Raw genomic sequence first — 55,022 nt, forward strand, 5'->3', positions numbered from 1 at the left:
CCTGGGTGGCCTGCCCGAAGTGCGAGGACGCACGCGGCTGCGACCCCTGCGAGCAGCGGCGCAGCTGCTCCACGCACTGGCGCTACCTCCTCACGAACACCGGCAGCCTGCTCCACCTCCAGTGCCCCGGATGCACCCACGTCTGGGTGCACGAGAGCGGCTTCGGAGCCACCCGCTCCCTGTGGGACCGCGTGACGGGCGCCCTGCCCGGCTTCTGAGCGGCGCGGTGCAGGCCGGCCGCCGGGCTTGCGGCGGCCAGGTGGCGGTCAGGCGGCGGTCCAGCCGCCGTCCAGGGGGATGGACGCGCCCGTGACGTACCCGGTGTGCGGACCGCAGAGCCACAGGACGGCGGCGGCGACCTCCTCCGGCTCGATCAGCCGCTTGACCGCGGAACGGCTCAGCAGCACGTCCGACACCACCTGGCCGGCGTCGATGCCGTGGGCGGCCGCCTGCGCCTCGATCTGCCGCTCCACCAGCGGTGTGCGGACGTATCCGGGGTTCACGCAGTTGCTGGTGACACCGTGCGGGGCGCCCTCGACGGCGGCGACCTTGCTCAGCCCTTCCAGGGCGTGCTTCGCGGTCACGTAGCCGGCCTTGAAGGCGCTGGCGCGCAGCCCGTGCACGCTGGAGATGTTCACGATCCGGCCCCAGCCCCGGGCGCTCATGTACGGCATGGCCCGGCGGATGAGGAGGAACGGCGCGTGGACCATCACGCGCTGCATGAGTGCGAAGCGGTCCGGCGGGAACTCGGCCAGGGGTGCGACGTGCTGGATCCCCGCGTTGTTGACCAGGATGTCGAGCTCGGCGGGCAGCTCCTCGATGGCCCCGGCCCGGGCCAGGTCCACCACGTGCGCCCGCCCGCCGATCGACTCGGCTGCGGACCTCGCCGCGGCTCCGTCCACGTCCACCACGTGTACGTGGGCCCCGGCCGCGGCGAGCGCCGAGGCGCAGGCCCGTCCGATGCCGCTTCCGGCACCGGTCACCATGGCGGTGCGGCCCGCCAGGTCGATACCCGCGGCGGCTGCTGTCCCGTGGGGCACGGGAGGGAATCCGCTTGTCATGCCCAGAATCATCCGGGACTCGGGCGGGCGGCTCCCATGTGCACGGCCGCCACAGTCGGGCCGGGCGGTGTGTCGGCCACCGCCACGCAGGCCGCTGCGCACTCCTGCCTGGGCACTGTCTGGCGACACCGCGCGCAGTGAGGACAGGACGGGCAGGGGGGAGTCCCCGAACGGCAACCGGTACCGGCCGTCCGCACCCGGGGCCAGGATGCCGCGCGGGTCGAACCCGGCAGCGTGGCCCACCGCGCCCGGCTCCGGGACGGGGCGGGAGCCAGAGCGGGGCGGGGCGGGGCGGGAGACGGAGCCGGGGCGGGACCTGAGGGCCGGCCTACGAGGGGCCGAGCAGGTCCAGGAGCGGCGCCAGTCCCCCGGGCCGCTCGTCGACCGGGAGGTGGTCGACGAAGTGCACCGGGCAGCCGAGCTCCCGGGCGCCGCCGTCGGCGCGCCGGTCGTCCCCCACCATGAGCACGTCGGCGGGGGCCAGGCCGAGCCGGTCGCAGGCGGCCCGGAAGATCGCCGGATCGGGCTTCTGGGTGCCCAGCTCGAAGGAGAGCACGTAGGCGTCGACCAGCTCGTCGAGCCCGTGCGTGCGGAAGATCGGCCGCAGGTCCCATCCGATGTTGCTGACCACGGCCACCGGGAGTCCCCGCCGCCGCAGTTCGCGCAGGGTCGGCCCGGTGTCCGGGTAGGGGCGCCAGGCGGCAGGGGTCATGTGACGGTCGTAGAGCACCTTCGCCAGCTCCGGGTCCGTGACACCGGCCGCGTGGGTCAGGCCTCCGTAGGCGGCCCGGTGCTCCTGCGCGCTGATGTCCCGCGTGCCCCACACGGTTTCGAGGTGCGCGGGCACCTGCCGGGGCGAGGGCCCGCCCGGCAGTGCGCCGTACTCGGTCAGCCGCCGTACCGTCTCGCCGAACTCCTCCTCGGCCATCGCGATGCCGGTCTCCACGAGGGCGGCACGGAGCCACTCCTCGGTCGACTCGACGCGCAGCAGCGTGCCGGAGAAGTCGAACATCACTCCTTTGATCATGTGGTGATCGTAGGCCGAGCCGCCGCCGACCGGGAACGGGTTCCACGGTCGGGCATGCGGGCATGCGGGCATGCGGGCATGCGGGCCGGACAGTCGGGGTCAGGTGGTCGGGTGCAGCCTGGACGGGGTGGCCTGTGAGCTCTGCGGGCTCCCGTCGATGGAGGCCAGGGCGCTGCCTGCCAGCCAGGTCCGCCAGTCCACGTTCCAGTCGCCGAAGCCGTTGTCGAAGGGAGCCATCTTCTCTCCCCCGCTGTTGACCACCTCCACGATGTCGCCCTCGCGGACCGTCTCGAAGAACCAGGCGGCGTTCTCGGTGCTCATGCCCGTGCAGCCGTGGCTGACGTTCTCCTCGCCCTGTGCCTCGACCGACCAGGGCGCCGCGTGGATGTACTCGCCGCTCCAGGTCACCCGGGTCGCGAAGGAGACGGGCAGGTCGTAGAACTCGCTGGTGCCGCGCTTGATGCCGACGGTGTCGCCGCGCATCCGCACCTTGGGCTCCTTGCGCAGCACGACCTTGATGCCGCTGCGCGTCCTGAAGCCCGCCTTGCCGGTGGTGACCGGGATCGTCCTGATGACCCGTCCGTTGCGGCGTACGGTCATCCGGTGGGTGGCGGAGTCGGTGACGGCCTCGATCCGGTCCGCGATGGTGAACTGCACCTCGTCGGAGGGGCCGCCGTAGTCGTGGTCACCGACCTCGACGCCGTCGAGGCCGCTGCGGACCCGGACCACGGTGTGGGCGGGCCAGTACGTACGCGGCCGGTAGTGCAGGGTCGATTCGTCGACCCAGTGCCACGCGCCCTCGACCCGGGGCTCCGAGGTCACCTCGAGCGCCTGCTCCAGCCGGGCGCGGGCCGGGAGGTCGTCGGCGGGCACCGGGCGGCTGAGGCCGGCCGTCACGATCTCGCCCGCGCCGTAGGTGCCCGGGCCCGGCCCGAACTCGACGGTCAGCCTGCCCCCGTCCGCGGGCGGCGCGGTCCGGAACGCCATGGTCACGCCGACCGGGGTGCCGGCCGCGTCCTGCGCGCCGACCTGCACGGTGTAGGTCTCCCCCGCCCGCAGCGGCTCGCTGTTGCGCCAGCGCTCACTGTGTGGGGCGAGTTCACCGGCCAGATGGCGGCCGTGCCCGTCGCGCACGGTGACGTCCGTGAGGCGGCCCGGCTGCGCGAGGGCGATCTGCAGCGGCCCCCCGGAGTCCGTGGGGAGCACCTCGGTCCGGGCCGCCTGCGCCGTGTCGCCGAGGGAGGGATCCTTCAGTACGGAGCCCACACCGCGCGCGGTGGCCCGTACCCGCTGCTCCTGCCAGCCGCTGCACAGCCCGGGCCGGAACATGCGCACCGTGCACGGCCCCTCGCCGGACTCGCGGCCCTCGTCCAGCACCCTGCCGACCAGCAGGGTGACCGCGGCCTCGCGCGGCGCACCCGCGAGGGCCACCTCCGAGGTGTCCGCATCGGGCGCCCGGCCCGGCGCTGCGGCGACGACCAGCATGGCCCCCGTCACCGCAGCCACGGCGCCCCACGCCTTGGTCGGTTGTCTCCGTCGCATTCGTGGCATAGCCGTATCAAACCGATGTGGCGCCAAAATGATGATCATGACCTCGGCGCTGCGCCCGAACGGGCACCCAAGTGAACTCGGACGGAGCACAGTACGCGTCCCCCGGCGAGCGGAGAACGAACGTGTGCCCGATACTCGGGTGCCTTCCGGCCCACCGCCCGCGACAATGCCGCCATGACCATCCGCACGGCACGGCTGGAAGAACTGCCCCTCCTCCAGGACATCGAGAGGGCCGCCGGGCGCTGCTTCCGGGACATCGGCATGCCGGAGATCGCCGACGACGAGCCGCTGACCATCGACGAGCTCGCCCCCTACCGACAGGCGGGGCTGGCCTGGGTCTCGGTCGACGCGGCGGACGCTCCGGGCGCCTACCTGATCGCCGAGTACGTCGAGGGCAACCTGCACGTCGAGCAGGTCTCCGTCCATCCGGACCGTGCGCGCCGCGGCCTCGGCCGGGGGCTGCTGGAGCACCTGGCGGCGTTCGCGCGGCACGAGGGCGTGCCCGCCCTGACCCTCACCACCTTCACCGAAGTCCCGTGGAACGCCCCGTACTACGCGCGCTGCGGCTTCCGGCTGCTGGAGGACGCCGGCCTCCCGCCCGGTCTGCGGGACATCCGCGACCGCGAGGCGGCGCACGGTCTGGACCGGTGGCCCCGCGCCTGCATGCGACGGGACCTGTGACCGGGCGGCCCCAGCCGAACCGGCACCCGCACCCGCAGCCGGACCCGCACCCGCACCCGCCCGTACCGCTTTCTCCGCCCAGCGCGAACCGGGATCGCGGCCGTGCCCGCGGTGTGCTGAGGTGGCCGAATGGATCTTCTTGTACTGGGCGGGACCGCCTGGCTGGGGCGTGAAATCACACGGCAGGCACTGGAGCGCGGTCACGACGTGACCTGTCTGGCGCGCGGCGAGAGCGGTGAAGTCGCCCCCGGTGCGCGGCTGGTGGCGGCGGACCGGAACGAGGAGTCCGCCTACGCGGAGCTCCTCGGCCGCGACTGGGACGCGGTGATCGAGGTGTCCTGGCAGCCGGCCTTCGTCCGCGGCGCGCTCGCGGCCCTGGCCGGGCGGGCCCGGCACTGGACCTACGTCTCGTCCATCAGCGCCTATGCCGACCACGGCACGGTCGGCGCCGACGAGTCGGCCGCGCTGCTGGCGCCGGCCGAGGGGCAGTACGTGGGGCGGGAGGAGTACGGAGAGGCCAAGGTCGCCTGCGAGGAGGCATCGCGCGCCGCGGTGGGCGACCGGCTCGTCATCGCCCGGGCCGGCCTGATCGGCGGGCCGGGCGACGCCAGCGGGCGGACGGGTTACTGGGTGGCGCGCTTCGCCCGCGAGGCGGACCAGCCCGTCCTCCTCCCCCGGTCACCCCGCCTGCCGACCCAGGCCGTCGACGTGCGCGACCTGGCGGCCTGGCTGCTGGACCTGGCGCAGGAAGGCACCACCGGGACCTTCGACGCCGTCGGGCCCGTCGTCCCCCTCGACAGCTGGGTCGGCCTGTCGGCACGCGTGGCCGGCTACACCGGACCGGTGGAGGTGGCGGACCCGCAGTGGCTCCTCGACCAGGGGGTCGGGCCGTTCATGGGCCCGGAGTCGATGGCCATGTGGATGCCGGACCCGAAGTGGGCGGGCTTCTGCGCCCGCAGCGGAGCCGCGGCGCACGCGGCCGGGCTGCGCGACCGCCCGCGGGTGGAGATGCTGGAGGACCTCCTGCGGTGGGAACGCGCCGAAGGCCTGGAGCGCCCCCGCCGGGCCGGCCTGAGCACCGCCCGCGAGCGCGAGCTGCTCACCGCACTCGCCGACGCACCGGCCACGGGCCCGTTCCCCTGCATCGTCTGCGGGAACCTGACCGTCGGAGTGCAGGGGCACCACGAGATCTGCCCCGTCTGCGGCTGGCAGGACGACGGCGGGGACCACCGGGACCCCGATCACCTCACGGGCGGCCCCAACCACGTCACACTGCTCGAGGCCCGGCGGAACTACCAGGACTTCGGCGCGAGCGAGCGGCGGCGGGCCGGCCGGTGCCGGCCGCCGCTGCCCGCGGAGCTCCCGCCCCCGGACGGGACCGCGGCGCCCTGATACGCGATGGCGGTGGCTGGATTTCCGTATTCCCCATGGCTGGATTCGACTGGTGCGCTTAACTGGGCGCCCGCTCCTCTTCCATGTCCATGGCAGGAGATCCTTGTATCCGAACCCGCACCCGCCGCAGCCGCACCCCTTCACACCCACCGGACCCGCTGGGCCGCGCTGGCCGTCGGCGCTGGCCATCCCGGTCGTCGTGATCGCCACGCTCCTGCTTCCGCCGCTCGGCGCCGCGCTGGCCTTTCTCGCCCGCTGGGGCAGGACGGGCAGGATCGTGACGGTCGCGCTCGCCTCGGTCTGGTTCGTCGTCCTGGTGGCCGCCAACTCCGACCCGAAGCCCCGGCCGGCGGCAGCGCAGCCGCAGCCCGCGCCGACCGTCACCGTCACCGTGACGGCCACCGCCCCCGCACCGGCCGCCGCCGCGCCGACCCCGAGCCCGTCCGCCACCACCCCGGCTCCGGCGCCGTCGCCCACGCCCACACCCGCCGCGCAGCCGGAGCCCGCCCCCGCACCGGAGCCCGGCGCCAAGAGCGAGGAGCCCGAAAACTCCTCGTCGTCGGGCGGCGGCGGCAGCGTCAGCTACACGAACTGCACGGCGGTCCGGGACGCCGGAGCGAACCCGATCCGCCGCGGAGATCCGGGCTACGGCCGCCACCTCGACCGCGACGGTGACGGCGTCGGCTGCGAGTAGCCGGCTCCGCACACGGCCCGCGGCCGGCCGGCCCCTTCCCGGTCGGCCGCGCCCCGGTCAACGCCGTGGCCTGGTCGCGATGGTGGCCGCGACCGTGACGGTACGGCTGTAGGTGCCACCCGGGTCATGGGCCAGCAGGGCGCGGCGCAGCTCGGACTCGAACGCGCCCTTCCGGTCGCCCAGCCGGGCCGGGCTGGAGCGGGGACGGGAGAGCTGCAGGCCGACCAGCTCGTCCACGGTGCAGCGCGTGGACCGCTCCCAGGTGGTGGTCCGGACGTGGGAGAACGCCGACTTCGCCAGACGGTCCTCAAGCTCCTGCAGGCCCTCCAGGCCCTCCAGCCCCTGCAGTTCGTCCCCTTGCTCGGCTTCCTCCGCTCCGCCCGCCGGGTGCGTCGACGGTCCGTGCCCCGTGCGGGGCGCGGACCCGAGGAAGCGCGCGCACACCTCGTCGACGACCGCCGGCCAGGCGGGGCCCCGGCCCTGCTGTCCGGCCGCCGCCCCCGCCAGGGTGGTGACGACGGCGATCCCCCCGCGCGGCGCGAGCACCGAGTCGAGTTCGGCCGGCAGCCGGGTCGGGTCCATCCGGTGGAAGGCCCCGCCGATGACGCACAGGTCGATCCGGGGCAGGCACAGCCTGCCGATTCCCGCGGAGTCGCCGCGCAGCCACGCGATGTTCGTGCGGCCCTGCTCCTCGGCGAGCCTGCACCCTTCGGCGAGCATGGCCGGCTCCGGGTCCACGGCGTAGACCTGCTCGACCAGCGCAGCCAGCCGCAGGGAGACGGTTCCCGGCCCGGCGCCGAGGTCCAGTACGGTCTGGGAGCCGTCGAGCGCGAACCGTTCCGTGAGGAGCGCGTACAACTCCGCCGGGTACGGGGGCCGGTAGCGGGCGTAGTACGGGGCGGCGGACGCGTACGGGGTGCTCATGGGGTCCTCCCTGGCCGGGGTCGCATCCGCCGATGGTGGAGCACAACCCGGCCCCCGGTGGCGACTGGCCCCGCAAATCCCCCGTACGGATGCCTGCCGTTCACCTCTGCCCCCGTACGCGGTCACTTCTGCGGGGTCAGCCGCTCCCACAGGAAGGTGTGGACGAGGGCCTCGTTGAAGGCGGTCTGCCGGTGGTCGGTGGCTCCCGCGTGGCCGCCGCCGAGGTGCTCGTGGAACAGCACGGGATGTCCGTACTCGCGCAGCCGGGCGGCCATCTTGCGGGCATGGCCGGGGTGCACCCGGTCGTCCCGGGTCGAGGTGAGCAGCAGCAGCGGAGGGTACGCGGGCCCGTCCGCCCGGATCCGGTGGTACGGGGAGATCCGCTCCAGGTGCGGCCGGTCGGCCGGGCTGTCGGGATCCCCGTACTCGGCGATCCAGCTGGCCCCGGCCAGCAGCTTGTGGAAGCGCAGCATGTCCAGCAGCGGCACGTGGGCGACGACCGCGCCGAACAGCTCGGGGTCGCGGGTGAGCATGGCGCCCATGAGCAGTCCGCCGTTGCTGCCCCCCTCGATGCCCAGCTGGGCGGGGGTGGTGATGTCCCGGGCGGTGAGGTCCCGGGCGACGGCGGCGAAGTCCTCGTAGGCCCGGACCCGGTTCGCGCCGAGGGCCGCCCTGTGCCAGGCGGGGCCGTACTCGTGCCCGCCCCGGATGCCCGCGACGACGTACGTGCCGCCGCGCGCGAGCCAGGCGCGGCCGGTGACCGCGCTGTACTGCGGGACCATGGAGATCTCGAAGCCGCCGTACCCGTAGAGCAGGGTGGGGCCGGGGCCCGGGCGGTCCTCGGGTCCGACGACGAAGTACGGCACCCTCGTGCCGTCCGCAGAGGTCGCGAAGTACTGGCGCACGGCGAGACCGGCGGTGTCGAAGAGGGCCGGGCTCTGCTTGAGGCTCTCGCTCTCGCCGTCGTCGCCGGCCGTGCCCCGGTACAGGGTGGAGGGCTGGAGGAAGCCCGAGACGTTGTGGAAATACTCGTCGCCGACGTCCGGGTCCGTGCCGGTGACCGAGGCCGTGGACAGCGGCGGCAGGCCCGGCAGGGGTGCCCGGTGCCAGCCGCCCGGCCCTTCGGCCGGGGTGAGGAGCTCCATCCGGGAGGAGACGTCGGCGCGCGTGGTGAGGATGAGGTGGTGGCGGGTCCAGCTGTACCCGGCGAGTGCGGTGCGCTCGTCCGGCGTGAACAGCACCTCGGCCTCGCGCTCCCCCGCAAGGAAGGCATCGAAGTCGAAGGCGAGGAGGCTGCCCGCGGGGTGGCCGAGCCAGGGCGACTTGGTGGTGACGGTCAGCCACCGGCGGTGGACGGAGACGCCCGCGTCGTCCGGCACGTCGACCTTCAGCGGCGGGCCGGCGGGGTCCTCCCGGAGCAGGAAGAGCTCCTGGTTCCAGAAGTCGATCTGCCGGTGGACGAAGTCCCGTTCGAAGCCGGGGGTGTCGTCGTGCCATCCGGAGGCGGACAGGTCGGACGGATGACCCTGGTGGACGAGCTCGGCGTCTTCGAGGGGCGTGCCGCGCCGCCAGCGGCGCACCTGGAGCGGGTAGCCGGACGCCGACATCGAGCCGGCGCCGAAGTCCGTGCCGATCCAGACCCGGTCCCGGTCGATCCACCCGATCCGGGTCTTGGCCTCGGCGACCGTGAACCCGTCCTCGACGAATTCCAGGGTCTCCAGGTCGAACTCGCGCACCACGCAGGCGTCGGCGCCGTCCCGTGACAGCAGGACGAGGGCGTGCCGGTACCCGGGGGCGAGCACCCGGCTGCCCGCCCAGGCCCACTTCTCCCCCTCGGCGTCGGCGAGTGCGTCGAGGTCCAGGACCACTTCCCAGGCCGGCCGGTCCGTCCGGTACTCCTCCAGCGTGGTCCGCCGCCACAGGCCTCGCACGTGGTCGGCGTCCTGCCAGAAGTTGTAGAGGTGGCGGCCGCGGCGGACGACGTAGGGGATCCGGCCGTCGTCGTCCAGGACCTCGCGCATCTCCTGCTCGAGCACCTTGAACGCGGGGGACCCGGTCAGCGCGTCCACGGTCTCGGCATTGCGCTCCCGGACCCAGGCGAGGGCGGCGTCGCCGGATACGTCTTCCAGCCACAGGTAGGGGTCTTCATCGCTCATCAGGCGATTGTGCAGGAAGCGACCGGCGGGTGTGCGGGCGTCCGGCCGCTCACCCGTCGGCCGTCGGGTCGTCGGGGCGTACGCCGTCGGGCCGTACGCCGTCGGGGGCGAGGCGCGCATCGCGCAGCGCCGTGTGCACCGACCAGACCACCGACACCAGCGGGACCGCGACCACCGCGCCCACCACCCCGGCCGCGATGGCGCCCGCGACCACCGAGATCGCCACCACCAGCGGGTGCAGCCGGACCGCCCGGCTCATCACCAGCGGATGCAGCAGGTGTCCCTCGATCTGGCCGATGACCACGATCAGCGCGACCACCAGGCCCGCGACGAACGGCCCCTTCGCGGCCAGCGCGACCACGGCGGCGACCGCGAGCGCGACGGGCGATCCGATGAGGGGGATGAAGGCCGCGAAGAACTCCAGCAGGGCCAGCGGGACGGCCAGCGGGACCCCGAGGAAGTACAGCGCCAAGCCCACGAGGACCGCGTTCGTTGCCGCGACGAGGACGATCCCGCGGGTGTACCCGGTGAACGTGCGCCAGGCCGCGGCGCCGGAGATTCCCACCCGGGCGTGCACCGACGGGGGCAGCTGCGCGCAGAACCACGACCACTGGCGGTCGCCGCCGTGCAGGAAGAAGAACGAGCAGAAGACCGCGAGGGCGAGGACGGTCAGCACGTGCACCAGGCGCCCGGCCCCGCTGACCGCCGTACTGAGGACCGTGGAGCGGTGGCTCGACAGGTACGCGCCGAGCCGGGCCTGGATGTCGGACAGCGCGTGCGGGTTCAGCCGGAAGGGCGGCCGCTCCAGGTACGCCTCGATGCTGGCCAGCCCCTCGCGGAACTCCCGGGCCAAGGTGGTGCTCTCCCCGGCCACCGCCTCGCCGACCAGGGTCAGCACCCCCAGCAGGAGCAGCGCGCTGCCGAAGAGGGAGACGGCGACGGACACCGAGCGGGGCAGGACGCGCCCGAGGCGGCGGGTGGGCCACCACAGGAGGGCGGTGACGACGAGGCCGAGGAAGAGTGCCACGGCGATCTCGTGGAACCGGCCCAGCAGGGCGAAGAGCGCGTAGACGGCGGCGCCGACCACCAGCAGGCGCCAGGCGTACGACGCGGCCGTACGCAGGAACGCGGACACGGGCGGCATGACCCATGGGTGCCACCGCGGGCCCGCGATGCCACGCAGTGGGTTCCGGATTCGCCCGTCCGTGGCGGGTGAGGAGGCTCTCCGGCGGGCGCCGGCCGGCGTCCGGCTCGGCCCGGGCGGGCTGCGGCCGGGGCCGCGAGAAAATCCGTTGCCGTGACCGGAATGTCCACGGACGATGGCATCTCGTGAGCACTTCCCGATGGACCGCCCTCCTGCCCGACCCCGCCCCGTTCCGTTCCAGCCGCGACTTCCGGTTGCTGTTCTACCAGGGGACGGTCACCTACTTCGGCTCCTTCATGGCGATGATCGCGCTGCCGCTGCAGATCAAGCACCTGACGGACTCGCCGCTCGCGGTCGGCGCGATGGGCGCGGTGGAGCTGGTGCCCCTGGTGGTCTTCGGGCTGTACGGGGGCGCCCTCGCGGACGCGGTCGACCGGCGGCGGATGATCCTGCTGACCGAGGCCGCGCTCGGGGTGCTCGCTCTGGTGCTGCTGGTGAACGCGCTCCTGCCGGATCCGCTGCTGTGGCCGCTGTACGTGGTCGCGGCCGGCGTGTCGGCCCTGGCGGGGCTCCAGCGGCCGGCCATGGACTCGCTGATGGCGCGCATCGTGCCGCACGACCAGCTCACGGCCGCCGCCGCGCTCAACGGGCTCCGCTACCAGTTCGGGGCGATCGCCGGACCGGCGCTGGCCGGTGTGGTCGTCGCGTACGCCGGTCACGCCGCGGCCTATTCCGTCACCGTCCTCGGGTTCCTCGGGTCGGTGCTGCTGTGCCTGCGGCTCAGTCCGGCGCCGCCCGTGAAGGGGGCCGAGCGCCCGTCGCTGCGCGGCATCGCCGAAGGCGCCCGCTACGCGTGGAGCCGCCCCGTACTGCTGGGGACGTACGCCGTCGACCTGGCGGCGATGTTCTTCGCCTTCCCGAACGCGATCTACCCCTTCCTCGCGGACGAGCTCGACGCGGTCTGGGCACTGGGTCTGATGTACGCGGCGGGGGCGGTGGGCTCACTGGTGCTCGGCATGACCAGCGGCTGGATGTCCCGGGTCCGCCGGCACGGGCTGCTGGTGGTGTTCGGGGCCACGGTCTGGGGCCTGGCGATCGCGGGGGCGGGCGCGTCCGCGAACATCTGGCTCGTGCTGCTGTGCCTCGCGGTGGCGGGCGCGGGCGACATGGCGAGCGGGCTGGGCCGCGCCACGATCTGGAACCAGACGATCCCCGAGGAGCTGCGGGGCCGGCTCGCGGGCATCGAGGTGCTCTCGTACAGCGTGGGCCCGCAGCTCGGCCAGGTCAGGGCGGGCATGATGGCCGGCTGGACCGGTACCCGTTCGGCGTTCTGGGGCGGCGGGCTGGCCTGTGTGGCGTCGGTGGCGGTGCTGGCCGCGCTGCTGCCGAAGCTGATCTCCTACGACGCCGACACCGACGAGGACGCGCTGCGGCGGCGGGCGGCCCGGGAGGCGGAGCCGAGCGGCGCTGCGACCTGATCCCGGGGCGGGTTCAGACGCCGCTGGTGGCGGTGATCCTCCCGGCGGCGACGGCGGCGGTCAGCAGGGCGTGATCGGCGACCGTGCGGTCCGCGTAGCGGAGCGCGAAGCCGGCTACGGCGCGGTCGAAGGTGTCGGCGCCGCCGAGGTATCCCGCGATGGCGATGCGGTCGCCGGAGCGGGCATGGGCGCGGGCCAGGGTGCTGCCGCACAGCGCGGCGTACCGTCCGAGCAGGCCCGGGGACATGGTGGCGACGTCGGCGGACCCCTTCATGTCGCGCAGCTGGCGGCCGTAGAAGTCCCGCCCCGCCGGTCCGGTCGTCCAGCCGAGGAAGATGTCGCCCGAGGCCTGCATGAGCCGCTGGCCCGCTACCACCCGGTGCCCCTGGTGATCATGCGGGTCGGCCGGCAGGTGGTCCTGCAGGACGGACGGCACGGCTTCCTTGATCTGCAGGAAGAGCGGGTCGTCGGCGTCGCGTCCGAGGAGCAGCACGATGTAGCAGCGGGTTCCGACGCTCCCGACGCCGACCACCTTGCGGGCGGCGTCGGCGAACCGGAAGCGGTCCAGCAGGAGGCGGCGCTCCTCGGGGAGGGTGCTGCGGTACTTCCCGAAGATCTCGTCGACGGCCCGTGAGTCCGTCCGGGCGAGCGGTTCGACCAGCGGCGGATCGTGGATGATCCGCCGGCGCCCGTCGCGGACCTCGGTGAGTTTGTCGAGCGCGCGGAGGCCGGTACGGCGGCGGGCGCGGGCCAGGTTGGCCTCCACCCGATCGCGCAGTGCGGGTTTGCGGACGAGGCGCGGCAGCTCGGCGGCGTCGATCCGGTGGTACCAGACGTCCAGCTCGGAGAGTGCGGCGAGCTCCCGCATCGTCCGCCGGTACGCCCGGGCCGCCGCCAGGGCGGCTGCACCGGAGCGGTCGTCGCCGTGGCCGTTGTCACGGGCGGCCACCGCGACGCTGGCGGCGAGCCGCTTGACGTCCCATTCGAAGGGTCCGGGGTAGGTCTCGTCGAAATCGTTGAGGTCGAAGAGCAGGGCGCGTTCGGGCGAGGCGAACATGCCGAAGTTCAGGAGGTGCGCGTCCCCGCACAGCTGGACGGTCAGGCCGGTCTGCGGCTGGGTGGCCAGGTCGGCGGCCATGACGGCGGCCGCGCCGCGCAGGAAGGCGAACGGTGATGCCGCCATCCGGCCGTATCGGATGGGCAGGAGTTCCGGCACGCGGTCGGTGGCCTGCCGCTGCAGTATCCCGACGGGGTCGGGCCGGTCCGGGGAGGCGGTCCAGCGCTCGTGCGAGGCACGGCCGGTGATCTTGCGGACCGCCCGTCCGCGCCGCAGCCGCTCAGCCGGACTGGTCATGCGCCGCTCCTTCTCGCCGGTCCTCCTCATCCTGGCGGCACGGCTCCGGTCCCGCATGTCGCGGTCCCCGCACCGGCCGGGGGCCGCTCGGGGTCTCGCGCGGGCCGGTCGGGGGAGGCGGTCAGGTCTCGTCCGGTTGTCGTCCGGTTTTTGGTTCAGTTCTCGTTCAGTTCTCGTTCTCGGCGAGGATCCGGTCGGCCGCGTAGTGCGGGCAGTTGAGCGTGTGCCAGGTCACCGACAGTGACCGTGCTCCGGTCCGCAGGGTCCGCACCACGCCATCGGCGGCAGTGGCCTTGCAGAAGGGACACACGACTGTCTCCGGGCGCAGTAGATCGAACATGCCGTGTCCTTCCCGCAGCTTTCTCACACCGGACCAGTCCAGAACTATCAAATCCGGCGCCATTCGGCCGCAGTACCCACAAGTACGGATGGTTATTGGGGGCCTTGGACGGGCGGGAAGGGCGGCGGGGCGGGAAACGGGGGGTGTCCCGGGGCGGCGGCCGCGGCGGCGAGGACCCTTGCGGCGGACCGGAGTTCGCCCTCGGACCGGGCGCGGTCGGCCGGGTCGGCCGTCACTCCGGCGAGGCGGATGACGCCGTACGGGTTGCGCGGGACCGGGGCGATGACGCACGCACCGGCCGGGATCCCTTGCCGGGGAGATTACCTCGCACCACAGGACGCAGCATTTCAGTGGGGTGCATCCGTCCCTGCTCCTGCGCATCGCAGGTTACGCGGGACCACCGGGCTCGAAGCCCGCGAGCATCTGTTCCAGGGCGGCCTGGTCCGGTCCCGTGAAGGGGTCGATGCCCGGCACCGCGGCGATGGTGTCGATGAACTGCGTGGTCAGGCCCACCGCGGGCGGCAGGTGCGTGCTCAGGATGGTCTGCGGGTCCATCGTGCGCAGGGGGTCCACGGTGGTCAGGAACCTGTCCGGGTCCACCATCTGCACCCAGGGGCTGTCCACGCTCGCCCACAGCCGCTGGGAGGCCCGCAGGTCCTCCGCGGGCACATGGCCGACGTCGGTGCTCATGGCGATGTCCGCGGTGGGCATGGGGCCGCCGAAGCAGTCGGAACTGAAGCAGGTCCGCGAGCGGTCGTCGTAGAAGCCGACGGTGGCCGGGTTGTCGAACAGCGGGGGGCGGAAGGCGTGCAGCGTCCGGTCGCCCACGTCCAGGCTCTGGCCCGGATTGAGGAAGTACACCCGGTCCAGGGGCAGCGGCCGCTCGGTGGACATGATCCCGAAGCCCAGGAACGTGGTCACCACGCGCGCCGCGGGAGCGGCCTCGAGCAGCGCGAACAGGCCGCCCGTATGGTCGCGGTCCGGGTGGGTCAGCCAGATCCACCGCACGTCGGCCGGGTCGGTCACCGAGCCGAGCGTGTCGAGGAAGTCCCGGTCGGGCAGGCCGAGACCGGTGTCGACGACCACCGGCTGTGCGGCGTGCAGGACGAAGGCGTTGACCGGGAGGAATCCGATGCCCGGGACCTCCAGGCAGTCGGCGAGGACGGTGGTGTCGGGTCCCAGCTTGTGCGTGCCCATGGCGGTCTCCACAGCTGTACGAGGTGCACGAGGTACAGGTCCTCCCTCCATCGTGGCGCCGTCCGGTTGCGCCCGCGCGCGGGAGGCGGTATCGGCGGGTGTCGGCAGCCGGCCGACCGCGTGTCGTCGTGTGTGTGAGGGGGGAACCCGCTGTCCCCCTCCTGCTCCGGGATCAGGGCAGTGGCACGCCCCGGGCCGTGATCCAGAGCTCGTACCACTCCTCGTGTGTGAGCTCGGGCTCCCGCAGTGCCGCGTCGCGGCAGGCGCGGATCCGCTCGGGGCGGGCGCTGCCGATGACCGGTGCGATGCCGGCGGGGTGCCTCATCAGCCACCACAGCAGGACCGACTCGGGGGTGGTGTCCTTCTGCCGGGCCAGATCGGCCAGCAGCTCGGCGGTGGCCAGTTCGGCGGGCGTCTGCTCGCGGCCGGTGAAGCGGCCCTGCGCGAGCGCGCCCCAGGCCTGGAGGCGGATGCCGTGGTCACGGCAGTGCTCCAGCGTCCCGAAAGGGAAACCGTTCCGGGCGGACGGCGGCGTGTTGAGCAGGACCCCGGCCTCGACCCAGTCCCGGCTGTGCAGGCTCATCTCCAGCTGGTTCGCCACCAGCGGTACGTCGAGACGGGCCTGGAGGTGGGCGATCTGCGCGGCACCCATGTTGGACACGCCGAAGGCCCGTACGAGGCCCTGCCGGTGCAGGGAGGTCAGCGCGGCGGCGATCGAGTCCACGTCCGCCAGCGGATCGGGACGGTGCAGCAAAAGGACGTCGATCACATCGGTCCGCAGCCGGCCCAGGCTCTCCTCCACGCGGCGCGTGATGCTCTCGCCGCGCAGGTCGTAGATGCCCGGGCGCTCCTTGTCGCCCAGCCGGATCCCGCACTTGGTCTGGAGGGTGATGCGCTCGCGCAGCCCGGGGGTCCGCGCGAGCACCTCGCCGAAGACGGCCTCGGCCTTCCCGTGCCGGTAGATGTCGGCGTGGTCGAAGGTGGTGATCCCGCTGTCCAGGGCGGCGCCGACGGCCGCTTCGGCGGCATCGATGTCGGCGGGCCCGTAGGGGTCGGGGTCCCAGCTCCCGCCCAGGCCCATGCAGCCGTAAAGCACCCGGTCGCCACCACTCTTGCTCGCACTCGCGTTCGTCACGCCACCACCCTAGGGCGTCGCGGACGCGGTGCGGCCGCCCGGAGCCGGGCACGAGCACGGCGACGGAGTCCGGGCGCGGCCACAGCCCTCGGCCGTGGCTCGGGTACTACGTGGGGAGTACTCCGGAAACGCTACGCCGGGGTGACGCGGGTGACGGAAGGCGCGGTCTAGCGTGGCTGTATGGACGAGCTGCGCGAACGCCCGGGTCCCCCGTGGCGGCGATGGGTGGAGCGGACCGGGCGGGGCCCGGCCTGGCGCTCCGCGCTGCTCGTCGCCGTCTTCGCACAGATCGGCGCCGGGTGGGCGGCGCACGCCCAGAGCGGCCGGGTGGCCCTGGACGGCTTCGCCCGGCTCCTGCTGCTGCTCGGGCCCGCGCTGCTCGTGGTGCGGCATCGGTATCCGGTGGCCGTGGTGTATGGGGTCAGCATCATCACCCTGGTCTATGTGGGCGCCGGGTATCCGTACGGCCCGGTGTTCCTCAGCCTGGCCCTGGCCTGCTTCGCAGCCGTCGTCGCCGGACACCGCCGGGCCGCCTGGGGCGCCGTCGGCCTGCTCTGGGCCGGACACCTGCTCATCGGGCACTGGCTCTACCGATGGCTCCCGCCCGCCGGGGACGGCCCGACGCCCTGGGCGCAGGAAGTGGGCATCACCGCATGGGTGCTCGCGGTGCTCGCCGTCGCCGAGCTGGTGCGCGTACGCCGGGAGCAGTGGGCCCGCGAACGGGCCGAGCGGGCGGCCGCGGAGAGGCGCCGGGTGGACGAGGAGCGGCTGCGGATCGCGCGTGAACTGCACGACGTCCTCGCCCACAGCATCTCCTTGATCAATGTCCAGGCGGGGGTGGGGCTGGCCCTGCTCGACTCCGATCCCGAGCAGGCGCGTACGGCGCTCGCCACCATCAAGGCGGCGAGCAAGGAGGCGCTGGGCGAGGTGCGGCAGGTCCTCGACACCCTGCGCTCTCCCGGCGAGGCACCGCGCTCCCCCGCACCTGGTCTCGACCGTCTCCCCGAGCTCGTGGAACAGGCGGCAGCGGCCGGCCTGAGTGTGGACGTGTCGGTGGACGGCGAGGCCCGAGCGCTGGCGCCCGGCGTGGACCTCGCCGCCTTCCGCATCCTGCAGGAAGCCCTGACCAATGTGATGCGGCACTCCGGGTCGCGCACCGCCCGTATCCGCCTCACCTGGCAGCCGAACGTCCTGGAGCTGCGCGTGGACGACGACGGTCCGGCCGCGGGCGGCGTCTCGGACGGCAGCGGGAATGGTCTCATCGGAATGCGCGAACGGGCTGCTGCCCTGGGCGGCAGCGTGGAAGCCGGCCCGCAGGCGGACGGCGGCTTCCGGGTGGTCGCCGGACTCCCGCTGCAGGCCGCTTCGCCCGAGGAGGAGCTGTGATCCGCGTACTGCTCGCCGACGACCAACTGCTCGTCCGGGCCGGGTTCCGGGCGCTGCTCGACGCCCAGCCCGACATCGAGGTGGTGGGCGAGGCCGCCGACGGCGACGAGGCCGTCCGTCTGGTGGCGGAGCTGCGCCCCGACGTCGTGCTCATGGACATCCGGATGCCGGTGCTGGACGGGCTCACCGCGACCCGCAGGATCGGCGAGGACGGGTCGCTGGCCGACGTGCGGGTGGTCATGCTCACCACCTTCGAGCTCGACGAGTACGTCTTCGAGGCGATCCGGTCGGGCGCCTCCGGCTTCCTGGTCAAGGACACCGAGCCGGAGGAACTGCTGCGCGCGGTCCGGGCGGTGGTCGCGGGTGACGCCCTGCTCTCGCCCGGCGTCACCCGCCGCCTCATCGCGGAGTTCGCCGCCCGCTCGAAGCAGCCCGCCGCGGCAGCCGGGCTGGGCCGGCTCACCGACCGGGAACGGGAGGTGATGGCGCTGGTGGGCATGGGCCTGTCCAATGAGGAGATCGCCCGCCGGCTCGTCGTCAGCCCCCTCACGGCCAAGACGCACGTCAGCCGCGCCATGGTCAAACTCGGCACCCGCGACCGCGCCCAACTGGTCGTCCTGGCCTATGAATCCGGCCTGGTACGCCCCGGCTGGCTCGGCTGAGGGACGCGACCACGGAGACCGTCAGCACCCGGCCGAGGGCGACCACCGAGCAGGCCGGCCACTCGAGCGGGCGCCCCCACGCGCGCGGCCGGCAACAGCGTCCGGCATCGCCACCGTGGCCTGCCCTTCGGTACCGGCTCGCCACCTACTCGCAGCACTGCCGGTTGCAGGCCGGGCCGCCGGATCCATCCCACACGGCGGGCCAGGGAGGCTGTCGGAGTCCGGCCGGGACTCGGCATCCGGCAACTCTCGGCCGGCCGCTCCCCCTACGCACCACCAGCAGGGGCGGCCGATCGGCGGACTCCGGCACCTTCCCGGCGGCCGTGGCGCTGGGCGACCTCAACGGAGACGGCCGGCTCGACGCCGTCGTCGCCATGGCGACCACCGGCCGCCCCACCCAGCACGGTACGGAGAAGATGGGCAGCATCGTCGAGCTGCTCGGCGACGGGACCGGCGCGCAACGCAGCCACCCGCTGACCTGCCCGCTCGGCGATCCTCCGACCCGGCCTCAGGGAGACGTTCGTTCACAGGTGCCAGGACGCGTTGTCGGTCCGCTCGGGCATGATCGGCGGCGAGCAGGCGTTGCGATGTGGGGGGTGATGCGACATGGACGCGTGGCGGATGGATCCGACGTTCGCGATGTGCGAGGCGCTGGTGGACGGGGCTGAGCTGTCCTCGCTCGCGGGCGGGCCGTTCGACGTGCGGGCGGTGGTGGCCGGCGTCCGGCCCGAGACAAAGGACGGATTCCTGCTCGACGAAGTCCCCTGGACGCACTTCCCGCAGGGGGATCGCGTCAGGGAGGCCGTGCATCTGCTCCACACCCGCGACTCGCCGGTCAGCGACGGAACGGGCGTTGTGGGCGGCATGTGCGCCAACGACATGAGGGCCGCAGCCGCGCTCGCCGTACCCTTCCTGATCCGGATCGCCACCGACGCCCGCCACCCGCACCGCGCCGACGCGCTCGCCGAGACCTCCTCCCCGGCCCGCGCCGGCCACTTCGGCGTCGCCTCACGCAAAGAACTGCTCCTCCACCGCGGCGACACCCGGTACAACGACGACTACGACGACTACGGCGTCGAGGTGACCGGTTACCCCGCGGGCTGGTCGGTCACCGCCGCCCGAGCCGCGATCACCGCCGACACCGCACTCCTGCAACCCCTCCTCGACGACCCCGACCCCATCATCCGCATCGACGCCGCCTACGCCCTGGCCACCGCCACCGACCGCGACCACTCGGTCCGAACCGCCTTCCGCACCCGGCTCGCCGCCGAGCAGGACCCGATCGTCCGCGCCGCCCTCGTCCTCGCCACCGCCGAAGCCACCCGCGCCCACCCCCACCCGGCGACCACCACATGGGTACGAGAGCAGTGGCGGGACCGGACCCAGGCGCCCGAGGTCTGCCTGGCCGCCGCGATCGGCTGGCTCTGCCTCACCGACGGGGCCGCTCCCAACGACCTGCGCGCCACCGTCGACCACCTCGCCACCGACGAACGCGCCCACGTCATGGAAGCCCTGCCCTGGATGGTCTTCGCCGGCGGATCCGGCGAGACGGGACTGCAGCGCTGCGTCCGCACCATGCTCCACCCCGAACTCCCCGAACCGGACGACGACCCGTGGGCCCTGCTCCTCTGACGCCGCAGCTGTCCGGCCGCGCACCTGCGTCCGGTGAAAGGGGTGTGGGGAGGCCCGCCTGCCGTCAGGCCGGACGGCAGGACTCGCAGACGTGGCTGTCGATCGCGGTCAGCAGCTCGCGAGCCGCTGCCCGAACGGCGGCATCCTCATCACGGGCCAGTACCGCCGCCGTACTCCTGCCTGCGAGCACGGCACGGTGAGCCGCGTACTGCATCTCGATCTTTGGAGGGTTGGCGTGTTCGAGGATCGTCCGGAGCAACGCGATCACGCCGGAGCGGCTGGTGACGGAATCGGTCACCGCGAGATCCCACAGGAACGGCAACGCCTCGACCGGCGCGTCGAGGACAGCGACTACTGACCGTGCGGTGCGTGCAGTTCTTCCCCCGCGTACAGCCCCGTGAGTTCGGCGGCGATCCGAGCCAGCCACTGCCTTACCTCCGGCGGCTCCAGTACCTCGACCCGCGCTCCCAGCCCGGCCAGATGCCCTGCCACGGCCTTGGCGGCCGGGCCGTCGACCCACACCTCGGTCCAGCCGTCGGGCAGCTGACCGCCGACGCGCACGCGGCCGCCGAGGAACCGTTGCAGCAGGGCCAGCGTGTCAGGGCGGACCCGGGCCCGCGCGGTCACCGCGTACATGCCGTCCTGGAAGGCTCCGGACAGTGTCCGCCACGCCGTGGCGAGGTCGAAGTCGGGCGGCCGGACCACCGGTTCGCCGGTCGGCTCGACGGAGGTGACCCGGCTGAGCCGGAAGGTGCGCAGGCCCTTGTCCGTACCGGCGACCAGGTAGTCCACCCCCGCCTTGGCCACGAGTCCGAGGGGGTCGACGGTGCGTTCGCCGGCTGGTTTGCCGACGCCCGCGTACCCGAGGCGGACGCGGATCCCGTCCACGACGGCGCCCTGGAGCGCGGAGCGGTGGGCGGCATCGGCGGTGACGGCGTTGCGGGACCAGTCCGTGGCGTCGACGACCCCTGCGCGGGTCGCGGCCTGGGCCTGCGCCCGCAAGGTCGACGGCAGGGCCTGGACCAGCTTGCGCACCGTGGTGCGCAGTTCGGGGGTGGCCGACAGGGGTCCGGCGACGAGGAAGAGCGCCCGGATCTCGTCGGCGGTCAGCCCGGTGAGGTTGGTACGGGCCCCGCCGACGAGGGACCAGCCGCCGCCGCGGCCGCGCTGCGAGTAGACCGGGATGCCGGACGCGGCCAAAGCCTCCAGATCTCGGCGCGCGGTGCGCTCGGACACCTCCAGCTCGGCGGCCACTTCGGCGACGGTGACGCGGCCGCGTTCTTGGAGGAAGAGCAGGGTTGCCACCAGCCGGTCGGCTCTCATGTGCCCTGTTCCTCCTTCGTGGGTGCCGCGTCGTCGCCATTCATTCTCTTCGGGAAACTGGCCAGAAGGTGGCCACTTTCGCTTCCAGGATGAACTCATGAACAAGACCGAGCAGCTCATCGAGACCCCGTCCGACGCCACCGTTACCGTCGCCGCCCCCATCTCCTTCGATCCGCGGACCGACCTCGCCGCGGCCGTCGACCTGGCGGGACGTACGCTGGCCGCCGTCCAGCCCGAGCAGTACGACGCCCCGACCCCCTGCGAGGAGTTCGACGTACGGCGACTGTCGAGCCACCTCGTCGCGGTCGTCCGGCGGATCTCGGTGATCGGGCGCGGCGAGGACCCGTTCAGTGTCCCGTCCTTCGCCGACGAGATCGCCGACGGCGCATGGGCGGCGGCCTGGGTGCCGGGGGCCCGTCAGGTCGCCGAGGTGTGGGCGGATCCCGGCATCCTCGGCCGGCAGCTGACCTTGCCGATGGGTGTCCTGCCCGGCGCGGCCGCCGCGGCCGTCTACACCCACGAACTCACTGTGCACACCTGGGACCTGGCCAGGGCGACCGGACAGGAGCCGGACTGGGACCCGGCCCTCATCGAGCGTGTGATCGGCGTCGTACGTCGCGCACTGCCGGCCGAAACCCGCGGCGGGCGGATCCCCTTCGCGCAAGTGGTGGCCGTGGACCCCGAGGCGCCGGCCATCGACCGGCTGGTGGCCTGGGCCGGACGCCGGCCCTAAGGCCCCCGGAGGCGGTCTCCACGAGCTGGTCGAGGGCCCGGGCCTCGCCACGCGCGGCGACCTCGGCCTTGCCGTAGGAACCGTTCGCGGTGACCAGGACGAAGGCGAGCAGCGGCACCTTGAGTGTCAGGAGCGGGCCGACCAGGCATCGGGGGGCCCGGAACGGGCGGGCATCGTGATCATGGCCCGCCCTACAGCGTGGCGGGAATGGCCGAAACGTTCTCTCGCCCCCGTACGGGGGACACGCTTGCGCCAGCGGGAGCACCCCTGCGCGGCCCCGGAACCGCCGAGGGCTCTCAGTTCCCCAACGGCTTGCTCGACCAGCCTGCCGGCATCGCCCCTCCGCGCCTCTCCCCCACAAGCTCCGGGAGGACGGAGGAGGACCGCAGGGCAACGAGACAGCCCGCGCATCGCCACCAACGTCTGCCTGGACGCCCTTGCTTCGGGCAAGCGGCGGGCTCTGCCGACGGGAGGCGCCGCAACCCGGCCAGCCCGATCGGCCTGTCGACGATGCGCGAGGATACGGGTCAGCCCAGTAGAGAGCGAGACCAGGCGTGACTGAACCATCCCCCGTGAACCTGATCGATCTGAGCGACGCGGACGGCAACCGCTGCATCGTCCGCGTGACGGGCCGCTATCAGCCCGGAGTGCCGACGGGGCATGACATTCTGCAAGCCGATGTCCTGGTCTCCGCGAGCTTCGTCGATGCCAGACTTGAGCTCTACATACTCCAGCAGGACCTCGACGACTGGCGGAACGACCTGATCGAGCTCTCACCGGGCGGGGGCGCAACCATCGGGGGCGACCGCGGGCTGAGTCTCGACTTCTTCATGTTCGATCACCGCACGTTGTCGTTGTCGCTCCGGGACCCCGACCGCATGACCGTCGCACTGGCGATCGCACCGGAAGAGAGCTGGATCGATGACCACCATCGACGACTTGACCAGGTTCGAGCGACGTGGCCCAGCGAAGTCGTGATGACCGCTACCGGGACCTACGCATGGAGGTCCGGCCGCAGGGACTGAGGAGCCTCGACGCCGACACGGCCGCACCCGCGTTCCGGCCTACGGTCCGTGCCGGGACGGAACGCGATCTCGTGCGTGCACCCGCGCGGGTGCGGCAGGATCTCGTCCAGGATCACGGTGTGGAGGTTCGTCCAAGCGGGACCGGCGGGTGCGTCGACGAGCGAGGGGAGCCTATCCGGGTAAGCGGTCGGGCTGATGACTCCTGCCAGTCCGCCCGACGTCGCGTCGAGGTTGGCGTACCGCATCTGTCGTGCCTTCGTCCCCCACGCACCTCGGCGGGCTGCGGTCATCCTCACACGGCCCGCCACCACGCAGCCCGGCCCACGCCTCGCCCGCATGCCCGCTCAGGTGCGGCGGGGTCCCGTGAGAGCGGCCTCGAGGGCCTCGCCCGTCATTTCGATGACGAGCACGTCGTCCCGCATGTCCGCAGGAAGGTGCGCATACTCCTCCGCCCGGCACACGACACCGGGCCCGGACGGGTTGATGACGACCGCGCCGAGCCGGGAGGCGAGTTCCGCGATGATGCCGAACACGGCGCCGGCCTGCGGGCGCTCCACGTAGATGCCGTACTCGTCGGCGAACACCTCGGCCTCGCTGCCGTCCGAGGCCCGGATCCAGAAGCCCAGCCAACCGTCCTCGCCCGTCGTGCGCCGCGGATCACCGATGTCGTGCGGTTCCAGCACGGCACGTACCACCGCCGTGTCGGGCGGCACCGGCACCTCACCGCCGTCGACGAACTTGTAGATCATCGGGCTCCACCCCACGACAGCTCCTCCTCGTCGGACGGGCCGGCCCCCGCTCCGGCCGGGCGCCGCCGCTCCCGCGCCCTCCCGGACGGCGGGCGTTGCCCACCGGCCTCCGATCGAGCCCGGCCGGTGGGCGACGTCAACAGGCGCCGGACGGGGCGTCAGGCGCGGCAGCGCAGCATCTCGAACGCCGGGTTGGCCCGGTAGTCCGCCCAGAACTCGTCACCGTAGGCAGCGATTCCGGCGGGCGAAACCTCGGTCGGCACCCATGTGATCTCGCTGAACCCCGCCTTGGCCAGGCTGGTTTCGAACACCTCGCGGCGCGCGAGGCCGGAGGTGAACGATATCGGGGCGCCCTCCAGCAGCGCGGTGATCCTCACCCGGGGCCCGGTGCCGCTCTGTTCGCCCGTCAGCTCGGTGAGGAACCCGTACGGCCGCGGCGACGGCCCGGAAAAGTCGTAGTCCGGCGTCTGGTGGAGCATGTAGAGCTCACCGCCGCTCTTCAGGCTGTCGTGCACCCTGCGGCACACCAACTCGAACTGGTCCACCGTCTCCGCATAGTTGAGCAGCATCACCGCGGTCGCCACGTCGAACCGCTCCCCCACCGGCGACAGGTCGGCCACATCACCGACCGCGTAGCGCACGTTCAGGGGCGCCGCCTGTTCGATGCCTTCCGCGGCGCGGATCATCTCGCCGGAGATGTCGACGCCGAACACGTCCGCAGCACCGCGCCGCTTCAGTTCACGGCTGTAGAAGCCGGTGCCGCAGGCCAGGTCGATCACGGTCTTGCCCGCGACGTCCCCGACCATGCCGAGGAAGCTGGGCGCTTCCACGTACCTGGCCAGCGGCAGAGCCTTGAAGCCCTCGAACGCCTCACCGATCTCGTCGTACGTTTCCTGCGCGTTCATGGTGAATCCCTCCCGTTGTGGTGTCCTCACCCCGGACACCCCGGCAGTCTCTCCACACCCGGCAGCAGGGCCGTACTGGCAGATGGCACAAAGATCAGGCAGTCGGGTCGGCGTGCCGTCCCAGAGCGACCGGAGCCGAACGCCCCACTGTGCCACCGACATTGATGCCCGACGGCGGGCTGGTGCCGGTATGGATCGCCCTGCTCCGGGGGACGTGGAGCTGCCGCTCGCGCCCTCAGTCCAGGCAGAACTCGTTCCCCTCCGGGTCGGCCATCACGATGATCCCCTCGTCCACGCCATCGGGCTCGAGTCGGTACAGCCGCTTCGCTCCCAGCCGCTCCAGCCTGGTGGCCTCCTCCTCCAGCGCGGCCATCCGCTCGTCCCCCTTGAGACCGGGCGCCGCCCGAACGTCCAGGTGCAGGCGGTTCTTCACCGTCTTGCCCTCCGGGACCTTCTGGAAGAACACGCGCGGCCCCTTGCCGTCCGGATCCGTGATGGCCGACCGGTCGTTGTGCCGTTCGGGCGGCACGCCCCACGCCGTCAGCGCAGCCGTCCAGTCGGGGAAACCCTCGGGCGGCGGCGGGATGCGATAGCCCAGCGCCTGGGCCCAGAACGCTGCCAGCGCGCCCGGATCGGCGCAGTCGTACGTCACTTGGAATTCCTTGGCCATGCCGCCTCCGACCGCTCGAAACCTGTTCATTTCCTCGCCCCGGTCGCTTCCCGGAGCGCACCGCCATCCTCGCACCGACCTCTGACAGGCCGCCCGCCGATATCGCCGTACTGCAAGGACCGGTTGCGCCGCACGGACACGCGGGTCACTCGCCGCCGCTCAGCGGCGAGGACCACGCGGGGTCGTGTCCCGCATGCCTCGTCAGGTGGGCCAGCAGGTGCTCCGCCGTCTGCAGGGCGGTCTCCTCCGGGGCTCCCACCGCGGCCAGGGCCGCGCCGAGCCGTGCCTGCGCCGCCGCCGGCAGGTCCATGTCGTCGAGAAGCGGAAGGAGGAGCAGGAGGCGGGCGGCGGGATCCTCGACACCGTCGGCCTCGGCCACGGGCTCGGCCGTCGGCGCCCCCGAGGGCGCGGGGTCGTCGGCGATGTGGATCAGTTCGCTCCAGGTCAGGCCGGTCCCCCTGCCGGCGATCTGCTGGATGCCGCCCCGCCCCGGAGCGGTGAGGAGGCAGTCGACGCCGTACTCGCCGATCAGGTTGCGGTAGACCACGGCAACGCCGGGACCGTCTGCCACGGGTATCCGGAACACCGGCCAGCGCTCGGGATCGAAGAGGGCCTCGGACAGGGCATCGGCGTCGGCGCCATCCTCGCCGAACCGCTCCGGGGCCGGGCACTCGGGACCCGCCGCCTCACCGCACACCCCCATCAGATGGTTCGACCAGAAGCCGCGGCGGGTCACCATCGGCTCCCCCACCACCAGCGGGCCGCCTTCGTATCCATTGATCAGCACCCCGCAAGCCTGTCACCCGCCACCGACGGGCCCGCCGGCCGGTCCCGTACTACCGCGGAAGTACGTGCGGTGCCGCCGGCCGTACGACGACGTGGGGCGCGGCTCGGAGGGAGTCTCGGGGTGGGACGAATCGGCGTCCGCACTCCCGAGGAGATGAAACGCAATGGATACCTTCACCACTCTGGCCCACGACGGGCCCGGCCCCTGGATCCTGTTCCTTCCGCTGATCTGGGCGGCGGTCGTCGTCTCTGTCATCACCGTGCTGCGCCGAACCGTGTGGCGCGGGCGCCGCGGGGCCGTCTCCCACGGTGAGCGGTCGCCGATCGCGATCCTCGGGAGGCGGTTCGCCGCCGGGGAGATCGACGAGGACGAGTACTGGCGACGGCTGTCCGTCCTCGACGAGCAGTTCGGCCGGTCCCTCAAGGACGGGGCTGCGTGACCCCGCCGCAGGCGGCCGCCAGGCGGGCCAGGGTCGTGCGCATCCCGGCACAGTTGACCGCGATGCGGCGATCCGGGGCGGTGCCGGCGAACACCGTGCCGAGCAGCACGGTCAGGCGCGAACCGCGGCCGGTGCGCAGGTCCTGCCAGGTCTCCGTGACGCGCGTGCCCTCGCCCTCCGGTTCGAAGCGGTAGCCCCAGCGCGCGATCGGCAGCCCGAAGATCCCGACGTCGAAGGTGAACTCGCCCGACCCGTCCGTCGCAGCCGCAGCCTTGGCCACCGTCGCAGCCTCGGGCGCCGTCGCCGGTGCGCGCACCGCCTTGATCCGGCCCGTCGTGAACCATACGAACGGGCCCCTGCGGTTCAGCCCCACGAAGCGGCTGCCGGGTCGGGCCGGCGGCCGGGCGCCCCAGACGCGGCGGCACTCCGGGCTCCAACGGCCCATGTTCCGCAGGTCGGACACCATCCGGTGGACGTGCGCGGGTGCCGCGTCCACCACGATGTGTTCCTCCAGGCTCCACCGGCGCTCGCTCACGGTGCCCCTCCCTGTGATCGTCCCCGCTCCACGCCTGGAGTGTAGGCAACGAGCAGGGACTCGGCGACGGAGGTGCGGGCGTAGAGCACGGAGCGCCCGGCCCGGTGGGCGCTGACCAGACCCGCTTCGCGCAGCGCGGTGAGGTACTGGGACACCCCGGCGGCCGAGAGCCCCGTACGGCGGGCCAGTTCGGTGGTGGAGGCCGGGGATTCCAGCTCGGTCAGCAGCCGGGTGCGAGAACGGCCGAGTACGGCGGCCAGGGCCTCGGCCCCGGCGACGGGGCGGCGTTCCCACAGTGCGCCGGTGCCGCGCGCCGGATAGGCGAGTTGGGGTGGTTCCCGGGGCGTCACGCGCGTGAAAGGAACCGGCCAGGCGAAGACCGAGGGGATCAGCAGCAGCCCGGCGCCCGCCGTCGTACGGGACAGGGGCCGGTGCCGGCGCGACAGCCGCAGCGCGCTGTCGTCCCAGCTCACCGAGGGGTGCAGGTCGTTGAAGAGGCGCCCCGCGCCGTGCTCGGCGGCCTGCCGGGCCCGGTGGAAGACGTCGGCGTCGAGAACCGCGCGGATCCGCGCCCAGTACGGCGCCAGGGCCAGCTCCCAGTAGGTCTCGATCTCCTCCGCGACCCGGACCACGCGCGCCTGCGGCTCGGCGTACAGGGTCCGGCTGCGCGGACCGTGCCCTCCCTGCTCCTGCGCCAGGCGGTCGAGCTCCCGGCGGATCCGGTCCGCGGGTGTGGCACGGATCCTGGCCAGTTCCTCGGTCAGGGACGGAGCCGGGCCGGTGGGCGCCGGGTTGAGGAAGTCGGGTACGTACCCCGAGGGCGGGATCAGCTCGGCGAGCCAGCCCCGGTCGAGGCCGGCGGCCGCCAGGCGCGGTCGTACCTGCTCGGCCCATGGCCGGTGCACGAGGGGGGCGGCCCCGGAGGCCAGCAGCCGGTAGCTGGGCCCGACCTCCCACATCGGCGAGACGGCGAAACGCATCTGCGCCAGATCGCTCACGGAAAACGCCAGCTCGGCCAGCACATCCACCCCGAGGATTCAGTCATGTCCTAATCAATGGCCTGGCAGCCTACCCGGTGAGGATCATCCGGCCATGACGTCACAGACACCGGCACGAACAGCAGCACGGACAACGACAACAAGCGCGGCTGGGGCCGCAGCCGCGGCGGGCACGTGGCGCCTCGGCGACCTGGAGGTCAACCGGATCGGCTTCGGCGCGATGCGCCTGGCGCAGACCGGGGAGGCGTTCGCGGACGCGGACGACGCCGTGTCCAGGGACCGCAGCCAGGCGATCGGGGTACTGCGCCGGGCGGTCGAGCTCGGCGTGAACCACATCGACACCGCCGCGTTCTACTTCTCGCCGCTGCGCTCCGCCAACGAGCTGATCAACACGGCGCTGGCCCCCTACCCGGAGGACCTCGTGATCGCCACGAAGGTCGGGCCGGGCCGCGACCCGTCCGGGGCGTGGACCGAGCACGCCACCCCCGAACAGCTGCGCGGCCAGGTCGAGGAGAACCTGCGCCAGCTCGGCCGGGACCACCTCGACGTGGTGAACCTGCGCGTCGTCGGCACCGATTCCATCGCCGAGCGCTTCGGCGCGCTGGCCGAGCTCCGCGACGCCGGACTCATCCGCCACCTGGGCGTCTCCAACGTCACCCCCGAGCACCTCGTCGAGGCCCGGGCCATCGCGCCGGTGGTCTGCGTGCAGAACATGTACGGGATCGGGGTGCGCCCCGAGCACGACGCGTTCGTGCGGACCTGCGGCGAGCAGGGAATCGCGTTCGTACCCTTCTACTCCATCGCCGGCACGGGGCGGCAGGCGGGCGCGAGCGGCGCCGAGAGCGCGCAGTTGCACGCCGTCGCGCGGGCGCACGGCGCGAGCCCTGCGCAGGTCCGGCTGGCGTGGACGCTCCAGCGGGGGCCGCACGTACTGGCCATTGCGGGCACGGGCGATCCGGACCACCTGGACGAGAACGTGGCGGCAGGCGCGCTGCGGCTGTCCGAGGAGGATCTGGCCGTCCTGGAGGCCCTGCACCACGGCTGACCGGATCGGCGGGCCCGAGGGAGGCAAGAAGGGGGACAAGGAAGGGACGAGGGGCAGCGGGGGCAGGCGGGAGCCGCGCCCGAGGGGAAGGGGACGGGCCTCAGGGGAGGTCGTCGGTCGGCGGATCGGCCTCGTAGACGTGGGGGGTGTCCCACTCCCAGTCCAGCAGTTCGGTACCGCCGAGGACCACGTCGTCGGGGTCCGGCATGCCGGCCCGGCGCAGGAATTCGATGACGTCCTCGTCCGAGCGGGCCAGGCCCAGGGGCTCCTCCCCGTTCGAGGTCCGCAGGGTCACCTGCCGGCCCCCCGAAGGGAAGATCCGGTGCACGACGACGGGCGCATGATGCATACCCCCAGCCTCGCCCCGTCGGCCCGTCCCGGCACCCCGGGAGACACCCCCTTACGGGGTACGGCCGGCCTGGGGGGCCCTGGTGGGGATGCGGAACGTCGAGGGGTCGGGGTAGGTCGCCTTCTCCGCCCTCACGACGTCCTCGATCGCGGCCTTGAAGCCGGCCTCGAAGAAGTCCACGGCCAGCAGGAGCCGCAGTCCCTCCAGGGTCGGATCGAGCAGCGGGCGGGCCATCCGGGCGCCGCCGCCGGAGATCCCGGGGAAGCCGGCCCGGGCGGCCTCCGGTCTCTCTCCGGCGCGCTCCTCGAGGCCGGCGGCCGCGTAGCCGGCGATCAGCGCGAGCTCGGCGAGGTACTTGCGGGCCCCGAGGGCCATCTCCTCCGCACCCTGCAGGGTCTGGACCGAGCCGCCCGCCACTTTGAAGTCGTCGCTGATCCGCTTGAGGCCGCGCGCCTCGTACACGGTGCGCGCCTCCTCGAAGAGCCGCCCCGCCTCGTCGACCGCCTTCATCGCCGCCACCAGCTGGTCGATGTCGATCTCGCGCTTCACGCTGCCTCCTGGTCCGGAACTGTGCTGCACAGACCGTAGGAGGCAATGCCACCAGGGCGGAACACCCCTGCGGCGATCAGATCCGGGAGCCCTCGGCGCCTCCCGGAAGCCCCCTCCCGGCCTGTGCGTCAACTCACCGCGCCCTGGGGTGACTTGCGCCCCGATGCCGTACAACGCGCGGAACGGATCCAGGATCTTCGGTCCTGCCCCGTCCGCCCCAGCCGAATACCACTCGCGTCCCCGCCCGACCCGAAACGCCCCACGGCCGGCCCTCGGGCGGGGATACTCGGACGCGTGGAACTGCACATCGATCACCGCTGGCTGCTGGAGCGGCAGGAGGCACTGTTCAAGGACGTGGCGGTGGCCGACCACTCCGCCCTGGTCGCCGCCGTGGCCCGGCACCGGGTGAACACGCCCAGTCTGGAAGTGGACGCCCCCGACGCCTACTGGCGTGCGGCCGCGCTGCTCGACGCGATCGTGCTGCTCCGGCCGCTCCCGGACTCCAACGAATACTTCGCCTACGGGGTCGCCGTCGCCTACATCGAGGCCTCCGGCGAGGCGGTGGACGCCACCTACGAGCAGTGGCGCGACCTCATCACCGACATCCGCACACTGCGCGCCACCGTCTTCGAGGTGGCCGCCCGGCTCCGCTCCTGGCAGCCCACTCAGCGCACCCGCTAGCGGGTACGGCCGGGAGGCCGGGAAGCCCGGAGGCCGGGCGCCCGGTCAGCGCCGGCGCTGGGCGGGGGTGCCGACGAGGAGCGCGTCGGACACGAGGCGCGCGCCTCGGGCGAGCCGGCCGAGCTGCTCCAGCTCGACGGCGTACATCCTGATGGAGTTCTCGATGACCGACTCGGCGATGCCCATGGTGGGCAGCTCGGCGCGGCTGGTCTGGAGGGCCGCCCGCACCGCGCGCATCTCGTGCTGCAGCTGGAGCTGGACGTGCCGGGCAAGGAGTGCGTGGTGACGGGTGAGCGTCAGGTAGCCGCCGTAGCGGGCCGGGAGGAGGTCCCTCAGCCAGCGTGTGGCCGTGCGCTCCCAGTCATGTGTCCCGGGCGCCTTGACCTGCATGGGCCAGTCAGGGCTGAGGGTAAACGTGGCCGTCTGAGGCATTCTCGTCACTTCCGAGTGGTGTCGAACTCTGATCGAGACGTTCTTGGTGGGCGGCCTCGGCCCAGGGGTTGACCGAGGCCGCCATGGGCGCTCTGCGGGATCCGAAAGCCTGGACCCGGCACGCGGTCGCGACCTGAGGAGGTTCGTCGTACCGCGTGCACGTTCGGGAGGACATGGGGGTCCTCCTTGGCATCTGGTGGATCCGGAGCGCCGTCGTCAGTAAACATATATACCGTCGAGTAAGCAAGAGTATGAAAAATTTCATGCACATCGAGGGCTGAATATCGCCTGGTGGAGCACGCCAAAACGGGCTAAAGGAAGAAGCCGTGCTGGTCGGCCACGTGCTCGTAGCTCTCCAGACGTGCCTGGGTCCGCTCCGGGTCCGCGTCGGCCATCGCTTGCAGCAGGGCCGCGGACAGCATCCCAGGGGCCGCGTACGAGTCGAAAACCAGCCGGGACCCGGTCCCCGCCGTCAGCGCCACGTCCGCCTCGTCCACCAGCGGCCCCAGGGTCGGATCCGTGATCAGGACCACGCGCAGCCCCGTACTCCGGGCGGCGCGGATGGCGGCCAGCGTCTCCTTGGCGTGCCGCGGCATGGCGAAGGCCAGCACCCAGGTCCCGCCGGCTGCCCTGGACTGCAGCAGCGCGTCGAAGGCGACGCTGCCGCCTCGGGTCACGAGGCGTACGTCGGGGTGGATGCGCCGGGCCGCGTACGCGAAGTACTCCGCGAGCGAGACCGAGATGCGCAGGCCCAGGATGGTCAGCGGCACCGAGGCGGCCAGCTCACGGCCGATGTCCAGCACCTGGTCGGTGTCGGCGAGCAGCCTGCGTACGTTCTCCAGGTTCTCGATCTCGGCGTCGACGGCCTCCTGCAGCTCGTTGCGGCGGATCTGCGCACGGGTGTCCGGAGCTCCGGCGATCGCGCTGAGCGCGATGGGCTGCAGCACGTCGCGCAGGGCGGGGTAGCCGCTGAAGCCGAGGGAGGCGGCGAAGCGGGTCACGGAGGGCTGGCTGACACCCACGCGCTCGGCGAGTTCGGTGATCGAGAGGAACGCGGCCTCGGTGAGGTGGTCGATCAGGTACTGGGCGATGCGGCGCTGGCCCGGTGACAGGCGGCGGCCGTCGAAGAGCGCGAGGAGCCGGTCGGCCGGAGGGCGGACCTCTTCGGACGACTGACTCCCGCGTGTGATCGCAGCCGCTTGTGCGCGGGCCTGCTGCCCCGATGACACTCGAGGGCCTCCCTAGCTCATGTCACTCACGCTCCAACATAGCTCACGCCCCGTGGCCGATGATGATCAGTCCTGGGCGCGTGAGGTGACGGGGGCGTCGGTGCGGTCGCCCAGGAACTCGTACCAGCGGCGCTGGAGGCAGAGGTAGCGGGTGTCGGCCTCGACGAGATCGAGGAAGGAGCCGATCGTCGCGGTGAGGCGCTCGCCGAGACCCCGGTCGGAGAGCGCGCCGTCCTCGGTGAAGGCGTGGTGCGCGTTGGCGAGGCTGAACATGTCGGGGTAGACGCGCGCCCCGAGGTGTTCCAGCGGTACGCGCAGGGCCCACAGGCCGCGGTTGCCCCCGACCATCGAGGGCGAGGCCGAGACCAGCAGGGCCTGCTTGTCCTTGAACGGCTGCGGGCGGTAGCGCGAGACCCAGTCGATGGCGTTCTTCAGTACGCCCGGGACGGAGGCGTTGTACTCGGGCGAGGCGATGACCAGCGCCTGCGCGGCCTCGATCCGCCCGCACAGGGCGAGGGCCGCCTCCGGCAGGCCCTCGTCGGCCTCCGCGTCCCCGTCGTACGGCGGCATGGGGAAGTCGCCGAGCGTCGCGGACTGCGCGGTGGCGCCGGCCCGGGTCACCAGGTCGGCGACCAGGGAGGCGAGGCGGGCGTTGACCGACCCGGTGCGGGAGGACCCGGACAGGACGAGGACGCGCAGGGAGTTGCGGGCCGGATCGCCGTCGTGCGCACGGGCCGGATCCACCGGGAAGTGGTCGCTGTCGGTCGGGGGGTTCATTCCGTTCTCCTCCTGCTCTCAGCTCAGCTCAGCTCAACTCGGCTGCGCTCGGATTGACTTGGACTCAGACGCGGACGCGGACTCGGACGCGGACGCCGACTCGGCAACGTGCGGTATTACTACCCGAAATGCCGTGCTGCTCGCCCAACTGCCGCGCAGCCCGGTCTCCTTCCGGCAGTGGGGCGTCAACGCGCGGCGGGACCCGCACACTTCGGTGTGCGGGTCCCGTCCGGGGGCCGCGGGTCACTTCGCGCCGGGGTTCTCCCAGCGGTAGAACTCGTGGGCCATGGCGTCCTTCGGACTGCGCCAGGTGTCCGGGTTGTGCGGGCTGATGTAGGCGGTCAGCCGGTCGCTGAGGTCCCGGAATTCCGGGTGCTCGGTGACCTTCGCGATGGCCGGGCCGGGCGGCCGGTCCGACTCGATCAGGTGCAGGTAGACGTCGCCGAACTGGAAGAGGCTGCGGCGCGTGACCCCTACCAGGTGCGGGAGTTCACCGGCGTCCGAGCCCGCGAAGAGATCGGCGATGTCGGGCGCCGATCCCGGCGCCATCCGGGCGACGATGAGAGCGCGGTGCGGCTGGTTCATCCGGGTGTGCCTCCTTTCGTCTCAGACTCGGCTGACTTCGGGGGCGTGGCCCTCGCGCTGGCGCTTCTCGATCTTGTCCCGGATGAGCGCCATCTGGATCGGGGAGTTGCGGTTGATGTTGTCGGTCATCCACGTGTCGTCCACGGGGGCGTCCGGCTTCATCGCGAAGTCCTGCGTCCACTTCATCCGGGTGCCGCCGGGCACCTTGAAGTACTGCCAGTGGATGTCCATGTGCGCGAACGGGCCCGTCTCCACCCGCCGGGCTCGGACCGTGAGGCCCTTGCGGTCGACGGTGCGCTCCGAGACCCAGCTCCACACCTTGCCGTTCTCGTCGGGGTGCATGGTCAGGCGGAAGCGGGTGGTGTCGCCCTGCTCCTCGAGGATCTCGAGGGACGCGTACTCGCTGAACAGGTGCGGCCAGCTGGGGAGGTCGTTGGTCATCTCCCATACGACGTCCACGGGCGCGTTGACGGTGATCTCGTTCTCGGTGTGTCCTGCCATGTCAGGCTCCTGTCATCAGGCTGTGGTTGACGAGGTCGAGGAATTCCCCGGGGGTCTTGCAGCGGTCGGCGTCGGTGGGCAGGGCCCGCCCCCGCCGGTTCTCCAGTTCGCCGACGATTCCGAGCAGGCCCAGCGAATCGAGGCCGTACTCGTCGAAGGCGGAGTGCGGACGGCTCGCCAGCTCGGTGGGATCGACGGTGATACCGGCCCTCTTCATCAGGGCCGCCAGTTCCTCCAGGGTCAGTCGGTCGGACATCCTGGTTCTCCCTTCTTCCTACGAGCCCTTACGGACGACGAGCGCGGAGTTCGACCCCATCCGGCCGCGGCTGAGCACCAGCGCGGTGCGCAGCTCCGCGGTGCGGGCGCTGCCGGTCACCACGTCGAGGTCGTGGCACACGTCGTAGACGTTCGGGGTCGGCGGCACGATGCCGTGCTCCAGGGCCAGGACCGCGGCCGCGGTGTCGAGGGCGGGTGCCGCGCAGTAGGCCCTGCCGGTACCGGACTTGGGCGCCGTGACCGGCACCTTGCTCCCGTACGCGCCGAGGGCGTCGGCGATGGCGGCCGCCTCGGCCGCGTCGGCCTCCGGGGTCCCGATGGCGTCGGCGAAGACCACGTCGATCTCCTCGGGGGCGCAGCCGGCCTCGCGCAGCGCGCCGCGGATGGCGTGGGCCAGCCCCTCGCCGGACTCGTCCCGTCGCCGGGTGCCGGTGAAGGTCGCGCCGTGGCCGGCCAGGACGGCCCGTACGGTGGCGCCGCGGCGGCGGGCCTCGTCCTCGTCCTCGGCGACGAACATCGCGCCGCCCTCGGCGGGGACGAATCCGCAGGCCTTGTCGGTGAACGGCCGGTAGGCGCGCTCGGGGTCGTCCTGCGTGCTCAGTCCCTCGTACTCCAGCTGGCAGACGATGGAGTACGGCGCGAGCGGCGCCTCCGTGGCCCCGACCAGCATGGCCCGGCTGCCCTGGCGGATCGCCCGTTCGGCGTGTGCGAAGGCGTCGAGGCCGCCGGCCTCGTCGCTGCACACGACCCCGCAGGGGCCCTTCAGTCCGCGGCGGATGGAGATCTGGCCGGTGCTCGCGGCGTAGAACCAGGCGATCGACTGGTACGGGCCCACGAAGCGCGGTCCCTGTTCCCACAGGTGCTGCAGCTCGCGCTGTCCGAACTCGCCGCCGCCGGATCCGGCGGCGGTGACGACGCCCACGGAGAAGGGGTCGCCCTCGTAGTCGGCCCGGCCGAGGCGGGCGTCCTCCAGCGCGAGGTCGGCCGCGGCGAGGGCGTGGTGGGTGAAGCGGTCGGTCTGGACGAGGAAGCGGTCCTCGACCATGGCGCCGGGGTCGAATCCCCGTACCTCGCCCGCGACGCGCAGCGGCAGGTGCTCGCAGCCGGCCCTGGTGACGCGGTCGAGGACGCTGAGACCCGACTGGGTCGCCTTCCAGAAGGCTTCGGCGCCGACGCCGTTGGGCGCGACGACCCCGATGCCCGTGATGACCGTACGGCTGGTCACGAGACCTCCTCCTTCGGCCGGGTCATGACCACGGCGGACTGGAAGCCGCCGAAGCCGCTGCCGACCGAGAGCACGCTGTGCAGCTTCCGGGCGCGTGCGACGCGGGGGACGTAGTCCAGGTCGCACTCGGGGTCGGGCGTCTCGTAGTTCGCGGTCGGCGGTACCACCTGGTGGGTCATGGCCAGTACGCAGGCCGCGAGTTCGATCGCACCGATCGCGCCGAGGGAGTGCCCCACCATGGATTTGATGGAGGTCATCGGCGTCTTGTAGGCGTGGTCGCCCAGGACCCGCTTGACCGCCGCGGTCTCGTGGCGGTCGTTCTGCTTGGTGCCGGAGCCGTGCGCGTTGACGTAGTCGATCTCGTCGGCGGCGACGCCGGCCTGGGCGAGGGCGGTTTCGATGGCGCGGGCCATCTCCAGCCCCTCGGCGGTCAGCCCGGTCATGTGGTGGGCGTTGCCGAAGGTGGCGTAGCCGCCGATCTCGCAGTAGACGGTCGCACCGCGGGCGCGGGCGTGTTCCAGCTCTTCGAGAACGAGGACGGCGCCGCCCTCGCCGAGGACGAACCCGTCCCGGTCGGCGTCGAACGGACGGGAGGCGTGGGCCGGGTCGTCGTTGTTCGGCGAGGTCGCCTTGATGGCGTCGAAGCAGGCCACGGTGATCGGCGATATGGGTGAGTCGGAGGCGCCGGCGATGCACACGTCCATCCGGCCCTCCGCGATGGAGTGGACGGCGTACCCGATGGCGTCGAGGCCCGAGGTGCAGCCGGTGGAGACCGTCTGGACCGGGCCCCGCGCACCCGTCTGCTCCGCGACGGCGGAGGCCAGGGTGGCGGGGGTGAACGCCCGGTGCAGGAAGGGGCCGGCCCGCTTGTGGTCCACGTCCCACCAGGAACCGGACTGGCTCACGGCTACGTAGTCGTGCTCCAGACGGGTGGTGCCGCCGACGGCCGTGCCGAGGGAGACTCCGGTCCGCCAGGCCTCGTCCGTGGTGAGGTCGAGTCCCGCGTCCTTCACCGCCTCCCGGGCGGCCACCAGGGCGAACTGGATGTACCGGTCCGCGCGGTCCGCCTCGCCCGGTTCGAGGCCGTGCGCCGCGGGGTCGAAGTCGACCTCGGCGGCTATCCGGGAGCGGAATCCGGTCGGGTCGAAGAGGCTGATCCCACGCGTCGCGGTCCGGCCGTTGGAGAGCAGGTCCCAGAAGTCGCGGACTCCGATCCCGCCGGGCGCGACGACACCGACGCCGGTGACGGCCACCCGCCGGGGGGTCACGAGACCGCTCCCGAACGGTCCGGCGGCTGCTCCCAGGCGGTGCTCTCCGGGTGCGGGGCCTGCTCGGTGTCCACGTGGCCCAGTTCGGGGCGCGGGGCCAGCGGCCCGAGGTGGAAGACCATGCGGGCCTCGGTGTCCCCGACGTTGCGGAACCGGTGGCGCACGTTCAGCGGGACCAGCAGCCCCTGGTCGGTGCGCAGCGGGTGGGCCTCGCCGTCGAGGTCGACCTCGAGGCGGCCGCTGACCACGTACACGAACTCCTCGGAGTACGGGTGGTAGTGCTCGGCGATCGACTCACCGGGGGCCATGATCGCCAGACCCATGAAGCCGCTGGTGGAACCCACGGAGGTCGGGGTGAGCACCGCCCGCAGGTCTCCGCCGCGCCGGCGGTTGGGGGGCGTCTCGCTGAGGTCCACGATGCGTGGGCGGTGTTGGGTCATGGCGGGTTCCTCCTGCGTGTGGGGAGAGCCTGGCTGCGGATGGGGAGTGGGGCAGGGTTGGGCCGGGTGGGGTGGAGCGAGGTGGAACGTGGGGGCCGGCGGCCCGGGGACGATCACGGCTCCGCTGGTGCCCGGCGGTCGGTGATCAGGTTCATGGTGTGGTCCGCTGCCCGGACCCGCCTGCCGGACCGGACCGTCAGCCGGTCGAGTACCGCCGCCGTTCGCGGTCCGAGGACGCCGAAATTCGTCCCGGGCTCGGCGTCGAGCGCGCCGCGCACGTCGATGAGGCGGACGACGATGTCGTCACGCTGGAAGATGCTGCTGCTCCGAACGGGGCTGGCGGGGTGGCGCGCGGCCTCCTCGTCCTGCCGGGCCAGGAACTTGGCGAGTGCCACGCCGCAGCCGGGCTTGGCCTGGTAGAAGAGCGCGTGCCGCTGCACGTCGGCGGACTCGGGCTCGGGTGCGGCGATGTGGTGGACCGCCGGGAGCGCGGCGCGCATGAAGAACATGCGGGCGGACTCCGGGTCGTTCAGGTTCCGGTCCTTCTCCAGGTGCGGGTTGAGTGCCTCTTCCGCGGCCCGGACCCCGGGCTGCTCGGAGACGTGGCGCAGGGCCGCCATGAGGTCGCCCTGGACCTCCACCGTGCGCACGACGCGGTTGCCGTGCATGAACAGCGAGGTCCGGCAGAGGCGGGTGTGGTCGTCGACCCGGGCTTCCGGTGAGGCGTAGCTCGAGAGGATGGAGGCGACCTCCTTCTCGCTGCCGGGCTTGACCGTGAAGGTGAGGGCGTGGCGCACGATGCCGGCCCCCAGACGGGGTGTGCTCTGCAGTCGCGCCGTGGCCGGGCGTGCCGCCTGGTCGTAGCCGCGCCCGGTTTCCCGCAGGACGGTGAACTTGAGCGGGCGCATCGCGCGGGCGCAGGCGCCGAGCGGCTTCACCTGTTCGGCGTGGTGCTCGCTGTTGACCCATGCGAGGTACTGCGGGGCGCTCTCCCACTCACTGGTGATGAGCCATTGGGAGGGATTCTCGAAGGACTGGCACAGCTGGTCGCTGATGTGGCCCGGAACCGACGCGATGTCGTGGCGGAGCTGTTCGTACGCCTCGAAGAACTGCTGCTGGGTCCCCTCGTGGAGATCCATCAGCAGGACGACCCGGAGCATGGAGCCGTCGAAGGCTGACTGCGACACCCGTTCGGACAGGGTGGTTGTCATCTACTCACTCCTTCATGAGGGGGTGGAGATCCATCGCGTACGGACCCCTCGTCCGTCACCGGTGGCGTCCGCCCGGGCCGGCGACCGCCTCGGTGAGGAACGGCATGCCGGCGCGTCTCAGGGGGAGCCGCTGTCGCTCATCGTCATCCGGGTGGGGACGTACCGCTACATGTCCGGATCAAGCGGGTGACAACCGGCGAATCAACTGGGCCTCATCGCGGATCGGGGGCATAAAGACTCCACTCCCCCACACAGAAAACAGGAGCCCGCAGCTGATGGAAGACAACGCCGATGTTCGCGTACCGGTTCTCGTCGTGGGCGGCTCCCTCGTGGGCCTGTCCACCTCGCTTTTCCTGAGCCGCCACGGAGTGAGGCACCTGCTGGTCGAGAAGCACTCCGGCACCTCCGCGCACCCGCGGGGCCGTGGCATCAATGCCCGGACGATGGAGCTGTTCCGCACGGCAGGGGCGGAACGCGCGATCCGCCGGGCGGCGTCCGTACTGGAGGGCAATCAGGGCATTCTGCAGGCCCGGTCACTGACCGACGGCGACCACAACTGGCTGATCAAGTCGATCGACCCGTCCGGTGCGCTGGCCCGGTTCAGTCCGACCGGCTGGTGTCTGTGCAGCCAGAACAACATCGAGCCGGTACTGGCCGAACAGAGCCGCGAAATGGGCGCCGACGTCCGTTTCTCCACCGAACTGATGAGCTTCGACCAGGACGCCACCGGGGTGAACGCCGTGGTCAAGGACCGGGAGACGGGCGAGCACATCACGGTGCGCGCCGACTTCCTGATCGCGGCGGACGGCCCGCGCAGCCCCGTCAGGGAACAGCTGCGGATCCCCCAGACGGGTAACGGCGAGCTGTTCCACAACGTGAGCGTCACCTTCCGTTCGGAGAAGCTCGTCGAGGTGCTGGGCGACCTGCGCTTCATCGTCTGCTACCTGATGCGCCCAGGCGCGGACGGGGCCCTGCTGCCGGTGGACAACAAGACGCAGTGGGTCTTCCACGCCCCGTGGCACCCGGAGCAGGGCGAGACCCTGGAGGACTTCACCGACGAGCGGTGCGTGGATCAGATCCGCGACGCGATCGGCGTGCCCGACCTGGATGTGAACATCGGCGGCAAGGCGCCCTGGCATGCCGCCGAACGGGTGGCGGAGAGCTATTCGTCCGGTCGGGTGTTCCTGGCCGGGGACGCGGCCCACGAGATGTCCCCCACGGGGGCGTTCGGCTCCAACACGGGCATCCAGGACGCGCACAACCTGGCGTGGAAGATCGCCGCGGTCCTGGACGGCTCGGCCGGCATCGATCTGCTCGACACCTACGAGGCCGAGCGGCTGCCGGTGGCCCGGGCCACCAGCGAGCGGGCGTCGGCCCGTTCGGCGGAACACAGCCACCCGGGGTACGCGCCGCCGCCCACCATGGGCGGCGGACCGGGCAGCGGGGTCCTCACCACGGCCATGGGCTACTGCTACCCGCGGGGCGCCCTCGTCGGCGGCGAGCCCGGACGGCCCGTCATCCCGGAGACGCTGCGGATGGTCGGCAACACCGGGACCCGGGCCCCGCACATGTGGGTGACCCGGGCGGGTGAACGGATCTCCACCCTGGACCTGTACGAGCGCTCCTTCGTGTTGCTCAGCGGCGCGGGAACGCCGTGGCAGGCGGCCGCGCAGCAGGTGGCCCGGCAGCTGTCGGTGCGGATGGACGCCTGCACCATCGGCGCCGGGCCGGGTGTGGAGCTGGTCCAGGCCGGTCCCGCCGACTGGACCGAGGTCCACGCGATCGACGCCGAGGGCGCCGTGCTCGTACGGCCGGACGGGTTCGTGGCGTGGCGGTCGGAGGGTGCGGTCGCCGATGCCCCGGCGACGCTGCGCGAGGTCCTCTCGACGGTGCTGCGCCGGGCGTGACCACTTCGTCCCCGCTTCCGCCGGCCGTGCGTGCGGCCGGCGGAAGGGGTTCAGCGGCAGGCCCAGCAGCCTGCCCAGCAGCCGGAGGCCGGCAGGGCGGTGCGGCGGCGGCCGGAACCGGCGCCGGCCGCCGCGTCGCTGCCGCCGGAGGTCCGGTGGGCGTAACACGCGACGACGACCGCGATCGCGGCCAGTTCCTCGGGGGCGGCGACGCCCCGCTCCACACGCAGCAGGCTCGCTATCGGGGCATCCTTCGACATCGGCACGGCCTCTCTCACGGGGGCTGCACGTGCGCCCGGTCGCGTCGCGAGTGCGGGCGGACCGGCTCGTCTCCGACGCGGGCGGCACACGGGTGGCTCGGCGCGCTGACGGGACGTGTTCCGCGTGAGCGAACCGGCCGGCGGACTCCGGTCGGATCACCAGGAATCCTGTCGCGAACGACGCTACAAGAGCGCGCCCTTGGCGGCACGCCGGGACCGGGACCGGTGGCAGGGCTGTGGGCGGGGCCGGGCCGGGGTCCGGTCCCGGAGCGCCCCGCGCCGCCTGCCACGACCGCCGCTCCGGAGCGGCCGTGATGACCGGTCACCGGCCGCTGCTGTGCCGGGGCTGCGCCGGAAACCTCTACGCCGTCTGCACCATGGACCACGCGGGCGGGAACACCGTCGGGCACTGGGAGGTCGACCACGAGATGCCCGTGCCGTGCCCGCTGGCAGGTCTGCTGCCGCTGACCGGAACGGCGGCCTCCGTGCACGACCTGCCCGGGGCCGAGGAGGTGATCGGACCGCAGCCGTGACCTACGGCGAGTTGGTCCGTACGAGTGAACGCCCCGCCGCCGTCCGTCGAACGGCGGCCGTACGGGACCCGGTCGGCGCCATCGGCGTCGGACGGGCCCCTCGCGTTCACTGCTTGAACTCTCCCTACCCCTAAGTGCTTTGCCGGTTCTATCTCTTGACGGCCCGTGAGGGCGCGGAGGACAGTGTCCAGCGGCGCCGCTCTGAGAGCGCTCTCAAGGCGTCGAACCCGCTGACCCTTCCCCCCGCACCGCGCCTCGGCGCGCTTCAGAGAGGGCACCCATGCACGAGATATCCGGCAGGAAACGAACGACGGTCCGGCGGGCCGTCCTGGCCGCGCTCAGCACGGTCGCCGTGGTCGCGGCCGCCGCCGCGGGCATCGCCCTGCCCGCGAGTGCCGCGGCTCCTCCCACACCGTCCGGCTGGTCCCGGGTGTTCCTGGACGACTTCGACGGGGCCGCGGGGTCCGGCGTGAACACCGCCGACTGGCAGTACACCACCGGCACCTCATACCCCGGCGGACCCGCCAACTTCGGTACCGGCGAGATCGAGACGATGACCGCCGATCCCTCCAACGTCTCCCTCGACGGGGCAGGCAACCTGCGCATCACGCCGCGCCGGGACGCCGCCGGCAACTGGACGTCCGGCCGCATCGAGACCCGGCGCGCCGACTTCGAGCCCCCCGCGGGCGGCAAGCTCCGTTCGGAGGCCCGTATCCAGATGCCGAACGTGACGGGCCCGGCCGCCAAGGGCTACTGGCCGGCATTCTGGATGCTCGGCGCCCCCTACCGGGGCAACTGGTGGAACTGGCCGGGCATCGGCGAGATCGACATCCTGGAGAACGTGCAGGGCCTCAACAACGTCTGGGCGACCCTGCATTGCGGCACGACCCCGGGCGGCCCCTGCAACGAGACCTCCGGCATCGGCGGCCAGCGCGCCTGCCCCGGCGTCAGCTGCCAGGCCGGCTTCCACACCTACGCCGTCGAATGGGACCGATCGACGGCGGTCGAGGAAATGCGCTTCTACGTCGACGAGTTCAACTTCCATACGGTACGCGCCAACCAGGTGGACGCGACGACCTGGGCCAATGCCACGAACCACGGCTACTTCATCATCCTGAACGTCGCCATGGGCGGAGGCTTCCCGGACGCCTTCGGCGGCGGCCCCGACGCGGGCACCCAGCCCGGCCACTCCATGGTCGTCGACTACGTGTCCGTCCTCCGGTCGACCGGAGGGACCACGCCGCCCACCACTCCCCCCACCACCCCGCCCACCACTCCCCCGACGACACCGCCCACCACCCCTCCCGGTCACCGCGACGCGTACACGACGATCCAGGCCGAGTCGTACGACAGCCAGTCGGGCGTGACCAAGGAGATGACCACGGACAGCGGCGGCGGCCAGGGCCTCGCGGCGATCGCCAACGGCGACTGGGCGCTGTTCCGGGGCGTCGACTTCGGTTCCATACCCGCCGGGCAGTTCCACGGACGCGTCGCGAGCGGTGCGGCCGGCGGGGTCAGCGGGCTGGTCGAGGTGCGGCTCGACAGCCCGGGCGCGCCCCCGGTCGGCAGCTTCTCGATCGCGTCCACCGGCGGCTGGCAGAGCTGGCGCACGGTGCCGGCGAACATCACGGCGGTCACCGGCACGCACGACGTCTACCTGACCTTCACCAGCGGCCAGCCCGCCGACTTCGTGAACGTCAACTGGTTCGACTTCGGTCACTGACCACCGCCCCGCAGGGCCCGGCGTCCTCCACGCGGCAGTCCGCGTGGACGGCGCCGCGCGTCCGGTGGACGGCCCGGGCGGCGCGGGACAGGCTGGTGGCCGACGGCGGCAGGAGGCCGCAGGAGGCCACAGCAGGAGGAGCGCCCATGCCCGAGGAAGAGCCCCGCACCGAGCTGGACGCGCGCTACAGCGACGAGCAGGCCACCGCGGTGCCATGGAGGGACGCCGTCAGCAGGCTGGCCGCGGCGGAGCTGTACTGGCTGACGACCGTACGCCCCGACGCGCGGCCGCACGTCACCCCGCTGATCGGTGTCTGGGCGGACGGCGCACTGCATTTCTGCACCGGCCCCGAGGAGCGCAAGGCCAAGAACCTCCGCCGCAACGCGCACGTCGTCCTCACCACCGGCACCAACACCCTGCACGAGGGATTCGACCTGGTCGTCGAGGGTGTGGCGGCCCGGGTCACGGATCCCGATCGGCTGCGCCGGCTCGCCGCCGCCTGGGAGGCCAAGTACGGCGCCGAGTGGCACTTCGACATCGGCGACGGCGTGTTCGTCAACCCCGACGCGGGCGAGGCGGTGGTCTTCGCGGTACGTCCGAGCACGGCCTTCGGCTTCGGCAAGGGCGGGTACAGCCAGACGCGCTGGCTCTTCTCCTGACCCACCCCCGCGGACAGCCTGTCCACCGGGAACCACGACGTCAGTGGGGTTAGGCTCGGAGCAGTCGCGAAGGGGATGGTGCGCATGTGTCGGTGGCTTGCCTACTCGGGTTCGCCCATGCTCCTCGACACCGTGCTCTACCGCCCGGAGCACTCGCTGATCAACCAGAGCCTCCGCTCCCGGATGGGCGCCGAGCCGACCAACGGCGACGGTTTCGGCATCGGCTGGTACAGCGCGGACGGCGACGGCACCCCGGCGGTATTCCGGGACGTCGGCCCGGCGTGGAACAGCCGCAATCTGCAGGAGCTCGCAGCGCACGTCCGCTCCCCGCTGTTCTTCGCGCACGTGCGCGCCTCGACGGGCTCGGCGATCCAGCAGTCCAACTGCCATCCGTTCCGCCACGGCCGCTGGCTGTGGATGCACAACGGGGCGATCGCCGACTTCCACCGGCTGCAGCGCGACCTGTGCATGGCCGTCGACCCGGCGCTCTTCCCGTGCATCGAGGGGTCCACCGACTCCGAGGTGATGTTCTACCTGGCGGTCACCTTCGGTCTCGACCAGGACGTACCGGGTGCGGTGGCCAGGATGGCGGGGCTGGTGGAGCGCCTCGGCAAGGAGCACGGCGTGCCGGAGCCTCTCCAGATGACGGTGGCGGTCAGTGACGGCCTGCGCGTATGGGCCTTCCGTTACTCCAGCCAGGGGAAGTCCCGGTCGCTCTACTACAGCAGCAGGGCCGAGACCGTCCGCCATCTGCACCCGGAGATCCCCTACCTCAGGGAGGTCTCGGACGAGACCCGCCTGGTGGTGTCCGAGCCGCTGGGAGACCTGCACGGCGTGTGGAACGAACTCCCCGAGAGCAGCTACGCGGTGATCCCCTCCGGCCCCCACATGGACTACCTCCCGTTCGTCCCCGAGTTCTGACCGGCTCCCGGACCGGATTCCCGCCCCCGGCTCCCGGCTCGGATTCCCGCCCGGATTCCCGCCCCGGCCCGGCTCCGGCGTACGGGGCGGAGCCGCGGGTATCCGCCTCCCGGGAGACCTCCCGGCCGCCCGCGCCGGATGTCACCGGCCGTGTCCACGGCGTACACGCACCGCTGTCCCCGCACGGGAGGAGGCGGGCGGAACCGCAGGTACGGAGACCACACGACAGGGGCCCGACGTGAGCTACGTGAAGCGCGGCTCCGGCTACACCCGGGACAGCCGCTACCTCACCACCCGGATCACCGCCGACGGGGGCGAGGGGTTCGCCGTCGAACCGGGCCGCTACCGGCTGGTGGTGAGCCGGGCCTGTCCGTGGGCCAGCCGTGCTGTCATCGTGCGGCGGCTCCTCGGACTGGAGAAGGCGTTGCCGATGGCGGTGGCGGGCCCGACGCACGACGAGCGGAGCTGGAGCTTCGACCTCGATCCCGGCGGCCGCGACCCCGTGCTCGGCATCGAGCGGCTCCGGGAGGCCTACCTCGCCCGCGACCCCGGGTACGACCGGGGCATCACCGTTCCCGCGATCGTCGACGTGCCGACCGGCCGGGTGGTGACCAACGACTTCGCGCAGATCACGGTCGACCTGTCGCTGGAATGGACGGCGTACCACCGCGAGGGCGCCCCCGCGCTCTACCCGCGCGCGCTGCGGGCGGAGATCGACGCCGTGAACCGGGCCGTGTACGAGGAGGTGAACAACGGCGTCTACCGTGCCGGTTTCGCCGGGTCGCAGGAGACCTACGCCTCGGCGTACGCGCGCCTGTTCGCCCGCCTCGACCGCCTCACCGAGCGCCTCGGCACATCCCGTTACCTGGTCGGTGACACCATCACCGAGGCGGACGTACGGCTGTTCACCACCCTCGTGCGCTTCGACGCCGTCTACCACGGCCACTTCAAGTGCAACCGGCAGAAGCTGTCCGAGATGCCGGTCCTGTGGGCCTACGCCCGGGACCTGTTCCAGACCCCCGGCTTCGGGGACACGGTTGACTTTGATCACATCAAGCGCCACTACTACCTGGTCCACGACGACATCAACCCGACCGGCATCGTGCCCGCCGGGCCGGACCTGTCGGGCTGGGTCGCACCGCACGACCGGGCGGCGCTGGGCGGCCGCCCGTTCGGCGACGGCACGCCACCGGGACCGGTCGCACCGGAGGAGGCCGTCCCGTCCCGTGCGAATCCGCTCCCCTCCAGTGCTGATCCGCTCCCCTCCGCTGCGAATCCGCTCCCGTCCTGAGCCCACTCCCGGGGGCGTTCTCCGGTTACGCTGCTGTCCGGCGAGGGGCGGCACCGTGCGACCGCCCGCCCGTGCACACCATGGAGGAGCATCCGTGACCGAACCGCGCCCCGGCGACCGGCCCACCCTGGAGGCCGTCGCGGCGCACGCCGGGGTCTCCCGGGCCACCGCGTCCCGTGTGGTCAACGGCGGGGACGGGGTCCGCGCACATCTGGTGGAGCGGGTGCACACGGCGATCCAGGAGCTGGGGTACGTCCCCAACCACGCGGCCCGCACCCTGGTCACCCGGCGCACCGGCGCCGTCGCAGTGATCATCGCCGAGCCGGAGGTCCGGATCTTCTCGGACCCGTTCTTCTCGCGCCAGGTCCGGGGTATCGCCAAGGAGTTGACCGCGCACGACACCCAACTGGTCCTGCTGCTGGTGGAGGACCGCGGCGACTACGAACGGATCGAGCGCTATCTGGCGGGCGGCCACGTGGACGGGGCCCTCGCCTTCTCCCTGCACACCGACGACCCGCTGCCGGCCATCACCCGTCGCATCGGCATGCCCACGGTCTACGGGGGCCGCCCCGGCTGGACCACCGGGCCCGGGGAGGACGACGGGGTGGCCTTTGTCGACGCCGACAACCGCGGGGGTGCCCGGGAGGCCGTGCGCTACCTGCTGGCGCAGGGCCGCAGGCGCATCGCACACATCGCCGGCCCGCTCGACCAGACCTCGGCGGCCGACCGGCTGAGCGGCTACCGCGACGCACTCGCGGGCGCCGGCCCCGAGCTGTTCGCCGAAGGTGACTTCACCCCGGCGGGCGGGGCCCGTGCGATGGCCGAACTGCTGGAGCGGGACGCCGGAATCGACGCGGTCTTCGCCGGGAACGACCTGATGGCCACGGGTGCGCTGCGCGTGCTGCGGGAGAGCGGCCGGACGGTTCCCGGCGACGTGGCGCTGGTGGGCTTCGACGACGCCGAGGCGGTGGCGGAGAGCGCCGATCCGCCGCTGACGACCGTACGCCAGGACATAGAGGGCATGGGCGCTCTGATGGCTCGGATGCTGATGCGGTCCCTGAACGGCGGTCCGGGCGAGCGGGCCGTGCCCGGTCCGGTGATCACCGCCACCGAACTGGTGCGGCGCGCGTCGGCCTGACGTGCCGCAGGGGCCCGCGCGACGGCGGGCCCCTACGGGCCGGGGGAGGAACGTGCCGGATCAGCGCCGGACCGGGCACTGCTTCCAGGAGAAGTGGTACACGCTGTTGATGCTGCCGTCCGTCGAGTCGAGTGCCATGAAGCTGGTGTGCGACGGGTCCGAGGTTCCCACTTCGGCGCGCAGCTCGGTGTTGATGTTGAAGTTGCGCTGCTCACCGCAGGGCGCGAAGACGAGGGCTTCGATGCCCGTGGTGTCGGTCGCCTGCCAGTTGTCGACGAGCTCGCCGTTGAACTTGTGGGTTCGGTACGCGGTCTGGCTCATGCCCTGGAAGTAGTAGCTGGCCTTCTGCGTGCCGACCGCGCCCGGTGCGAGGCTGCCGAAGCCGCGGTAGTCCACCTTGGCCACGGCGTACGTGTACCCCTGCGGGACATGGACGTCGAGGGAGAGGAGGCAGTTCTTGCGGCCCTCGACGGTGGAGACACCACCGCCGGCCTGGGCCAGGTATTCGCTGTAGGTGACCGTGAAGGCCGAGTTGTCCGGCGACACGGCGACGGCGGCACTGCCTGGACGGCAGCCCGATCCGTTCACGGAGGCGACGTCCACGGTCACCTGGTCGGTGGGGGCCGAGGGCGCCGAGGAAGAGGCCCCGGCTGCGGGGGTGAGCGCGAGGAGGGTCGCGGTCATGGCGGCTGCGGTGAATCCGGTGCGGAGGGACTTGATCACACCGCCATGGATAGCGGTCCGCGGCCGCCCCCGCCGGCCGACGGGCACGCGGTCTCACCTCGATGGCCGAAGCCCATCACCGCAGAAACGATAAATCTACCCAAACCCCTCCACCGAATGGCCTCAGGTGGCACGGGGCGCCGAGTCGCACCGATCAGTCGTACCGGTTCGTCCTAATATCGGCGAGGTCTTTGAGGCAATCAGCGGGGGTTCTGGAGCCGGCCGGGGCGCCGGGCCCTCCTGCGGTGAGGAGTCCCATGTCCCGCACACCACACTCCGCCCTGCTGTCGGCGCTGGCCCTCGCGACCGCCCTGGCCGTCGCACTGACCGGCCCCGCCCCCGTCTTCGCCGCGGCCCGCCACGCGGGCAGTGGCGGTGGCGGCGACGAGGCCGCGGTACTCGGCGAGGAGCACGCCCGCGCCCATGCCTGGATGCGCGAGGCCGCCAGGGGGACCCAGGGATATCCGCAGACGAAGCGCACGTCGAGCCTGGCCTCCCTCCAGGAGTCCCAGCGCAGGGCCAACGCGAAGTTCGACGCGGCCCGGTTCGGCCGGTTCACCCGATTCTTCCCGTCGCCGGACTTCGGCGTCCACGTGGCCCAGCTGCCGACGGGCAAGGTGCTGCTGTTCTCGTTCGAACGCGTGGAGGCCGATCCCACCAAGGAGACCGGGCCCACGAACACGATCGGCCGGACGAACGCGGGCCGCGCCTACCTGTGGGACCCCGCCAGGGGGACCGGGGCCAACGCCTTCAAGAACGTGGCACCGCCCGTGGTGCTGATGCCCGACGGCGCCTACGCCCCGCGCCCGGCGCCGTTCTTCTGCGCCGGCCACTCCTACCTCCCCAACGGGATGGTGGGGGTGTTCGGCGGCAACGTCGGCGGGAAGGGCGGCAGCGGCGCCAAGCTGTCCTTCGTCTTCGACCCGTGGACCGAGAAGTGGTTCCGCAACCGCGACATGTCCGTGGGGCGCTGGTACCCCTCGGTCGTGACCGGGCCGGACGGTCGGCAGATCATCATGTCCGGCCAGTCCGAGCGCGGTACGGGCACGCCCACGCCGGTGGTGGAGCGCTTCCCCGCACTCGGACGCCCCGTGCCCTGGCGTTCGTACGACATCCCCGCGAACGTCCCGGTGGAGCGGCTCCGGTCGTCGGCGCCCTTCCGGAACGACTATCCGCACCTCTTCTCGCTGCGGGACGGAAAGATCTACGGGCTCGGCCGCGACGCCGACCAGCAATGGCTGTTCGACCCGGTCAAGGACACCCGCACCGACCTGCCCCGGCGGCCCGCCGACTTCCGGGGCTACGGTTCCGCGGTGCCGCTGCCGGCCGGTTTCCGGGGCCCGGACTCCGTGCTGGTGCTCGGCGGCGACCCGCGCGACCCGCTCACCTACCGGCTGTCCGGGGGCCGCTGGAGCATCGAGGAGCCGAGGGCCTTCGGCCGCACCCAGGACGGGACCCTGATCCTGCCCGACGGGACGCTGCTCACCGTGAACGGCGCCCTGGACACCCGGAACTACGGCAACGGGCCCTTCAATCCGAAGGCCGACCTGAAGTACCGGCAGATCGAGCTGCGCGACGCGCGGGGCCACTGGAAGCTGGGGCCCGCCCAGCGACTGCCCCGCGGCTACCACTCCAACGCGCTGGTGCTGCCGGACGGCCGGATGATGGTCACCGGTGACGAGCTCCAGCAGATCGCCAACGATCCCGACATCAAGGACGGGATGGACGGCAGCATCGAGCTCTACGAGCCCGCCTACCTGCACCGGGGCCCCCGGCCGGCGCTCGACCGGGTCCCGGCGGGCGACCTCGGCCACGACACGGCCTTCCAGGTCACGAGCTCGACGCCGAAGGACGTCGAACGGGCCGTCCTGCTGGCGCCCACGACGGTCACGCACTCGGTGAACACCAGCCAGCGCCATCTGGACCTGCGGATCACCGGCGTCCACGGCTCCACCGTCGGACTCCGTACGCCACCGGGCGCTGCCGACGCCCCGCCCGGGTACTACATGCTCTTCCTGCTCAACGCGAAGGGCGTGCCCAGCACCGCGAAGTGGCTGAAGCTGGGCACGCGAACGCGTTAGACCGTCCCTGCGGACGCGTCAGGCCGTCTCTTCCGCCCGGACGGCCGCCGCCGCGAACCGTACGACTGCCGCGAAGCCTGCCGTACGGACCCGGCAGTCGCGCGGTCCGGTCACCAGCGCGGCGTCGTAGGGGCCGAGCTCCACGGGGTCACCGGGCCGCTCCAGGACCACCGGTCCGTCCAGGGCGACCACCAGCAGCGTCTCGCCCGGCGGGACGGCGAGGGCCGCCCGGCCCCGTACGACGGCGGTGTGCGCCTGCACCGCGTCCCTGCGGTACATCACGTTGAAGTTCACGACGGGGCCGGAGAGCAGGCGGCAGTCGGTCGGCTCGTCCCCGGGGAAGTCCTGCGGCACGAACCGCTCGTCCACGAGACGGCGTACGCCCGCCACCGCGAGGTCCATCCCCGCGCCCTCGGCGAGGGTCAGGGTGCGCCCGATGCCGGGGAACGCCGAGAACGGACCGTCGGCGGCGACCTCTGCCAGGCTCACCCGCCAGGCGAAGTCGTCCATGCCGGCGCCCTCGGGCCGGGCCGCGATCTCCCGGGTGACTCCCCCGCCGTTCTTCCAGACGGTGGCCGGACGGCCGGCCGCCCGCAACACCTGGATCCCGTCGGCGGTCGTCGCGTCCACGGCGCTCAGGCCTTCTCCATCGAGGGGCGCAGACGGCCCAGCAGCGCGTAGAGCGTCGCACTCTCTGCCTCGTCGAGGGAGTCCAGCGCGCCGTGCATCGCCTGCATCTCCTCCCGGACCCGGCGGATGACCTCGCGGCCCGAGTCCGTGGCGACGACGTTCTTGACGCGGCGGTCGGCGGGGTCCGGCTCCCGGCGCACCAGCTCACGGGCCTCCAGGCGGTCGACGATGCCGGTCACGTTCGAGGCGTCGCACACCAGCAGGGTGGCGAGGCCGCGCATGGGCACGGGGCCGTCGAGCTGGGCGAGGACCCGGGCCTGGGTGGAGGTCAGCCCGTGCTGGGCGGCGGCGGCCGCGAACTCGCGCCATTGGGCGGTGCCGATCGCGGCGAGCAGCTCCAGCAGCTGGAGCTTGGTGGGGGTCTGCGTGGCGGTGTCGCTCATACCCGGAGCGTACTCAGGATGCTTCACATTATCAATTGTTTACTTGACCACCTTAACTATCCACGTCTACGGTCTGTCGAGTTACTTGATGAAGTCAAACATCTGCGTTCCGAAGCTCTTCTGCTCCGAAACACGAAGAAGGTCCCGCCAGCCATGAGCACCCCCTCCCCCGCCACCCCGGACTCCGGGCACCGGAACGAGACGGTCATCGTCTTCGCCCTGAGCCTGGCCGCCATGGTCGTGTCGATGATGCAGACCCTGCCGGTCCCGATCCTCGGCCTGATCCGCCAGGATCTCGCCACCACGACCGCCAACGTGAGCTGGGTGACCACTGCCACGCTCCTGTCGGCCGCCGTCTTCACCCCGCTCCTGGGCCGGTTCGGCGACCAGCACGGCAAGAAGCCGACCCTGGTCGCCGTGCTCGGCGTCATGGTCGTCGGCTCGGTCATCGCCGCCCTGGCGTCCACGCTGCCGATGCTGATCCTGGGCCGGGTGCTCCAGGGTGCGGCCACCGCGATCTTCCCGCTGGCCCTCTCGGTCCTGCGCGAGGAGGTCCGTCCGCAGAAGCTGCCGGGCGCGATGGCCCTGGTCAGCGGCACGCTCGCGTTCGGCAGCGGGCTCGCGCTCGTCGCGACCGGGCTGCTCACCTCCGGCTCCGGCGCGGACTACCGCAACGCCTTCTGGATGGCGACCGGCTTCGCGCTCCTCGCCCTGCTCGCGGTCGTGTTCCTGGTCCCCGCGACCCGCCACAAGACCGGCGGGCGCACCGACTTCCTCGGCGCCCTCACCCTCGGCATCGCGCTGCTGCTGCTCCTGCTTCCGATCTCGCAGGGGCACGAGTGGGGCTGGGGCTCCGCCCGTACGCTGGGCAGCTTCGCCGGCGCCGCCGTCATGACCGCCGTCTGGGTCCTCGTCGAGCGCAAGGTGCGCGAGCCCCTCGTCGACATGAAGATGTTCGTCCACCGCCCCGTGCTCATGGCCAACCTGGCCGGTGTCCTGGTCGGCTTCGGGATGTTCGCGAACTTCCTGGGCGTCTCGTACCTCGTCCAGATGCCCGAGGCGCTGACCGGCTACGGCTTCGACGCGTCCATCCTGCGCGCCTCCGTGCAGTTCCTGCTGCCCGGCGCGATCGTCTCGCTGCTCGCGTCGCCCGTCGGCGGCCAGATCGTGCGCCACCGCGGTCCGCGTACGGCGCTGGGCCTGGCCGCGGCCCTCGGCGCGGCCGGCTTCGCCTGGCTCGTCCTGGACCACCAGCACAGCTACTCGGTGATCGGCGCCGGACTCGTCGTCGGCGCGGCCGTCAGCTTCGGCTACGCCGCCATGCCCGCCGTGATCATGTCCAGCGTCCCGCACCACCAGAGCGGCATCGCCAACGGCATCAACTCGATCTCCCGCTCCACGGGCAGCGCGATCGGCAGCGCGGTCGTCACGACGATCCTGGCGTCCAGGACCATCGAGCACCTGCCTGCGGGGGTTCCGCCGCTGCCCGCCGAGTCCGGGTTCACCCTCACCTTCGGGATCGGGGCCGTGGCCTTCGCGCTCGTCGCGGTGATCAGCTGGATCGGCCTGCGGGGCAAGCAGGGCACCGTCGCGGCGGCCTCCGGGCAGCCGACGCCGGCCGGGACCTCCGCGGCCTCAGTGAAGGACGAGTCGGCCGCGACGGCCGAGGAGACCGTGAAGGCCGAGGAGACCGTGAAGGCCGACGCCACCCGCTGACCACCCGCCGGCCCGGCGGCCCGGCCCCCGCGTGTCGCTCGCGGCGGCCGGGCCCCCGGGCCTTGCATGGTGGGTGCATGAAGGCTACGGACGTCATCGCCGACGGGTTCGGACGCATCCGGGAGATCGTGCACGAGGTCGTGGAAGGGGTCCCGCCGGATCTGCTCAACGCACGCGTGGACCCGGCGGCGAACTCGGTCACCTGGCTCGTCTGGCACCTCACCCGGGTCCAGGACGATCACATCGCGGATGCGGCCGGCACGGAGCAGCTGTGGGACTCCGACGGCTGGTCTGACCGGTTCGCGCTGCCCCTGCCGGCCGGTTCGACCGGGTACGGGCACTCGCCGCGGGACGTCTACACCGTCCGCGTCGACTCGGGCGAGCTGCTGCTGGGGTACTTCGACGCGGTGCACGAGAGGACCTCGTCGTACGTCCGCGGGCTCGCCGCCACCGATCTCGAACGGGTGGTCGACGAGCGCTGGGACCCGCCGGTCACCCTCGGGGTGCGCCTGGTCAGCGTACTGACCGACGACCTCCAGCACGCCGGGCAGGCGGCCTTCGTACGGGGCGTGCTGGAGCGGGACCGGGGCGCCTGAGGCAGCCGCCACCACGTCCTGCGCCCCGTGCGCCGCGGATCGCGCGGGAGGACGTACGGAGGGCCGGGACCCCGTCCGGGTCCCGGCCCCGACGCACTACACTCCGCTCGCGTCGAGCATGCCCTCGCGCTCGACGATCTTCACGCGCTCGCGGCCCTGGGGCTCACCGAGGGCCTTCTCGGCCGCGTCCAGCTTGTGCCAGCCCTCCCACGTCGTGAAGCGGATGCTGCGCTCGACGAGGAAGGCCTCGACGGCCTCCGGGGCCGGCGCGGCCGGCTCGCTCAGGCGGCCCTCCGCGTGGTCGGCGAGCAGGTTCGCGACGGTCTCGTTCGCGTCGCCCTTGGTGTGGCCGATCAGGCCGACCGGACCGCGGCGGATCCATCCGGTGACGTAGGTCGACTGCAGGTGACCGCCGGCCTCGATGACGCGGCCGCCCTCGTCCGGGACCGTGCCGGACTCGACGTCCCAGGGGAGCTTGGGCAGCTCGTCGGAGAGGTATCCGACGGCGCGGTAGACGGACTGGATGTCCCAGTCGGTGAAGTTGCCGGTGCCCTTGACGTTGCCGGTGCCGTCGAGCTCGGTGCGCTCGGTGCGCAGACCGACGACCCTGCCGTCCTCGCCGAGGATCTCGGCGGGCGACTCGAAGAAGTGCAGGAAGAGCTTGTGCGGGCGCTCGCCGATGTCGCGGATCGCCCAGTTCTCCAGGGTCTTGGCGACCATGTCGGCCTGCTTGTTGGCGCGGCGGGTGGCTATGGAGCCCTCGTCGTAGTCGATGTCCTCGGGGTTGACGATGACCTCGATGGTGGGCGAGTGGTCCAGTTCGCGCAGTTCCATGGGGCTGAACTTGGCCTGAGCCGGTCCGCGGCGGCCGAAGACGTGCACCTCGAGGGCCTTGTTCGCCTTGATCCCGTCGTAGACGTTCGCGGGGATCTCGGTCGGCAGGAGCTCGTCGGCCGTCTTCGCGAGGATGCGCGCGACGTCGAGGGCGACATTGCCGACACCGAGCACGGCGACCTTCTCGGCCTCCAGCGGCCAGGTGCGCGGGACGTCCGGGTGGCCGTCGTACCAGGAGACGAAGTCGGCGGCGCCGTAGGAACCCTCGAGCTCGACGCCCGGGATGGTCAGCGCGCGGTCGGCCGTGGCGCCGGTGGAGAAGATCACGGCGTCGTAGAAGGACTGCAGCTCGTCGAGGCTGATGTCGTTCGGGTAGTCCACGTTCCCGAAGAGACGCACCTGCGGCTTGTCGAGCACCTGGTGCAGGGCGGTGATGATGCCCTTGATCCGGGGGTGGTCGGGGGCGACGCCGTAGCGGATCAGGCCGAAGGGGGCGGGCATCCTCTCGAAGAGGTCGATGGACACGCCGGGCTCGACGGCCGCCTCGGACTTCAGCAGCGCGTCGGCGGCGTAGATACCGGCAGGACCGGCACCGACGATTGCTACCCGCAGAGGGCGAGGCATGGCAGAGGTTCCCTTCGAGCGACGGCAAGGTGGATCAAAGGGAACCCTAAACGAAGGTAAACCTTACTCAGCACCCGGCGTCCCTTTATGACCCCATAATCAAAACTTATGACTTCCCCAAGCAACGCTTGGGGCTCCGGGGAACTCGCTGGTCAGCGCGGACGCCACCTGACAGACTGAAACCGCTTGATCACCCCAGGAGGACAAAATGGCTGACGAAACCGACACCCCGCAGGACGAGTCCCCGGCCGACGCCGCCAAGCGCAAGTTCCGGGAGGCCCTGGACCGCAACGCCGCGAACGCCCAGTCGCAGCAGGCGCACCAGAGCCGCGCGAAGGTCCAGGGTGCCAGCAGCGGCCCCGGCGGAAAGAACAAGAAGGTCCGCCGCAAGACCGGC

At 72.3% G+C, this 55,022-nt stretch carries 60 protein-coding genes and 1 pseudogene (2 of these 61 cut by a window edge); 27 read left to right on the plus strand and 34 right to left on the minus strand.

All coding sequences use genetic code 11. The features are described from left to right. A protein-coding gene (locus tag OG753_RS05615) for a hypothetical protein (RefSeq protein WP_401280053.1) crosses the window boundary here: on the plus strand, positions 1-218 show its 3' portion. Its footprint begins 40 nt before the window's first position; the window shows 218 of its 258 coding nt (coding positions 41-258); the start codon falls outside the window, past its left edge; its stop codon occupies positions 216-218. Between the two features lie 48 nt (positions 219-266). Here the strand turns inward: OG753_RS05615 and OG753_RS05620 are convergent, their stop codons facing one another. The 3 genes from OG753_RS05620 to OG753_RS05630 form a co-directional block, all read right to left on the minus strand. Then, on the minus strand, positions 267-1,061 hold the full coding sequence (locus OG753_RS05620) for a 3-hydroxybutyrate dehydrogenase (protein ID WP_405787402.1): 795 nt from the start codon (positions 1,059-1,061) through the stop codon (positions 267-269). A 328-nt stretch (positions 1,062-1,389) separates the two neighbouring features. Continuing rightward, complete coding sequence (locus OG753_RS05625; protein ID WP_405787403.1) at positions 1,390-2,088, minus strand: HAD family hydrolase; 699 nt, start codon at positions 2,086-2,088, stop codon at positions 1,390-1,392. A gap of 99 nt (positions 2,089-2,187) precedes the next feature. Next, entirely contained in the window at positions 2,188-3,594 is a 1,407-nt protein-coding gene (locus OG753_RS05630; protein WP_405787405.1) for an Ig-like domain-containing protein, read from the minus strand. Between the two features lie 219 nt (positions 3,595-3,813). On the opposite strand from OG753_RS05630, the gene OG753_RS05635 reads away from it, so the two are divergent. The 4 genes and pseudogenes from OG753_RS05635 (at position 3,814) to OG753_RS05650 (ending at position 6,406) form a co-directional block, all read left to right on the plus strand. Continuing rightward, positions 3,814-4,320, plus strand: a complete 507-nt coding sequence (locus tag OG753_RS05635; RefSeq protein WP_405787407.1) for a GNAT family N-acetyltransferase — start codon at positions 3,814-3,816, stop codon at positions 4,318-4,320. 129 nt (positions 4,321-4,449) lie between these two features. Further along, positions 4,450-5,430, plus strand: a pseudogene (locus tag OG753_RS05640) (NAD-dependent epimerase/dehydratase family protein); the annotation flags it as partial. Positions 5,431-5,463: 33 nt separating this feature from the next. After that, entirely contained in the window at positions 5,464-5,712 is a 249-nt protein-coding gene (locus tag OG753_RS05645; protein ID WP_405792552.1) for a CPCC family cysteine-rich protein, read from the plus strand. A 103-nt stretch (positions 5,713-5,815) separates the two neighbouring features. After that, on the plus strand, positions 5,816-6,406 hold the full coding sequence (locus OG753_RS05650; RefSeq protein WP_405787408.1) for an excalibur calcium-binding domain-containing protein: 591 nt from the start codon (positions 5,816-5,818) through the stop codon (positions 6,404-6,406). Positions 6,407-6,463: 57 nt separating this feature from the next. On the opposite strand, the gene OG753_RS05655 is transcribed toward OG753_RS05650, so the two are convergent. From OG753_RS05655 to OG753_RS05665, 3 genes are all read right to left on the minus strand, one after another. Beyond that, complete coding sequence (locus OG753_RS05655; protein ID WP_405787410.1) at positions 6,464-7,330, minus strand: class I SAM-dependent methyltransferase; 867 nt, start codon at positions 7,328-7,330, stop codon at positions 6,464-6,466. A 122-nt stretch (positions 7,331-7,452) separates the two neighbouring features. Then, positions 7,453-9,486, minus strand: a complete 2,034-nt coding sequence (locus OG753_RS05660) for a prolyl oligopeptidase family protein (RefSeq protein WP_405787411.1) — start codon at positions 9,484-9,486, stop codon at positions 7,453-7,455. A 49-nt stretch (positions 9,487-9,535) separates the two neighbouring features. Beyond that, complete coding sequence (locus tag OG753_RS05665) at positions 9,536-10,630, minus strand: AI-2E family transporter (RefSeq protein ID WP_405787413.1); 1,095 nt, start codon at positions 10,628-10,630, stop codon at positions 9,536-9,538. A 185-nt stretch (positions 10,631-10,815) separates the two neighbouring features. Between OG753_RS05665 and OG753_RS05670 the strand changes: the two genes are divergently transcribed. Beyond that, positions 10,816-12,108 (plus strand): MFS transporter, encoded by a 1,293-nt coding sequence (locus OG753_RS05670; protein WP_405787414.1) that lies wholly within the window; start codon positions 10,816-10,818, stop codon positions 12,106-12,108. Positions 12,109-12,121: 13 nt separating this feature from the next. On the opposite strand, the gene OG753_RS05675 is transcribed toward OG753_RS05670, so the two are convergent. From OG753_RS05675 to OG753_RS05690, 4 genes are all read right to left on the minus strand, one after another. Continuing rightward, the gene (locus OG753_RS05675) at positions 12,122-13,462 is read right to left on the minus strand and encodes a DUF2252 domain-containing protein (protein WP_405787415.1); all 1,341 of its coding nucleotides are present in this window, start codon (positions 13,460-13,462) and stop codon (positions 12,122-12,124) included. A 166-nt stretch (positions 13,463-13,628) separates the two neighbouring features. Then, positions 13,629-13,802, minus strand: coding sequence for a hypothetical protein (locus OG753_RS05680; RefSeq protein ID WP_327260686.1), 174 nt, complete (start codon positions 13,800-13,802; stop codon positions 13,629-13,631). Positions 13,803-14,189: 387 nt separating this feature from the next. Continuing rightward, positions 14,190-14,999 (minus strand): MBL fold metallo-hydrolase, encoded by an 810-nt coding sequence (locus OG753_RS05685; RefSeq protein WP_327260687.1) that lies wholly within the window; start codon positions 14,997-14,999, stop codon positions 14,190-14,192. 172 nt (positions 15,000-15,171) lie between these two features. Then, the gene (locus tag OG753_RS05690) at positions 15,172-16,134 is read right to left on the minus strand and encodes an aldo/keto reductase (RefSeq protein WP_327260688.1); all 963 of its coding nucleotides are present in this window, start codon (positions 16,132-16,134) and stop codon (positions 15,172-15,174) included. 180 nt (positions 16,135-16,314) lie between these two features. On the opposite strand from OG753_RS05690, the gene OG753_RS05695 reads away from it, so the two are divergent. The 5 genes from OG753_RS05695 (at position 16,315) to OG753_RS05715 (ending at position 20,172) form a co-directional block, all read left to right on the plus strand. Beyond that, positions 16,315-17,520, plus strand: coding sequence for a sensor histidine kinase (locus tag OG753_RS05695; protein WP_405787417.1), 1,206 nt, complete (start codon positions 16,315-16,317; stop codon positions 17,518-17,520). Further along, positions 17,517-18,182 carry a response regulator gene (locus OG753_RS05700; RefSeq protein ID WP_405787418.1) on the plus strand — a complete coding sequence of 222 codons (666 nt, stop codon included), beginning with the start codon at positions 17,517-17,519 and terminating at the stop codon, positions 18,180-18,182. The genes OG753_RS05695 and OG753_RS05700 overlap by 4 nt, the downstream gene beginning before the upstream one ends. 164 nt (positions 18,183-18,346) lie before the next feature. Then, positions 18,347-18,850, plus strand: a complete 504-nt coding sequence (locus tag OG753_RS05705; RefSeq protein WP_405787419.1) for a hypothetical protein — start codon at positions 18,347-18,349, stop codon at positions 18,848-18,850. Continuing rightward, positions 18,789-19,814: a hypothetical protein gene (locus OG753_RS05710; RefSeq protein ID WP_405787420.1), complete on the plus strand. Its 1,026-nt coding sequence runs from the start codon at positions 18,789-18,791 to the stop codon at positions 19,812-19,814. Before OG753_RS05705 ends, OG753_RS05710 begins: the two co-directional genes overlap by 62 nt. A gap of 91 nt (positions 19,815-19,905) precedes the next feature. After that, positions 19,906-20,172, plus strand: coding sequence for a hypothetical protein (locus tag OG753_RS05715; RefSeq protein WP_405787421.1), 267 nt, complete (start codon positions 19,906-19,908; stop codon positions 20,170-20,172). On the opposite strand, the gene OG753_RS05720 is transcribed toward OG753_RS05715, so the two are convergent. Further along, positions 20,166-21,137: a helix-turn-helix transcriptional regulator gene (locus OG753_RS05720; protein ID WP_405787422.1), complete on the minus strand. Its 972-nt coding sequence runs from the start codon at positions 21,135-21,137 to the stop codon at positions 20,166-20,168. The two genes, OG753_RS05715 and OG753_RS05720, sit on opposite strands and share 7 nt — an antisense overlap. A gap of 97 nt (positions 21,138-21,234) precedes the next feature. On the opposite strand from OG753_RS05720, the gene OG753_RS05725 reads away from it, so the two are divergent. Both OG753_RS05725 and OG753_RS05730 read left to right on the plus strand, forming a co-directional pair. Then, complete coding sequence (locus OG753_RS05725) at positions 21,235-21,870, plus strand: TIGR03086 family metal-binding protein (RefSeq protein WP_405787423.1); 636 nt, start codon at positions 21,235-21,237, stop codon at positions 21,868-21,870. 572 nt (positions 21,871-22,442) lie between these two features. After that, positions 22,443-22,895, plus strand: a complete 453-nt coding sequence (locus OG753_RS05730; protein ID WP_405787424.1) for a DUF5959 family protein — start codon at positions 22,443-22,445, stop codon at positions 22,893-22,895. 344 nt (positions 22,896-23,239) lie between these two features. On the opposite strand, the gene OG753_RS05735 is transcribed toward OG753_RS05730, so the two are convergent. The 4 genes from OG753_RS05735 to OG753_RS05750 all read right to left on the minus strand — a co-directional run bounded on the left by OG753_RS05735 (position 23,240) and on the right by OG753_RS05750 (position 26,006). Further along, a complete protein-coding gene (locus OG753_RS05735; RefSeq protein WP_327260696.1) occupies positions 23,240-23,659 on the minus strand; it encodes a hypothetical protein in 420 nt (139 codons plus the stop codon). 143 nt (positions 23,660-23,802) lie between these two features. Continuing rightward, positions 23,803-24,549 (minus strand): class I SAM-dependent methyltransferase, encoded by a 747-nt coding sequence (locus tag OG753_RS05740; protein WP_327260697.1) that lies wholly within the window; start codon positions 24,547-24,549, stop codon positions 23,803-23,805. Between the two features lie 235 nt (positions 24,550-24,784). Then, positions 24,785-25,219: a VOC family protein gene (locus OG753_RS05745; RefSeq protein WP_327260698.1), complete on the minus strand. Its 435-nt coding sequence runs from the start codon at positions 25,217-25,219 to the stop codon at positions 24,785-24,787. Between the two features lie 145 nt (positions 25,220-25,364). Next, entirely contained in the window at positions 25,365-26,006 is a 642-nt protein-coding gene (locus tag OG753_RS05750) for a hypothetical protein (RefSeq protein WP_405787427.1), read from the minus strand. Positions 26,007-26,169: 163 nt separating this feature from the next. Between OG753_RS05750 and OG753_RS05755 the strand changes: the two genes are divergently transcribed. Further along, positions 26,170-26,445 carry an SHOCT domain-containing protein gene (locus tag OG753_RS05755; protein WP_327260700.1) on the plus strand — a complete coding sequence of 92 codons (276 nt, stop codon included), beginning with the start codon at positions 26,170-26,172 and terminating at the stop codon, positions 26,443-26,445. Here the strand turns inward: OG753_RS05755 and OG753_RS05760 are convergent. Together OG753_RS05760 and OG753_RS05765 are read right to left on the minus strand one after the other, a co-directional pair. Next, entirely contained in the window at positions 26,426-26,980 is a 555-nt protein-coding gene (locus tag OG753_RS05760; RefSeq protein WP_405787429.1) for an SRPBCC family protein, read from the minus strand. The two genes, OG753_RS05755 and OG753_RS05760, sit on opposite strands and share 20 nt — an antisense overlap. Beyond that, entirely contained in the window at positions 26,977-27,960 is a 984-nt protein-coding gene (locus OG753_RS05765; RefSeq protein WP_405792554.1) for a DUF5937 family protein, read from the minus strand. The genes OG753_RS05760 and OG753_RS05765 overlap by 4 nt, the downstream gene beginning before the upstream one ends. A gap of 112 nt (positions 27,961-28,072) precedes the next feature. Between OG753_RS05765 and OG753_RS05770 the strand changes: the two genes are divergently transcribed. Then, complete coding sequence (locus tag OG753_RS05770; RefSeq protein WP_327260702.1) at positions 28,073-29,023, plus strand: oxidoreductase; 951 nt, start codon at positions 28,073-28,075, stop codon at positions 29,021-29,023. Between the two features lie 100 nt (positions 29,024-29,123). Here the strand turns inward: OG753_RS05770 and OG753_RS05775 are convergent, their stop codons facing one another. Then, positions 29,124-29,372 carry a hypothetical protein gene (locus tag OG753_RS05775; RefSeq protein ID WP_327260703.1) on the minus strand — a complete coding sequence of 83 codons (249 nt, stop codon included), beginning with the start codon at positions 29,370-29,372 and terminating at the stop codon, positions 29,124-29,126. 51 nt (positions 29,373-29,423) lie between these two features. Further along, complete coding sequence (locus OG753_RS05780) at positions 29,424-29,921, minus strand: hypothetical protein (RefSeq protein ID WP_405787431.1); 498 nt, start codon at positions 29,919-29,921, stop codon at positions 29,424-29,426. 294 nt (positions 29,922-30,215) lie between these two features. Between OG753_RS05780 and OG753_RS05785 the strand changes: the two genes are divergently transcribed. Then, complete coding sequence (locus tag OG753_RS05785) at positions 30,216-30,602, plus strand: toxin Doc (protein WP_327260705.1); 387 nt, start codon at positions 30,216-30,218, stop codon at positions 30,600-30,602. A 45-nt stretch (positions 30,603-30,647) separates the two neighbouring features. On the opposite strand, the gene OG753_RS05790 is transcribed toward OG753_RS05785, so the two are convergent. From OG753_RS05790 to OG753_RS05835, 10 genes are all read right to left on the minus strand, one after another. Beyond that, positions 30,648-31,034, minus strand: a complete 387-nt coding sequence (locus OG753_RS05790) for a hypothetical protein (protein WP_030725700.1) — start codon at positions 31,032-31,034, stop codon at positions 30,648-30,650. Positions 31,035-31,345: 311 nt separating this feature from the next. Continuing rightward, a complete protein-coding gene (locus tag OG753_RS05795) occupies positions 31,346-32,263 on the minus strand; it encodes a MurR/RpiR family transcriptional regulator (RefSeq protein WP_327260706.1) in 918 nt (305 codons plus the stop codon). A gap of 66 nt (positions 32,264-32,329) precedes the next feature. After that, positions 32,330-32,962, minus strand: a complete 633-nt coding sequence (locus tag OG753_RS05800) for an NAD(P)H-dependent oxidoreductase (RefSeq protein ID WP_327266648.1) — start codon at positions 32,960-32,962, stop codon at positions 32,330-32,332. Positions 32,963-33,283: 321 nt separating this feature from the next. Next, positions 33,284-33,625, minus strand: coding sequence for a TcmI family type II polyketide cyclase (locus OG753_RS05805; RefSeq protein WP_052873447.1), 342 nt, complete (start codon positions 33,623-33,625; stop codon positions 33,284-33,286). A gap of 21 nt (positions 33,626-33,646) precedes the next feature. Beyond that, positions 33,647-34,126 carry an SRPBCC family protein gene (locus OG753_RS05810; RefSeq protein WP_327260707.1) on the minus strand — a complete coding sequence of 160 codons (480 nt, stop codon included), beginning with the start codon at positions 34,124-34,126 and terminating at the stop codon, positions 33,647-33,649. A gap of 1 nt (position 34,127) precedes the next feature. Further along, positions 34,128-34,382: an acyl carrier protein gene (locus OG753_RS05815; protein ID WP_327260708.1), complete on the minus strand. Its 255-nt coding sequence runs from the start codon at positions 34,380-34,382 to the stop codon at positions 34,128-34,130. Positions 34,383-34,400: 18 nt separating this feature from the next. After that, positions 34,401-35,627, minus strand: a complete 1,227-nt coding sequence (locus OG753_RS05820) for a beta-ketoacyl synthase N-terminal-like domain-containing protein (protein ID WP_327260709.1) — start codon at positions 35,625-35,627, stop codon at positions 34,401-34,403. Further along, positions 35,624-36,895: a beta-ketoacyl-[acyl-carrier-protein] synthase family protein gene (locus tag OG753_RS05825; protein ID WP_327260710.1), complete on the minus strand. Its 1,272-nt coding sequence runs from the start codon at positions 36,893-36,895 to the stop codon at positions 35,624-35,626. Before OG753_RS05825 ends, OG753_RS05820 begins: the two co-directional genes overlap by 4 nt. Further along, on the minus strand, positions 36,892-37,335 hold the full coding sequence (locus OG753_RS05830) for a cupin domain-containing protein (RefSeq protein ID WP_327260711.1): 444 nt from the start codon (positions 37,333-37,335) through the stop codon (positions 36,892-36,894). The genes OG753_RS05825 and OG753_RS05830 overlap by 4 nt, the downstream gene beginning before the upstream one ends. A gap of 113 nt (positions 37,336-37,448) precedes the next feature. Continuing rightward, on the minus strand, positions 37,449-38,546 hold the full coding sequence (locus OG753_RS05835) for a SchA/CurD-like domain-containing protein (RefSeq protein ID WP_327260712.1): 1,098 nt from the start codon (positions 38,544-38,546) through the stop codon (positions 37,449-37,451). A 275-nt stretch (positions 38,547-38,821) separates the two neighbouring features. Between OG753_RS05835 and OG753_RS05840 the strand changes: the two genes are divergently transcribed. Then, the gene (locus OG753_RS05840; protein ID WP_405787433.1) at positions 38,822-40,453 is read left to right on the plus strand and encodes an FAD-dependent oxidoreductase; all 1,632 of its coding nucleotides are present in this window, start codon (positions 38,822-38,824) and stop codon (positions 40,451-40,453) included. Between the two features lie 50 nt (positions 40,454-40,503). Here the strand turns inward: OG753_RS05840 and OG753_RS05845 are convergent, their stop codons facing one another. Continuing rightward, a complete protein-coding gene (locus OG753_RS05845) occupies positions 40,504-40,713 on the minus strand; it encodes an acyl-CoA carboxylase epsilon subunit (RefSeq protein ID WP_327260714.1) in 210 nt (69 codons plus the stop codon). Between the two features lie 314 nt (positions 40,714-41,027). Here OG753_RS05845 and OG753_RS05850 point away from each other — a divergent pair, with 314 nt between their 5' ends. The 6 genes from OG753_RS05850 to OG753_RS05875 all read left to right on the plus strand — a co-directional run bounded on the left by OG753_RS05850 (position 41,028) and on the right by OG753_RS05875 (position 46,978). Beyond that, positions 41,028-41,246: a hypothetical protein gene (locus OG753_RS05850; RefSeq protein ID WP_327260715.1), complete on the plus strand. Its 219-nt coding sequence runs from the start codon at positions 41,028-41,030 to the stop codon at positions 41,244-41,246. Positions 41,247-41,526: 280 nt separating this feature from the next. Continuing rightward, positions 41,527-42,969, plus strand: coding sequence for a glycoside hydrolase family 16 protein (locus OG753_RS05855; protein ID WP_405787434.1), 1,443 nt, complete (start codon positions 41,527-41,529; stop codon positions 42,967-42,969). A 146-nt stretch (positions 42,970-43,115) separates the two neighbouring features. Next, complete coding sequence (locus tag OG753_RS05860) at positions 43,116-43,628, plus strand: pyridoxamine 5'-phosphate oxidase family protein (protein WP_327260717.1); 513 nt, start codon at positions 43,116-43,118, stop codon at positions 43,626-43,628. An 84-nt stretch (positions 43,629-43,712) separates the two neighbouring features. Further along, on the plus strand, positions 43,713-44,549 hold the full coding sequence (locus tag OG753_RS05865) for a class II glutamine amidotransferase (protein WP_327260718.1): 837 nt from the start codon (positions 43,713-43,715) through the stop codon (positions 44,547-44,549). A 238-nt stretch (positions 44,550-44,787) separates the two neighbouring features. Next, positions 44,788-45,840 carry a glutathione S-transferase C-terminal domain-containing protein gene (locus OG753_RS05870; RefSeq protein WP_327260719.1) on the plus strand — a complete coding sequence of 351 codons (1,053 nt, stop codon included), beginning with the start codon at positions 44,788-44,790 and terminating at the stop codon, positions 45,838-45,840. Positions 45,841-45,934: 94 nt separating this feature from the next. Then, the gene (locus OG753_RS05875; RefSeq protein ID WP_405787436.1) at positions 45,935-46,978 is read left to right on the plus strand and encodes a LacI family DNA-binding transcriptional regulator; all 1,044 of its coding nucleotides are present in this window, start codon (positions 45,935-45,937) and stop codon (positions 46,976-46,978) included. Between the two features lie 60 nt (positions 46,979-47,038). Here the strand turns inward: OG753_RS05875 and OG753_RS05880 are convergent, their stop codons facing one another. After that, positions 47,039-47,701 (minus strand): DUF4360 domain-containing protein, encoded by a 663-nt coding sequence (locus OG753_RS05880; RefSeq protein ID WP_327260721.1) that lies wholly within the window; start codon positions 47,699-47,701, stop codon positions 47,039-47,041. Positions 47,702-47,958: 257 nt separating this feature from the next. Here OG753_RS05880 and OG753_RS05885 point away from each other — a divergent pair, with 257 nt between their 5' ends. Further along, positions 47,959-49,782: a galactose oxidase-like domain-containing protein gene (locus OG753_RS05885; protein WP_405787437.1), complete on the plus strand. Its 1,824-nt coding sequence runs from the start codon at positions 47,959-47,961 to the stop codon at positions 49,780-49,782. Positions 49,783-49,800: 18 nt separating this feature from the next. On the opposite strand, the gene OG753_RS05890 is transcribed toward OG753_RS05885, so the two are convergent. After that, entirely contained in the window at positions 49,801-50,412 is a 612-nt protein-coding gene (locus tag OG753_RS05890; protein ID WP_405787439.1) for a HutD family protein, read from the minus strand. Between the two features lie 5 nt (positions 50,413-50,417). Beyond that, positions 50,418-50,855, minus strand: a complete 438-nt coding sequence (locus OG753_RS05895) for a MarR family transcriptional regulator (RefSeq protein ID WP_327260724.1) — start codon at positions 50,853-50,855, stop codon at positions 50,418-50,420. Positions 50,856-51,008: 153 nt separating this feature from the next. On the opposite strand from OG753_RS05895, the gene OG753_RS05900 reads away from it, so the two are divergent. Further along, positions 51,009-52,571, plus strand: a complete 1,563-nt coding sequence (locus tag OG753_RS05900) for an MFS transporter (protein ID WP_405787441.1) — start codon at positions 51,009-51,011, stop codon at positions 52,569-52,571. Positions 52,572-52,648: 77 nt separating this feature from the next. Beyond that, on the plus strand, positions 52,649-53,167 hold the full coding sequence (locus OG753_RS05905) for a mycothiol transferase (protein ID WP_327260726.1): 519 nt from the start codon (positions 52,649-52,651) through the stop codon (positions 53,165-53,167). A 96-nt stretch (positions 53,168-53,263) separates the two neighbouring features. On the opposite strand, the gene OG753_RS05910 is transcribed toward OG753_RS05905, so the two are convergent. Continuing rightward, positions 53,264-54,625, minus strand: a complete 1,362-nt coding sequence (locus OG753_RS05910) for an FAD-dependent oxidoreductase (protein WP_405787443.1) — start codon at positions 54,623-54,625, stop codon at positions 53,264-53,266. A 208-nt stretch (positions 54,626-54,833) separates the two neighbouring features. Here OG753_RS05910 and OG753_RS05915 point away from each other — a divergent pair, with 208 nt between their 5' ends. Beyond that, positions 54,834-55,022: the 5' portion of a DUF5302 domain-containing protein gene (locus tag OG753_RS05915; protein WP_030384532.1), read on the plus strand. 3 nt of this gene lie beyond the right edge of the window; only the first 189 of its 192 coding nucleotides appear in the window; it begins with the start codon at positions 54,834-54,836; its stop codon lies off the right edge, out of view.

Source organism: Streptomyces sp. NBC_00029, from assembly GCF_045160505.1.
GTDB lineage: Bacteria > Actinomycetota > Actinomycetes > Streptomycetales > Streptomycetaceae > Streptomyces.

Coding starts and splice junctions, on each gene's coding strand:
- OG753_RS05910 (WP_405787443.1), bottom strand. CDS start 54,625: ATGCCTCGCCCTCTGCGGGTAGCAATCGTCGGTGCCGGTCCTGCCGGT.
- OG753_RS05710 (WP_405787420.1), top strand. CDS start 18,789: ATGGACGCGTGGCGGATGGATCCGACGTTCGCGATGTGCGAGGCGCTG.
- OG753_RS05770 (WP_327260702.1), top strand. CDS start 28,073: ATGACGTCACAGACACCGGCACGAACAGCAGCACGGACAACGACAACA.
- OG753_RS05790 (WP_030725700.1), bottom strand. CDS start 31,034: ATGCCTCAGACGGCCACGTTTACCCTCAGCCCTGACTGGCCCATGCAG.
- OG753_RS05815 (WP_327260708.1), bottom strand. CDS start 34,382: ATGTCCGACCGACTGACCCTGGAGGAACTGGCGGCCCTGATGAAGAGG.
- OG753_RS05660 (WP_405787411.1), bottom strand. CDS start 9,486: ATGAGCGATGAAGACCCCTACCTGTGGCTGGAAGACGTATCCGGCGAC.
- OG753_RS05840 (WP_405787433.1), top strand. CDS start 38,822: ATGGAAGACAACGCCGATGTTCGCGTACCGGTTCTCGTCGTGGGCGGC.
- OG753_RS05745 (WP_327260698.1), bottom strand. CDS start 25,219: ATGGCCAAGGAATTCCAAGTGACGTACGACTGCGCCGATCCGGGCGCG.
- OG753_RS05900 (WP_405787441.1), top strand. CDS start 51,009: ATGAGCACCCCCTCCCCCGCCACCCCGGACTCCGGGCACCGGAACGAG.
- OG753_RS05855 (WP_405787434.1), top strand. CDS start 41,527: ATGCACGAGATATCCGGCAGGAAACGAACGACGGTCCGGCGGGCCGTC.
- OG753_RS05655 (WP_405787410.1), bottom strand. CDS start 7,330: ATGAGCACCCCGTACGCGTCCGCCGCCCCGTACTACGCCCGCTACCGG.
- OG753_RS05850 (WP_327260715.1), top strand. CDS start 41,028: ATGACCGGTCACCGGCCGCTGCTGTGCCGGGGCTGCGCCGGAAACCTC.
- OG753_RS05810 (WP_327260707.1), bottom strand. CDS start 34,126: ATGGCAGGACACACCGAGAACGAGATCACCGTCAACGCGCCCGTGGAC.
- OG753_RS05835 (WP_327260712.1), bottom strand. CDS start 38,546: ATGACAACCACCCTGTCCGAACGGGTGTCGCAGTCAGCCTTCGACGGC.
- OG753_RS05755 (WP_327260700.1), top strand. CDS start 26,170: ATGGATACCTTCACCACTCTGGCCCACGACGGGCCCGGCCCCTGGATC.
- OG753_RS05680 (WP_327260686.1), bottom strand. CDS start 13,802: ATGTTCGATCTACTGCGCCCGGAGACAGTCGTGTGTCCCTTCTGCAAG.
- OG753_RS05905 (WP_327260726.1), top strand. CDS start 52,649: ATGAAGGCTACGGACGTCATCGCCGACGGGTTCGGACGCATCCGGGAG.
- OG753_RS05635 (WP_405787407.1), top strand. CDS start 3,814: ATGACCATCCGCACGGCACGGCTGGAAGAACTGCCCCTCCTCCAGGAC.
- OG753_RS05865 (WP_327260718.1), top strand. CDS start 43,713: ATGTGTCGGTGGCTTGCCTACTCGGGTTCGCCCATGCTCCTCGACACC.
- OG753_RS05665 (WP_405787413.1), bottom strand. CDS start 10,630: ATGCCGCCCGTGTCCGCGTTCCTGCGTACGGCCGCGTCGTACGCCTGG.
- OG753_RS05720 (WP_405787422.1), bottom strand. CDS start 21,137: ATGAGAGCCGACCGGCTGGTGGCAACCCTGCTCTTCCTCCAAGAACGC.
- OG753_RS05695 (WP_405787417.1), top strand. CDS start 16,315: ATGGACGAGCTGCGCGAACGCCCGGGTCCCCCGTGGCGGCGATGGGTG.
- OG753_RS05620 (WP_405787402.1), bottom strand. CDS start 1,061: ATGACAAGCGGATTCCCTCCCGTGCCCCACGGGACAGCAGCCGCCGCG.
- OG753_RS05725 (WP_405787423.1), top strand. CDS start 21,235: ATGAACAAGACCGAGCAGCTCATCGAGACCCCGTCCGACGCCACCGTT.
- OG753_RS05895 (WP_327260724.1), bottom strand. CDS start 50,855: ATGAGCGACACCGCCACGCAGACCCCCACCAAGCTCCAGCTGCTGGAG.
- OG753_RS05775 (WP_327260703.1), bottom strand. CDS start 29,372: ATGCATCATGCGCCCGTCGTCGTGCACCGGATCTTCCCTTCGGGGGGC.
- OG753_RS05685 (WP_327260687.1), bottom strand. CDS start 14,999: ATGGGCACGCACAAGCTGGGACCCGACACCACCGTCCTCGCCGACTGC.
- OG753_RS05860 (WP_327260717.1), top strand. CDS start 43,116: ATGCCCGAGGAAGAGCCCCGCACCGAGCTGGACGCGCGCTACAGCGAC.
- OG753_RS05805 (WP_052873447.1), bottom strand. CDS start 33,625: ATGAACCAGCCGCACCGCGCTCTCATCGTCGCCCGGATGGCGCCGGGA.
- OG753_RS05740 (WP_327260697.1), bottom strand. CDS start 24,549: ATGAACGCGCAGGAAACGTACGACGAGATCGGTGAGGCGTTCGAGGGC.
- OG753_RS05765 (WP_405792554.1), bottom strand. CDS start 27,960: ATGCGTTTCGCCGTCTCGCCGATGTGGGAGGTCGGGCCCAGCTACCGG.
- OG753_RS05675 (WP_405787415.1), bottom strand. CDS start 13,462: ATGACCAGTCCGGCTGAGCGGCTGCGGCGCGGACGGGCGGTCCGCAAG.
- OG753_RS05625 (WP_405787403.1), bottom strand. CDS start 2,088: ATGATCAAAGGAGTGATGTTCGACTTCTCCGGCACGCTGCTGCGCGTC.
- OG753_RS05830 (WP_327260711.1), bottom strand. CDS start 37,335: ATGACCCAACACCGCCCACGCATCGTGGACCTCAGCGAGACGCCCCCC.
- OG753_RS05845 (WP_327260714.1), bottom strand. CDS start 40,713: ATGTCGAAGGATGCCCCGATAGCGAGCCTGCTGCGTGTGGAGCGGGGC.
- OG753_RS05885 (WP_405787437.1), top strand. CDS start 47,959: ATGTCCCGCACACCACACTCCGCCCTGCTGTCGGCGCTGGCCCTCGCG.